Origin of the sequence: Streptomyces sp. NPDC002018, from assembly GCF_042890865.1 — a bacterium.
GTDB lineage: Bacteria > Actinomycetota > Actinomycetes > Streptomycetales > Streptomycetaceae > Streptomyces.
Map to the genome: position 1 here is coordinate 57,299 of NZ_JBIASO010000020.1, position 57,671 is coordinate 114,969.

A 57,671-nucleotide genomic window follows, 5' to 3' on the forward strand; every position below is an offset into this window, starting at 1 on the left:
CTCCTGTACGGAGTCCTCGGCGGCGGAGAAATGCCCGTACCGCCGTACCAGGGCGCCGAGGACCTGCGGCGCGTGCAGGCGCAGCAGGTCCTCGACCACGGTCGTACGGCTCACACATCGCCTCCGCCGATGTCGGGGATGGGACGGATGACCACCGGATAGACGGGGGCGCCCTCGGGGGCGGGGCACAGCGCGACCCGCGCGGCGATCTCGGTGACCCGGTCCAGGCTCTCGCAGTCCAGCACCCAGTACCCGGCGAGCAGTTCCTTGGTCTCGCCGTACGGGCCGTCCGTGATCACCGGGCGGCCGTCCTCACCCGGGCTCACATGGCGCGTCAGCGCGGGCTCGGCGAGCCCGTTCGCGTCCACCAGCTCACCGGACTCGGCCAGGTCGTTGTTGATCTCCCCCATGAAGTCGAACATCGACCGGAGGTCCTTCTCGCTCCACGCCGGGCTGTGCGCGGACGCCTTGCCGGCCATCGCGTCGTAGTCGATCTGCGCGCCCTGCATCATCACCAGATACTTCATGAGGTCGCTCCTTCACCGTGTCGCCGCCCCTCGTGGGCAACTCTCACAGGGGACGTCGGAGGCGGTGACCCGTTCTCGACACCGCACGGAAGATTTTTTCGGATTTTCCTCCGGGGAGCATCCGAGGGGTACCCGGGAGCCTCCGTGGGTGGTGGGTGGTGGGTGGTGGCGGGGGGCTCAGCCGGTGGGGTGTGCGCGGCGGTACGCGTCGGCGCTCCGCACGAAGGTCTGGTACAGGTCCTGGGTGGCCGTGGGCACGGAGTTGGCCGCGGGGCGTTGCAGCAGGAGCAGCACATCGGTCTCGTCACCGGCCAGCGGCCGGTGGGTGATCGCACCGCACCGCTCCAGCGGGTCGCCGATCACGCTGAAGTCGGGCAGGACCGTGGCGCCCAGGCCCTCGGCCACCATCAGCTTCCCCATCTCGGCGCCGTCGGTCGAGTACGAGAAGGCGGGGTTGCGGCCTTCGAGGATGCGGTGGACGAAACGGTGCATGACATAGCCGGAGCGCATGATGATCAGCGACTCGCCCAGCAGGTCGTCGACGCCGACGGCGGGCAGCGCCGCCAGCGGGCTGTCCGCGCGGACACAGACCACGGGACGGCCGCGCAGCAGCTCGGTGGAGTGGAAACCGGGCGGCCGGTCGTCGCCCTGGAGGTAGTTGACGAGTCCGAGGTCGAGTCCGCCCTCCATCAGCTCGCGGTGGATCCGCTCCTGCTGCGCGGCGACGACCTCGACCTGGGTCTCCGGGTGGGTGGCCCGGAACTCCCGGATCGTGGGCACGAGCAGCGGTACGGTCGCGGCGTTGACCGTACCGAGCCTGATCATGCGGCTGATGTGGTGCTGGTCGTCGGCGGCCCGGCGCAGTTTGTCGACGGCGTCGAGGACTCCGATGATGTGCGGCAGCAGTTCGCGGCCCTCGTCGCTGATCCTGGCGCCGGACCGTCTGCGGTCCAGTATGTCCACGCCCAGTTCGCGTTCCAGATTGCGGATCGTCTCGCTCAGGGCCGGCTGCGACAGATGCAGTGATTCCGCGGCTCTGCGCAGGGAACCGAGGCGTGTGACGGCCGCTATGTATTCGAGCTGCTCGATTCGCACGGAGATACCGCCGTCCCGTCGTCCCGCTCTCTTGTCCGTCCGTCCGCCGGACGCATTACGCCATGAATTGCTGGGTGCCCGGCGGATTCGGTGGACTTGATGAAAGGGAAACCCTATCACCGGCTCGAAGACACCTGATGGCGCCCGGAGGGGGGCGCCGGTATGGTTGCGGCGAAAGGGCCGCCGGTGCGGCGGCGCCTGTGCGGAAGGAGGTGACGTGTTGAAGCCGAGGCAGCGGGATCTCACCCGGCGCAGGCACGTCGATCTCGTCCGCGTTTCCAGCGCGCTCTGTCGACCGGGCCGCTGAGGGAATTCCCGGGTCGCGGCGGATTCGACGGTCACGGCCGCGGCCGGTCCGCGTACCGGGGACGCCGAGGGGTGCCGTGGGGTGCCGGGGGATGCCGGGGGTTCGCCTGCCGGAGGATTCACGCGGGGGATTTCCCTCCCCCCTGATCCGTACACGCGGTGTGATCCGTACACGCGGTGTGATCCGTACACGCGGTGTGATCCGTACACCGGTGTTCGTGATCGTTGTGCGCGCTCTTCCCGTTTTCCGGGCCTTCCGTTGCTTCTGTTCCTTCCGGTCCGCCGGTTCTTATGCATTCTTCCTCCGGGTCTTTGGATTTCCTGGAATCACCGGGTGTCGCACGGGAGTTCCGGTGCCGGGGCCGCCCGGAACGAATACGTGACGTAAACAGCCCCGAAGAACACGCGAAGAACCAGAAGAACCAGAAGAACAATGGGTTCGACCACGCGTGACCATCCGTACCATCCGTCCGGTGTGCCGGGGCCGTGGCCGGCCGTGACATCCGGGCCCGTTCCTCTCTGGAGGCACTCCTGTGACCGCCGCACCCGCCCGTAACGCCTCCCCCGGCACTTCCACGGACGCAGCTTCCCCGGATGCCGCTTCCCCGGGCCGCGCCCCCGTCCGTACGGTGGCCGACGACGCGGAGGCGCTCGCCCTGGCCCGCGAACTGGCCGACGACTTCCGGGCGGAGGCCGCGGAGCGGGACAGGGAGCGCAGGCTGCCCCGCGCCGAACTGGACCGGCTCTCGGCCAGCGGTCTTCTCGGGGTCACCGTGCCGCGCGCCCACGGCGGCGCGGACGTCTCGGCGCGCACGCTCGCCGAGATCTTCCGTCTGCTGGCCACCGCCGACGCGAGTCTGGCGCAGATACCGCAGAGCCACTTCGTGTACATCAATGTGCTGCGGCGCCAAGGCACCCCGGCCCAGCAGGAGTTCTTCTTCGGGGAGGTGCTGGCGGGGCGCCGGTTCGGGAACGCGCAGTCGGAGGCGGGCACCAAGCATGTCCAGGACATCCGTACCCGGCTGACCCCGCTGCCCGGTCCGGGCGGTGCGGGTGACGGTTCCGCGCCGGACGCGCCGGACGCGCCGGAGGAGGGCGGCCAGGAGGGCGGGTATCTGCTCAGCGGTGAGAAGCACTACTCCACCGGCGCGCTGTTCGCCGACTGGATCCCGGTCCTGGCACGGGCCGAGGACGACGCGCTCCATGTCGCGTACGTACCGCGCGACGCCCCGGGGGTGACCGTCGTCGACGACTGGGACGGCATGGGACAGCGCACCACGGCCAGCGGGACCGTCCGGCTGACGGAGGTGGTGGTCCCGGCCGACCGGGTCGTACCGCACCATCTGACCTTCCAGGGGCCCCAGTTGCACGGCGCCGTCGCACAGCTCCTGCACGCGGCGATCGACGCGGGTATCGCGTCGGCGGCGCTGGCGGAGGCCGTCACGTTCGTCCGTACCAAGAGCCGCCCGTGGTTCGAGAGCGGTTACGAGACGGCCGCCGAGGACCCGCTGCTGATCCAGCGGTTCGGTGAACTCGCCCTCCAGGTGCGGGCGGCGGAGGCGCTGCTGAACGCCGCCGCGGACGCGGTGGACACGGCGGCCGCGGATCTCACCGACGACAGCGCCGCTGAGGCGTCGATCGCGGTCGCCGCGGCGAAGGTCCAGGCGGCCGAGGCGGCGGTCGGGACGAGCAGCGCCCTGTTCGAGGTGGCGGGCACGCGCGCGGCCCTGGACAGCCTCAATCTGAACCGGCACTGGCGTGACGCCCGTACGCACACGCTGCACGATCCCGTCCGGTGGAAGGTGCAGCACATCGGCCGGTACGTGCTGAGCGGCACACGGCCGCCGCGCCACGGACTGCTCTGACCGCGCGGGCCGGCCCCCCCGGCCCGCGCCCCCGCTTCCCGGCCCCCTTCACGGGCCCCGCTCCACCCGCTCCCTGCCCCCTGCCCCCTTCCCTCTCCCCGCCCCTCTCCCTCGCCCCTCTTCCGTACCCCTCTGGTCGGCCCATCATCGGAGACGTTCGTGAACCTCACCTTCCACTGGTTCCTGCCCACCTACGGCGACAGCCGCCATGTCGTGGGCGGCGGTCACGGTCTCCCGGCCGGCGCGGCCGGCGGACAGCGGCCCGCCACCCTCGGCTATCTCACCCAGATCGCCAGGGCGGCGGAGCAGCTCGGCTTCGAGGGGGCGCTCACCCCCACCGGGGCCTGGTGCGAGGACGCCTGGCTCACCACCGCGATGCTGGCCCGTGAGACCGAGCGGCTGAAGTTCCTGGTCGCGTTCAGGCCGGGCATCCTGTCGCCGACCCTCGCGGCCCAGATGGCGGCCACCTACCAGCGGCACGCCCCCGGGCGGCTGCTGCTCAATGTGGTGACCGGGGGCGAGAGCCATGAGCAGCGCGCGTACGGGGACTTCCTCGACAAGGACGCCCGTTACGCGCGCACGGGGGAGTTCCTGGAGGTCGTCAGGGCCCTGTGGCGCGGCGAGTCGGTGACCCTGGACGGCCGGCACATCCAGATCGAGAACGCCCAGCTCGCCCGGGTCCCGGACCCGGTGCCGCCGGTCTACTTCGGCGGCTCGTCCCCGGCGGCCGGTGAGGTCGCGGCCCGGCACAGCGATGTCTATCTGACCTGGGGCGAGCCTCCCGCGCAGGTCGCCGCCAAGATCGCCTGGATCCGTGAACTGGCGGCCCGCGAGGGACGGTCCGTGCGCTTCGGCATCCGGCTGCATGTGATCACCCGTGACACCTCCGACCAGGCGTGGGCCGAGGCGCGGCGGCTGCTGGACGGTTTCTCCGAGGACGCGGTACGAGCCGTCCAGGAGGGCCTGGCCCGCAGCGAGTCGGAGGGCCAGCGCCGGATGCTCGACCTGCACGGCGGCAGCACCGCGAACCTGGAGGTCTCGCCGAACCTGTGGGCGGGCATCGGCCTGGTGCGCGGCGGCGCGGGCACCGCCCTGGTCGGCAGTCACGCCGAGGTGGCGGAGCGGATCACCGAGTATCACGAGCTCGGTATCGACGAGTTCATCATGTCGGGCCATCCCCATGTCGAGGAGGCGTACTGGTTCGGCGAGGGCGTCCTCCCCCTGCTGGCCGACCAGGGCCTGTGGCACCACCCGGGCAGTTCGGAAGCCCGCCCCGACAGCGCTCAGGTCCCCTTCGTCAGCCGGTAACCCCTCCGCCCCCCGCCCGCGGGCGGATGCCCGGTTTCTTGGCCTGCGTGGGCCTATGGGCCCGTGGGAGGCACGGGTACCCTGCGAAACATGGGGGATGAGCCATCGGACATGTCCAACGGGCCTGTCCAGGAGGAGAGTTGGCGGGTACGGATTCGGGGGCCGGGCGGAGAGGTCCTGGGCGCGGGGGTGCTGCTCGGCTCGGAGACGGTGCTGACCTGTGCCCATGTGGTTCCGGCCGACGCGTCCGTACTGGTGGATCTGGTGGGGGTGGACGGGGCCGAGCCCGTCACCGCCCGGGTGATCGACGAATGCTGGGTGCCCGAGCGGGGGGACCGTCTGTCGGGGCCGAGCGGTGATCTGGCCCTGCTGCGGCTGGACCGGCCGCAGCCCGAGAAGTGGTCGGCGGTCCTCCACCGGCTCTCCCCGACCTGGCACCGTCCGGTCCATACGTACGGGTTCCCGGACGGTCTGAACCAGGGGACCTGGCTGTGGGGGAAGCTCGCCGGGCTGAGCGGACGCGACGGCCGGGTGCAGATGTTCCCCGTGCAGCAGGGGGAGGTGGTCCGCCCCGGCTTCAGCGGCGCCGCGGTCACCGACGAGCTGACCGGCCAGGTGATCGGCATCGTGGTCGGCTATTACGTGGGGGCCAACTTCCGCCATTCCTATGTGATTCCGACCGAGACCGTCATCCGGCACCTCCCGATGGTCCGCGCCTGGGTGCACGGTGATTCGGCGGTCGACGAGAGCCTGGTCTCGGACAGCGTCCAGCTCACCGAGGACGCGGCCTTCGCCACCTGGCTCGCCGACTGGCTCCGGGGCGGCGACGCGCCTCCCGCCGAGTCCGCGCTGGTCGCACCGGGCGACCGGGCCCGGGTGATGACCTTGCAGCGCGCCGTCACCCTCGCCGACCGTGAGCTGTCCACGGCCGACCGTACGGAGAGGGTGACCGACGCCCCGCCGGGGAGCGTCCCGCTGGTGGGCACCCTCGACCTGGCCGTCGATGTCACCCGTCAGTCCGCGACCGCCGTCGCGGAGCGCGTGTGCGGGCGCATGGGCATCGTCGCCCCCACGGGCGGCACACCCGCCGAGCGGCTGCGCTCGACCACACTGCCCCTCACCATCGTGGCCGACGGCGTCGACCGGGCCCCGGATCCGGCCGCGTTGACGGAGCTGCTGGAACTGCTCGCCGAACAGGGCAGCAGGGTGCTCATGGTGTTCCACACGGCCGACGAGGCCGTACGGCGCCTCGCGGTGGAGGCCCTGGTCTTCCGGTTCCGGCTGGGGCTGCTCGACCGGCGGCTCGCCGGGACCGCCGACCTGGGGCGGCGGGATCTGCACGACCGGTGCCTGCTGCTGACCCCGGAGGCCGGGCGCGGCGGCCGGAGGGCCCTCACCGTCGTACATGCCCTTCGGCGGCATGTCGCCACGCTGCGCCGGGCGGGCTCCGCGCCCGGCCGGGACGCCGCGGAGCTGGTGCGGCTCCAGGACGAGGTGGACAGGTGCGCGCGGACCGCGGCCGAGGCCCATGCCCGTATCACGAGGACCATCGGCCGCCTCGACGAGCTGCTGAGCCGCAGGGATGTGCTGCGCGGCCGGCTGGACGCCGTCCGGTCGATGACCCGGGACCTGGACGCCGTCGAGGACCTGGAACTGGCCGATCTGTACCGCCGGGCCCATGACGGGCTCTGGAAGGCACCGTGCGATGTGCCGGCCGCGGAGGACGCGGTCGCGCGCTATCTGGAGGCGGTGCGCGGGCGTCTGGACCGTGGCGGCCGGGGAGCGGACCGCGGCGGCGGGGGAGGGGACAGGCCATGACCTCGTGTGTGCGGCCCGGCTGCGGCGGGACTCTGACGCCCACCGGCTTCTGCGACCGCTGTCTGCGGCGTCCGCCGCCCGGCGAACCGGCCCGGCCGGCACCCGGGCCCGCTCCCGGAACGGCGACCGAGTCGTCGACCGGGCCGTCGACCGAGTCGGTGACCGGGCCGACAACCGGACCTGCGGCCGGACCGGCGGCCGGACCTGCTTCCCGGCCGACGAACGGGGCGGCACCCGGGGCGGCACCCGGGACCGCTTCCCGGCCTGCTCCCGAGGCGCCCGCCGCGCCGGCCTCCCGGCCGGCACCCGGGTCGGCCTCCCGGCCGGCGTCCGGGCCGGCGTCCGGGGCGGTACCCCGGCCGACGACACCCCGCCCGGCGTCCGGGGCGGCGTCCGAGCCGTCGGCCCGGCCGATGCCCCGGCCCACACCCGAGCCGGTGTCCGGGGCCGCTCCCCCGCCGCCCCAGCGGCCGCCGTCGGGGAGTTCCACGCCCCCGGCGCGACCCCCCGTCCCGCCCTCCGTGCCCTCGGCGATCGGCGGCACGGCGATGTCCCTGCCCGCCGTCCCCGTACCCAGCGCGGCCGAACTGCTCGTCAAGGATCCCGGCCCGCCCCCGGGCGGCAGACCGTGCGGCAAGGACGGCTGCGACGAGGTCGTGGGGATCGGGTACGGAGGGCAGCCCGCCGCCTCCCGCGGCTTCTGCCCCCGCTGCGGCGCCCCCTTCTCCTTCGAGCCGGAACTCCACCCGGGCGATCTGCTGGGCGGTCAGTACGAGGTGGTCGGCCGGATCGCCGGCGGTGGCCTCGGCTGGATCTATCTGGCCCGTGACACGCATCTCGACAACCGGCATGTCGCGCTCAAGGGGCTGAAGGACGTCAACGACGCGGCGGCGCTGCGGGTCGCCGAGGCGGAGCGCCGCTTCCTGGTCGAACTGGACCACCCCGACATCGTCCGCATCATCAACTTCGTCACCTGGCAGGACACCGGGTACATCGTGATGGAGTTCGTGGGCGGGCGCTCCCTCGAAGAACTCCGCACACCGGAGGGGCAGCGGCGGGTGCTCGGCGGTCCGCTGCGCCTGGAACACGTCGCCGTCTACGGCTGCCGGATCCTCGACGCACTGGAGTATCTGCACGGCCGAGGGCTGCTCTACTGCGATATGAAACCGGCCAATGTCATGCATTACGACAACCGGGTCAAGGTCATCGATCTGGGAGCGGTGCGCCGGATCGACGACCACGAGTCGCCGACGGTCTACAGCGCGAAGTACCTCCCGCCCGGCGAGCTGTACGCGGCGGACGGCACCGGGATCTCACGGGCCGACGGGCGGGGCTCCCCCCGGTTCTCCCGGCTGACCGACCTGTTCACCGTGGCCCGTACGCTCAGCGATCTGGTGGACGCCGCCGTGCCCGGCCCCGAGGTCGCGCAGGACTCCTTCCGCCGGCTGATCGCGCGGGCCACCTCCCGGCACCGGCGGGCCCGCTTCGCCACCGCCGCCGAGATGTCCGAGCAACTGCGGGGGGTGTGGCGCGAGATCCACTCGCTGGCGCACGGCAGCCAGCACGTGGGGCAGTCCGCCGTCTTCTCACCCGGCGCGGTCCTGCTGGACGGGGGACTCGGCGAGAGCCCGCCGTCGCGCGACCAGGCGCGGCCACCCGGACCCGGCACCCCCCGACTCGACCTCGGCCTGCCGGCCCCGGAGCGGGTCGCGACGGGGCTGCCCGACCCCGTTCCGCACCCGGACAGTCCGAACGCGGCCCTGGAACTGCGTGGTTGCGGCGCCGCCATGGCGCGCGGCGACCGGGCCGCGGCGGAGACCGCGCTGGTCCGGGCCTGCGAGCTGCTGGGTCCTGCCGCGGCCCGGCACGACTGGCGCGTCGCCTGGACGTACGGACGGCTGCTGCTGGCCGGCGGCGACCGGCCCGCCACCGGGTCGGCCGTCCACCGGCTGCTCGATGTCCCGACCGGCCCGCGCTCCGGTGCCCGCGACTGGTTCGACGCCGTCTGCGACGCGCTGCCCGGTGAACCCGCGCCCAAGCTCGTCCTCGCCTACTGCGCGGAACGCGCCGGGGAGCCGGAGCGGGCCGAACCCCTCTACCAGGCCGTATGGCAACGGGACCACTCCGACGGCAGCGCCGCCTTCGGACTGGCCAGGATCCGGCTGGCGGCCGGTGACCGGGCCGCCGCCCTGGCGATCCTCGACCAGGTGCCCCCGCACGCACCGCATCGCGGGGCGGCCCGGCTCGCCGCCCTGCGGATCCAGGCCGGCTGGCCGGCCGGTCATGCGCCTGAGGCCGGGGACTTCGTTCGGGTGCAGGAGCGGATGCGGGCCCCCGGCCCGGACAGCCCACGGCCGGGCAGCGAGGAACGCGCGCGTCTGACGGCCGAGATCCGGGAGTCGGCGCTCCACTGGGCGCGGACCCGGGGGTGGTCCCGGGCGGGGCTGCCCGCCGGTGAGCTGTTCGGTGATCCACCGGGTGAGCGGAGCCTGCGGGAGCTGCTGGAGCGTTCGTTCCGGGAACTGGCGCACCGGGCGGGCAGCGCGGAGGAGCACGGCGCACTGATCGACCGTGCCAACCAGGTGCGGCCGATGACCCTGAGATGACCCTGGGACGACCCCCGTCGGCCACAGCCGGCGGGAGTAAGGGGGAACGGCATGACAGGGGGAACAGCATGACGGAGGGACGAGGGGGAACGGCCACCGGTCCGGCCGTCACTCTGACGGTCAGTCAGGAGACGGAACTGACCGTGGGCGCGGCGGCGGAGGGGGTGCACGCCTTCTTCGACATCCACACCCGCGGTCTCGGCTCCGCCGTCCGGGGCGCGGCGCCGGAGACCGCGGAAGTGATCGTGGTCGACTGCTCGGGTTCGATGGGATCGCCCAGGTCGAAGATCACGGCGGCCCGGGACGCGGCGGTCTCCGCGGTGGCCGGACTGCGGGAGGGCACCCGGTTCGCGGTCGTGGAAGGACGGCACGTGGCCCGGATGGTCTATCCGCCGGACGAGCGTCTGGAGCGGGCCGACCACGACACCCGGGCCGAGGCCGCCGCCGGGATACGCCGTCTCTATCCGAACGGCGGCACCTCCATCGGGGCCTGGCTCGGTCTGGCGCGACGGCTGTTCGCCAACGATCCGGGCGACATCCGGCACGCCGTCCTGCTCACCGACGGCTGGAACGCGCACCACCCGGAGCTGCTGGCACACGAACTCGACGCCTGCGAGGGCCTCTTCGTCTGTGACGCCCGGGGCATCGGCGACGGCTGGAACGCCCGGGAGCTGAAGCTGATCGCGGACCGGCTGCACGGCACCGCCGACGCGGTGCTCCGCGACACCGATCTGACGGCGGAGTTCGAGTCGATGATCCGCGCGTCCATGGCGCGGACCGTGGCGGGGCTGCCGATCAGGCTCTCCCTGATGCCCGGCAGCACGCTCCGCTTCCTCAAGCAGGTCTACCCGACGGAACGGGAACTGACCGGCAGCGGCCGGTGGACGGACGACAGGACCGTGGAGTTCCCGACCGACGCCTGGGGAGGCGACGAGACACGTCAGTACCACCTCTGTCTGGAGGCCGGTCCCGAGGGCCGCCCCCAGCACGAGGAGTTACAGCTCGGCTATGTCGACGTGGCCGTCCCGCTGGAGGGGGTGCCCGCCCCCGATCCCGTCCCCGTACTCGTCCGCTGGATCCCCGGTGACCGCGCGTCGACCGTCGTCAGCCGCATCAGAGAGCACTTCGATCTCCACCACGCGCTCGGCCGGACGCTCGCGGAGGCCTACGAGGCCTATCAGGACGGGGACACGGTCACCACGGAGGCCCGGCTCGTCGCCGCCCTCCCGATCGCCCACCGGCTGGACGACCAGGAGAAACTGCGCCTGCTCGCGGAGGTCCTGGACATCACCGACCCGGTGACCGGTCAGGCGCGGCTCAAGGAGGCGTTCGACCCACGGCACATGGGCCGCTTCATCATGCTGGGCGACGACAGCACCGTGTTCCGTGAGGACGGCGCGGGCCTCGGGGGGTCCGCGCCCCGGGCCCCGGGGAGCCGGCCGCCGCTCGGCGCGTCCGGCGCCACGCGTATCTGCCCGAACCCGGACTGCGAGGCGCGGTCACCGGCGGACGCCCGGTTCTGTGTCCGGTGCGCCCATGCCTTGGCGGACGCGGGGGCGGCGGCGGACGCGGCCGACGCGGGGGCGGCGGCGGAAGCCAAGGTCACCCCGGACGCCCCGGACGCCCTGGACGGCCCGGACGCCCTGGAGTCGGCGGACGCGTCGGAATCGGCGGGTGCGGCGGGTACGGCGGACGCGCCGGACGCGGCGGACGTCGCGTATCCGGCGGACGGTCCGGGGAGCCGGACGGCCGGTGGTCCGGAGCGCCGGCCATGAGCGCCACCCGGCGCTCGCTCCAGCGCCGTGGTCTGCTGCTTCTCGTCCTCATCGTCCTGGCCGTCCTCGCCCTGTTCCTGGCGTACGACGGGGTGCACGGCGACACGGCCGGGCTCCGCGCGCGTACGGCCCCCGCCATCCTGGACGTGGCCGCCGCGCAGACCGCGCTGCGCGAGGCCGACGAGTCCGCCCGCGACGCGCGCTACTCGGGACCGGCCGAGACGGTGGGTACGGGCAGCGGCTACCGCATCCATATCGCGGTGGCGAGCCAGAGCCTCGCCCGCGCCGCCGAGGGGAGTGTGGCGGGCGAGTCCGGACTGCGCGCGCTCCAGACGGTCAACGGACTCGTCGTCGCCTACAGCGGCCTGATCGAGCAGGCCGACCGCTCCCCCGCCGGTTCCGCGCTGCGGGCGGGCTATCTGCACTATGCCGAACGCATGCTGAAGCGGCCGGACATCGGCATCCTCGCCCGGCTCGACCACCTCCAGTCGGAACAGCGCGAGGTGCTCTCGGAACAGACGTCCTTCGACGGGTCGCCGCGCGTCGGGTGGGCCGTCGCGGTGGCGCTGTGCGCCGGGCTCGTGGTGGCGCTGGCCGAGACCCAGGTCTTCCTTCGGCGCCGCTTCCGCCGTCGCCACAATCCGTGGCTGCTGGGCGCCACCGCGCTGCTCGGGCTCACGCTCGCGGCCCTCGCGGTCCTCACCGCGCAGACCCAGACGGCCAAGGAACTCTCCCACGGGCGGCTCACGCGGACCGCGTCGCAGTACAGCGCGGGTTCCGTGGCGGGCCCCACGACGCAGGTCGCGGAGCTGGTGGGAACCGATATGCGGGACACCGGCTGGCGGGCCGGCCTCATCGGCTGGGTGCCGCTCCTCGGGCCGCTGCTCGTGACCCTGGTCGTACGGGGGATGCAGCCCCGTATCGCCGAGTACAGGTACCGGGCGCGATGAGGGGCCGACGGTTCGTCACCGCCCTGGTCCTCGTGCTGCTCGCGGCGCTCGGGACGGCGGTCGCCGAGGTCGTCGTCCGCGCCACCACGTCACCCAGGACCGTCACCGTGCTCGCCTCCTGGTCGGGGGACGAGGAGGAGGCCTTCCGCGCCGTGCTGAAGGAGTTCACCAGGCGCACCGGTGTCGAGGTCGACTACCAGGGCACCACGGCGCAGCGAGAGGTGCTGCGCTCCGAGGTCCTGGCGGGCGCGCCGCCGGATGTCGCGATCCTCTCCAGCCCCGGCGAGCTCGCCGCGTACGCCCGCGACGGCCAGGCGGTCCCGCTGGGTGGTGTCCTCGGTGACGGCCTGCGGAGCGCGTACGACGAGCCGTGGCTGCCCGAGCTGGTGGTTTCCGGGCGGAGCGACCTCTACTGGGTGCCGGTCAAGGCCGATCTGAAGAGCATCGTCTGGTACGACCCCGGGCGGTACGCCGCCGGATCCGGCGGGGAGGGCGGATCCGGCGGGGAGGGCGGGAACGCCGGGGATGGCGGGAACGCCGGGGACGGCGGGAACGGCGGGAACGGCGGGGAGGGCGGGAACGGCGGGGAGGGCGGATCCGCGGGTCCGGCCGGGCCCGCCGGGCCGCCGTCCGACGGGGACGCCTGGTGTCTCGGCATGGGCGCGGACGCCACCTCAGGCTGGCCCGGGACCGACTGGGTGGAGGATCTGCTGCTCCAGCAGTCGGGCCCCGAGGTCTACGAGAAGTGGGCCACCGGCGGGGAATGGGCCACGCCCGGGATGCGGAAGGCCTGGCTGACCTGGGGGGAGACCCTGGGCGGAAACGGTTCGGGACGGGCCGCCGAAGCCCTCACCACCGACCTCGAAGCGGCTTCCGGAGGGCTCTTCGCCGAGCCTCCCGCCTGTGCGCTCGACCACCAGGCGTCCTTCGTCCGGGGGGTGTACGGGAGCCCGGGGACGGCCGTGTCCGACCGGCCCGGGAACTTCCTGCCGTCCGCCGAGGTCCTGCCCGGCACGACGGGGCGGAACCGGGCCTGGGAGGTCGCGGGCGACTTCGCGGCGATGTTCCGCGACACGCCGGAGGCCCGGGAGCTGACACGGTTTCTGGCCTCGGACGGGGCACAGCGGCACTGGGCCGTCAACGCGCCCGTCACGATGCCCCGTCCGCTGTCGGCCAACGCCCGGGTTCCGGTGGCCGACGACGGGTCCGACGCGGTGAGCCGGCGGCTCGTCAGCACGCTGCGGAGCCCGCTTCCCCGGTGTCTGGACGCCTCCGACGCGATGCCGTCGGCCATGGGCGACGCGTTCCGCCATGCCACGCTGCGCTTCCTGGACTCGCCCGAGGAGTTCCTCGACGCGCCCGAGCGTCTGGACGCCCTGCTCGCCCGGCTGGACGGGGTCAGGGAACAGGTGGCGCGGGAAGGGGGCACCTGGCTTCCCGCGGTCTGCGGCTGACCGGGCCGACGCCCGGGGCGGCTTCCGCTCCGGGCCCCGCGCGGGCCCCGGGCGCGGACCTCCGGGGCCGACCCTCCGGGCTCCAGGGCCGACCCTCCGGGGCCGGCCTTCCAGGGCCGGCCTTCCAGGGCCGGCCTTCCGGGGCCGGCCCCTTCCGGCCGCGCGTTCCGTCATCGCGGTGCGCGTGGCGACCGGCCTCCCCGTGCCCGGTCGACCGGCACCCGCCGGGGCTGTCGCTGCGCGCTGATGAGGAAACCGCCGCCGGCCATCAGGAGGGCCGCGGCCGTGCCCCCGATCAGCGGGCCGATTCCGGTACCGGTGTCGGCCAGGGCTCCGTCCTCCGTGCCGGCGCCCTGGGTGCCGGTGCCCTGGACGGTGCCGCCCTGCGCGCCGCCGCTCTGGGTGCCGCCGCCGGCCGTTCCCGATCCACCGTCGGCGCCACCTGTACCCGTACCGCCCGTATCCGTACCGCCCGCACTCGCACCGCCCGCACTCGCACCGCCCGCACTCGCACCGCCCGTGCCGGCGCCGCCGCTGGACGGGTTGACGACGATCTCGGCCGTGTTGTTCGCCCGGTTCTGGTCGAACGGCAGCGTTCCCCACCGGTGGTCGCCCTTGACGAACGTCACCGTGCCGGTGGCGTTCTTGACGACCTTGTCGATCCGCAGCCGGAAGGGGTACGGGCGCTCGCTGTTCTCGTCCACGTACACATACGGCGTCGTGCAGCGGTAGGAGGAGACTCGCGCCGCCTTGTCCGCCTTGTTGACGGTGCTGTCGTCCGGGCCCAGCGGGAGACAGAAGTCCGGTGCCCCGACGACCGTGGTGCCCGTCGGGACGCGGACGTCGAAGACACCGATGGGCGAGCCGACGTCATTGGCCACCCAGGCCGGTCCCTTGTTGGCGAAGGTCACCTCGGCGGTGACGGTCTCGCCCGCCCTGCCCTGGAGACGCGCTCCGGTGAGCGCGAAGTCCGCGGTGTTCCGCGCGGTGATGCCGACATCGAGCCGCTCGTAGCCGTAGACCGCACCGGGATCGCCCGGCGGCTGCCGCGGGACGAGCCGCAGCACCGGATCCGCCCCGCCGCCGTGCTGGGTGCCTTCGGGGAAGGCGATCGAATCCTCCTGGAGGACCAGGCTCAGACGCTCGTACAGCGCGCGGTCCAGGACCGTGACCCCCAGGGGCTTCTCGGGCACGTACACGACGCCCGGCTCCAGGGTCTGCTCGATGTCGCAGGTCGCGTTCGTCTGCGCCGGTCCTTCGTCCTGGGCCGGGGAGTCCTCGTAGACGCAGTTCGAGTACTTCTCGGCGAACGACAGCCCCTGCGAACCGGTGAGGAAGAGCGCCACCCGGGTGGCGGGCCCGTCACCCCTGTTGATCACCGAGAACGAGACCTCGGTCGCGTCCCCGGGCCGCACCCCGTCGATCGGGGCGGTCCGCGCGAAGGCCAGCTCGGCCGCGGGAGCCGCGGGAGCCGCGGGAGCCGTGGGCGTCTCGGGACCCTCGGCCAACGCGGGAGCCGCCACCGGCCCCCATCCCAGCCCCACGACGGCGGCCACGCCGGCCACCACCCGTGACGCACGGGCCGTTGACGCAGATCTCATGGTGTCCTCCGGGGAAACGCACAGCCAACACAGCCGATCGGCCGCGTGAAGGAAGACAACCGTCCGCCCCGAACGGTTGTACGCGCAGGTCCCGGCACCCGGACGACGGGTGCGCGTCCGCGCGGGACGGCAAGAGGGCCTCCGAAGCCACTGAATCGCCATATTCGGCCAATTAGCCGGAAAACATGGGTGCTCGCCGTACGGCACTGCCATCGTGACAGCGCTCACACGCTCCACACCTCCGGTTGGGGTGACCGGCCCGGATCGCAGAGGAGACCGCACCATGAACACGTATGTCCCACCGGTGGAGCAGACGTCCGGAGAACGGTGGGAGTGGACGCGGGAGCGCTACGGGAACGGGATCTTCAGCCACCGGATCAGCAGTGAGCGGCGGCGGCTCGGCCTGCTGGAATCCGTCCTGGACGGGCCGACACGGGCGCGTGTCACGGCGCTCGGGCTGAAGCCGGGGGACGAGGTCCTCGAAGTCGGCGGCGGCGGAGGATCGGTGGCCCGGTGGCTGGCCGAGCAGGGCGCCCGGGTGACCGTGACGGACCTGGACACCACGTTCCTCGAAGAACTGACGGATCTCGGTGTGCGGGTGCTGCGGCACGATCTGTACACCGAGGACTTTCCGCCCGGATCCTTCGATCTCATCCACGCCCGGTATGTGGTGCTCCACCTGCCCGATCCCGACAAGGCGGTGGCCCGGCTCGCCGCATGGCTCAGGCCGGGCGGGGTGCTGCTGCTGGAGGAACCGGCGTCGTTCCCGGTGATGGACTCCCCGCACCCGGCCTATCGCACCATCATGCGCGCCTTCCGTATCCACCTGGAGCGTTCGGTGGGCTCGGACACCGCCTGGGCGCGTACCCTGCCGCTGCCCCTGGAGAAGGCGGGGCTGACCGGTGTCGGACTCGACGCCCGTATCCAGACCGTCCACGGCGGCGACGACGAGGCGCAGTGGTGGCGGCTGAATCTGGAGCAGTCGCGGGAGGCCATGGTGGCCGCCGGACTCGCGAGCGACACCGAGTTCGAGGCCGCGTACCGCGAGTTGGCGTCGCCCGATTTCCATGACCTCTCGCTCGCCGTTCTCACGGCCTGGGGCCGCAGGGCGGGCTGAGCGGGGCCGACCGGCCGAGCTGAGAAGAGCTGAAGCCTGCCCCGGGTCGCCCCGAGTCGCCTCGGGCTGCCCCGGCCTGAGCCGACCGGGGCCGGTCAGGGCGGGATCAGGGCCGGATCAGGGCCGGATCACGGCCGACGCGGGTGATCCGTGCCGCCCGCGGCCGACCGGGGCCGGCGGCGGGCGGCACGGGCTGGTCAGGCCGCCAGCTCCTCGACCAGACGGTCACCGGGGATGCCCGCCATGTCGGGGCCGTAATACTCCTTGATACCGGTGATCCAGATCGAGCGCGTGATTTGGTCCGAATCCGTGGGCCCGAAGGCGTCGAAAAGGGCGTGGATATTGGGGAGCCGGAATCCGATGGCGGTCATGAGCGCGACGAAGACGGGCCGGCGGACGTATCCGTCGCCGTCCAGGTCGCCCAGGCCCGCGAGTGCTTCGGCGAAGTCGTTGACCGCCTCGTCGAAACGCTCCGGGGAAAGGACACAGGCGGTGTACTCGTCGAAGTCGACCCTGCCGTCGTGGTCGGAGTCCAATTCGCTGACCAGGGTGTTCCAGTACTTCCGAAAGGCGTCCAGCATCGCGCCCTTCGCCGCGTCGTCGGCGGTGGGCACCGCATGGAGGACGCGTGTCGCCATCAGTTCGAAATCATCGGCTTCGAGAAAGCCGTTGCCATCGACATCGAACAGAGTGAAAACGAGCTTGGCCCGGTTGATCGCTTCCGTACGCATGGTGTCTCGCCTTTCGTCAGGCTGAGTCGGCGGGAGACGTCGCGTTTCACTATGCGAGGCGGCGGTCCGTACGTCCGTGACACGATGAGCGTTCATCAGAAAAGGTGAACAGACCCGAATGAAGTGTCGACGCGTCGCGACATGTGGCGATGCGACATGTGGCGGGGCGACATGTGGCTTCGCGACGCGTTCAGTGCGGGGCGCGCTCGGAGGTGGTCGTGTGCCGCAGGGCGTCCAGCAGTCGCCGCACGGCCGGCTGGGCGGGTGACGGCTCGCGTACCGCCGCGTAGATGGTCCTGACCGGCTCCGGGTTACGGATCGGGCGTACGACCACGGCGGGGTGGCGGTTGCCGAGGCCCATCTCCGGAATCAGGCTGACGCCGAGCCCGGCGGCGACGAAGCCCTGGGCCGTGTCGTAGTCACCGCTCTCCACCACGAAGGTCGGACTGAAACCGGCCGAGCCGCACGCGTCCAGCACGGGTTCCAGACAGGGGCCCGGCTGGTCGCTGCCGACCCACGGCTCGTCGGCGAGATCGGTCAGATCCAGCTCCCGCTTGGCGGCGAGCCGGTGTCCCTCGGGCAGCACCGCGAAGTATCTGTCGTCCAGCAGATGCACGAACCGGATGCCGTCGACGGAGGTCTCGTTCCGCGGCCGTACGACGAGGGCGATGTCGGCCAGGCGGTTCCGCACCTCCGGCAGGGGGTCCTTGGGGTCGCTCAGCTTCAACTCGACCTGTACGCCGGGCTGTTCGCGGCGGAGCGCGGCCACCGCGGGTGCCACCAGTGTCGCGCCCGCCGTGGCGAAGTAGCGGACCGCCACCCGGCCCGTCCGGCCGGCCCGCAGCTCGGCCAGCTCGGTCTCCGCCTCGGCGAAGTGCCTGTCTATGACGGCCGCGTAATCGGTGAGGACCCGTCCGGCCTCCGTCGGCCGCACGCCCCGGCCGGTCCGCTCCAGCAGCGCGATACCGGCCTCCTTCTCCAGCACCGCCATCTGCTGGCTGACCGCCGAGGGTGTGTACCCGAGATTCCGGGCCGCCGCGGTGACCGATCCGCTGGTGACCACCGCTCGCAGCAACTGCATACGCCGTCTGTCCAGCATGTAGAAGAGCTTAACTCTTCTTTCGAATCTTTTCGCTTGTCTTACGGCGATTACCAAGGGACCGTACGACCAGAAGACTGTACGACCGTCGTACCAAAGGCTTTTGACGGCTCGTCAGCAACGCGTATCTCGCATCACGTATCACGCATCACCCCACTCGCCAGGAGGCGGACAGTGCCCAGCGGCTCACGCGGAACCCTCATACGCATGGCCGTGCTCGCCCTGCTCTGGGGATCCGGCTTCCTCTGGATCAAGGTCGCCCTGGAGGGCGGCCTGGCCCCCCTCCACATCACCGTCATCCGGTGTGCGCTGGGAGCGCTCGTCCTGCTGGTCCTGGCACGCTCGGCGCGCCAGTCGCTCCCGCGCGACCGCAGGACCTGGGGCCATCTCGTCGTGGCCGCGTTCTTCTGCAACGCCCTGCCGTTCTTCCTGTTCAGCTTCGGCGAACAGACCGTCGACTCGGGCGTGGCCGGCGTCCTCAACGCCACGACTCCGCTGTGGTCCTTCGTGATCGCCGTCGGGCTCGGCACGGAGCGCGGCTTCCGTCCGCTCCGCGTCGCCGGGCTGCTGCTCGGCTTCGGCGGGATCCTGCTCATCTTCGCTCCCTGGCACCAGGCCGGTCTGACCGGCGCGGGCGCCCTGGCCCTGCTGGCCGCGGCCGTCAGCTACGCCGTGGCCTTCGCCTACATGGCCCGCCATCTCATCGGCAAGGGGACCGCCCCGCTCGCCCTCTCGGCGGCCCAGCTCGCCATGGCGACCGGTCTCACCCTGCCCGTCCTCCCGGCGGCCGGTACCGCCCCGGACGCTCCCACGACCACCGCGTGGATCGCCGTGGTCGTCCTGGGCATCTTCGGTACGGGCATCACGTTCCACCTCAACTCCCGCCTCATCGCGGACGAGGGCCCGACCGCCGCCGCGACCGTCGGCTATCTGCTGCCGGTGGTGTCGGTGGCGCTGGGCGCGGTCGTCCTCGGCGAACAACTGGGCCTCCGCGTCATCGCGGGCATGGCCGTGGTGCTCCTCGGCGTCGGTCTGACGCGCGGCAGGCAGCGCGCCGGGAAGCCCGACCAGCCGGCCCGGCCCGCCCCGGCCGCCCCCGCCGCGTCGGCCACGGGCTCGACCGCCGGCTGAGGCCGGCCGGGCCGCGCGGTCCGGCCGCCGTGGGCAGAGCCGGGCGGCCGGCCGTACCGGCCCCGGCGCTCGCGGCCCCGCGCGTTCCCGCCGCGGCGGATCCGCTCACCGCTCTGGCGGCACGGCCTCCGAGGGCACGGCCTGCGGGGGTGTGGCTTCCGGGGGTGTGGTCTCCGAGGGCATGGCCTCCGGCGACATGGCCTCCGGCGACACGGTCTCCGGCGACACGGTCTCCGGGAGCGCGGGCCTGCGCAGGCCGTTGATGGCCTGGCGGAGGCTGATCTCCAGATAGCTGAGGTCGTCCGTCGCCTGGAGCATCATGGCGCCGCCGGTGATGGCGGTGAGGATCTCCACGGCGGCGGCGTCGGCATCGATACGGGCGTCGATCGCGCCGTCGGCCTTGAGCGACCGTACGCCCGCGGCGATATACGCCTGCCACCGGTCGTACAGCTCGGCGATGATCGTACGGACGGCGGGATCGGCCATGCCCAGTTGGGCGGTCAGGGCCGTCAGCGGGCACTTCTGGCGCTGGAGGTCGTATCTCTCGACCACCCGCTGCCGCCAGGCCTCCCACCGGGACCAGGTGGTCAGATCGCCCAGCATCGGCTGCTGTTCCGCGAGCACCTGCTCGGCCTCGTGGCGCGCCACGGCCAGCATCAGATCGGCCTTGCCGTCCGGGAAGTAGTGGAAGAGCTGGCTCTTGCTGGTCGAGGTGACGGCCCGGATGTCGTCCAGTCCCACGTTCGCCGGTCCGCGGTCCCGCATCAGGAGCGCCGCGCCCTCCACGATGCGCTGCCGGGTGGCGGCGCCCTTCTGTGTCAGCACGCGTATCCGCTCCCTCCGCCGTCCCCACCTGGACGGGATCCAGGATAGCAATTGTTGGACTGGACAGTCCATTTTGTGGGTGCAACCATGGACCCAACGGTCCATTCCGTCTGGGGAACCCCTCCCACCAGGGAGAACGGCGGTCTCAGGCCCCCACAGAACCGCCGGTCCGCCGGTCCGCGCGGCCCCCCGGTCCGCGCGGCCCCCCGGTCCGCCAGTCGGCCGGGGCGACAGGCCTCACAAGGAGAACACCATGGATGTGCATCTGACAGGAAAGCGGGCGCTCGTCACGGGATCGAGCAGCGGGCTCGGTGCGGAGATCGTCCGGGTACTGGCGGCCGAGGGGGCGGCCGTCGTCGTCCACGGGCGGGACGAGGCGCGGGCGGAGGCGGTCGCCAAGTCCGTCCGGGAGAGCGGCGGCGAGGCGACCGTCGCGATCGGCGATCTGGCGACGGACGCCGGTGCCGAGGCGGTCGGGGCGGCGGCCCTCGACGGCGGGCCCGTCGACATCCTCGTCAACAACCTCGGGATCTACGACCCGACGGTGGGATGGTCCACCGCCTCGGCGACGGAGTGGAACGACATCTACAACACCAATGTCGTCTCCAGCGTGCGGATGATCCAGCGCTTCGTCCCCGGCATGCGGGAGCGCGGCTGGGGACGGGTGATCCAGATCAGCAGCGTCCTCGGGGACCTCCCCACCGCGAGCCAGCCGCATTACGCCGCGACCAACGCGGCCCGCAACAACCTCGCCACCTCCCTGGCCCGCGAGCTGAAGCACTCCGGTGTGACCTCGAACGCGGTCGCGGCGGGAGGCATCCTCACGCCGTCCACCCGGGACCTCCTGACCGGTCTGGGCAAGCGGAACGGCTGGGGCGAGAGCTGGGAGGAGATCGAGCGCGCGGCCGTCGAGGCGATGGGGCCCAACGATGTCGGCCGCATCGGCCGGCGGCGCGAGTACGCCGATCTCGTCGCGTTCCTGGCCGGCCCGGTCTCCGGCTACATCACCGGCGCGACCCTGCGGGTGGACGGCGGCTGGCGCGACGTGTGAGCCGCCCCCGGCGGGGACCGGGACCGGGACTGGGTCCGGGACCAGGACCGGGACTGGGTCCGGGGCCGGGTCCGGGTCCGGGTCGTCCGGGTCCGCGTCCTCCGACCGGCGCCGCCCGGTCCGCCCCGCGCCCCCCGCCCTGCCCTGCCGCGTCGGCCCCCCGCCCCACCCTGCCGCGTAGGCCCGCCGCCCCGCCGCGTCGGCCCGCCGCGCCCTGCCGCGTAGGCCCGGCCCGCCCCGCGTGGCCTGTGTCGTACGACGGTCGGCAGTATCCCCGTTTTCCGGGCATGAGCGCCCGTGCCGCGAAACGATGACCGTATGAAGCAGCTCGAAGCTCACGAGATGCCGCTGGACAAGGTGTTCTGCAGCGACTACGAATTCCGCATCCCGACGTATCAACGTCCGTACGCGTGGGAGGTCGAGCAGGCACAGCAGTTGCTCTCCGACCTGGTGGAGGCCCTGGACAGCGGTTCGGACGAGCCGTACTTCCTGGGATCCATCGTCCTGGTGAAGGAGCCGTCCCAGTCCGTCGCGGACGTCATCGACGGACAGCAGCGGCTGACCACCCTGACGATCCTGCTCGCGGTGCTGCGGGACCTGGCCGAGGACCCCGGGCTGCGGGACGAGCTGGACGCCGCGGTCTCCGAACCGGGGAAGATCTCCAAGGGGCTCTCGGCCAGGCCGAGACTGACCCTCCGCCCCAAGGACGCGGACTTCTTCCGCGCGTACGTACAGACGAAGGGCGCCGTCCTCGCCCTGCCCGACCTGCCGGCGGCCGGCCTGAAGACCGACGCGCAGAAGGCCGTACGGGCCAACGCGGAGGCGCTCCACAAGGAACTGTCCTCATGGACCGCCGAGCGCCGGCTCGCACTGGTGCAGATGCTGATCGTGCGTACCTACCTCGTGGTGGTGAGCACGCCCGATCTCAACAGCGCCCACCGGATCTTCAGTGTCATGAACTCCCGGGGGCTCGATCTGTCCCCGGCGGACATCTTCAAGTCCCGGATCATCGGCGACCTCGGCGAAGGCGACGCGGCGGACATCGCGGCGGCCAAGTGGGAGGACGCGGAGGAGGCTCTGGGCCGGGACGACTTCGCGGATCTCTTCCTGCATCTGCGGATGATCTACGCGAAGGAGCGGGCCAAGGCGGAACTGCTCAAGGAGTTCTCCAAGCAGGTCCTGGAACCGCACTTCCTCCCGGGCAAGGCACAGCACTTCGTCAACGACGTCCTGGTGCCGTACGCGGACGCCTACGCCCAGATCCGGGACCACGCCTACCGCGCCGAATCCGGCGCCGAGCGGGTCAACGCGTGGTTCCGGCGGCTGGTGCAGATCGACAACAACGACTGGCGGCCCTCGGCGCTCTGGGCGCTGCGCAACCACGGGACGGACCCGGAGTGGCTCGACAGGTTCCTCCAGGCTCTGGAGCGTCTCGCCGCCAGCATGTTCATCCGCCGCGTGTACACGACACCGCGTGTCCAGCGGTACGCGGAACTGCTGCGGGAGCTGGACGCAGGCCACGGGCTCGACTCCTCCTCCCTGCGCCTCACCGAACTCGAACGGGCCGCGACCCGCGAGCGGATCGAGGGGCCGCTGTATCTGGACATCAGGACCCGGAAGTACGTCCTGCTGCGGCTCGACGAGATCCTGGCGAACGGCTCGGGCGTCTCCTACGAGCACCCGCTGATCACGGTCGAGCACGTACTCCCCCAGAATCCGAGACAGGGCTCTCAGTGGCTCGCCGATTTCGGTGACGACCAGCGGCAGTACTGGACGAACCGGCTGGGCAATCTGGTGCTGCTCAACCGCTACAAGAACTCCGAGGCACGGAACTACGACTTCGCCACGAAGAAGGCCAGGTACTTCACCGGCAGGCTCGGAGTCGTCAACTTCGCCCTGACCGCCCAGGTCGTCAACGCGGACCGCTGGACCCCCGCCACCCTGGAGGCGCGCCAGAAAATGCTGATCGCCGCGCTCAGCGGCGCCTGGGAGCTGTAGAGCCGGGAGCTGGAGGGCCTTCGGCGGTACGGAAGGGCGGTACGGGTGCGGCGCGCGGGGATGCGTGGTGTGCCGGTCGGCGGGAGGGTGGAGGTGTCGGAGGAGGTCGCCATGGACATCACCGCTCTGGAGGCCCTACGCGGCGCACTGCGCGGTCCGGTCATCACACCGCAGGACCCGGAGTACCCCGAGGCCCGCACGGTCTACAACGCCATGGTCGACCGGCGGCCGGCCGCCGTGGTGCGGTGTACGGACGCCGGGGACGTCATGGACGCGGTCGCCTCCGTACGCGATCACGGTCTGGAGCTGGCGGTCCGGGGCGGCGGACACAGCGGACCCGGTCTGAGCCTGGTGGAGGGCGGTGTCACCGTCGATCTGTCGCCGATGCGCTGGGTACGGGTCGATCCCGTGGCGCGGACCGCCGAGGTCGGCGGCGGCACTCTGCTCGGCGACCTCGACCACGCCGCTCACGCCTTCGGCCTGGGCGTCCCCGCCGGGATCGTCTCCACGACGGGCGTCGGGGGCCTCACCCTGGGCGGCGGACACGGGCATCTCACCCGTAAGTACGGGCTGACCGTGGACAGCCTGATGTCCGCCGATGTCGTCCTCGCCGACGGGCGCTTCGTCACCGCGGACGAGCGGAACCACCCGGATCTGTTCTGGGCGCTGCGCGGGGGTGGCGGGAACTTCGGCGTCGTCACCTCGTTCACCTTCCGGCTGCACCCCGTGGGGACCGTGGCTCTCGCGATCACCCTCTGGACGCTCGACCACCTCCGCGAGGTGCTGGAGTGGTACCGCGAGTTCCTGCCGCGGGCACCCGACGACCTGACGGGCTTCTACGCGCAGCTGGTCGTTCCGCCCGCCGCGCCGTTCCCGGAGGAGATCCACGGGCGGACGATGTGCGGCGTCATCTGGTGCTGGACGGGGGACCTGGACCGTACCGACGAGGTCTTCGCCCCCGTGACCCGGCCCGCGGCGCCCGCCTTCCACTTCACCACGCCGATGCCGTACCCCGCGCTCCAGTCCATGTTCGACGGGCTGATGCCCCCCGGCCTCCAGTGGTACTGGCGCGGAGACTTCTTCGACCGCGTCACGGACGAGGCCATCGCCGTCCACGCCACCTACGCGGAGGCCATCCCCACCGCCCTGTCGACCATGCATCTGTACCCGGTCGACGGAGCCGCCCACCGCGTGGACCCGGGGGCCACGGCCTGGGGCTACCGGGACGCCGTCTGGTCGGGGGTCGTCGCCGGCATCGACCCCGACCCCGCCAACGCCGGGAAGGTCAGGCAGTGGTGCGTCGACTACTGGGAGGAGCTGCACCCGCAGTCCATGGGCGGTGGATATATGAACTTCATGGGCGCCGACGAGGGCCAGGACCGGGTCAGGTCCACCTTCGGTGCCCAGTACGACCGGCTCGCGCAAGTGAAACGGAGCTACGACCCGTACAACCTCTTCCACGCGAACCAGAACATCGAGCCCGCGCCCGCCTAGCACCCCGCGCGCCCGGGGGCGGGAGCGGGGCGGGGCGGGCGACCTGGGTCCCCGGGAGCGCGGGGTCAGGTCGTGTGCGGGCGGGTCAGGTCGAGATGTCGGGGTAGGGCATCGGGACATGCGACACGCGCCGGGCGTACTCGAGCTGGAATCCGAGCGGTTCGGGGTAGTCGCGTTCGAACATGCCGATGAAGAGTGTCAGCGTGAGGAACGGATGGGCGCCGAGCTCGAACAGCTTGGGGTAGTCGTGACCGGCGAGCGCGGCCCGCTCGGTGTCGTCGAACGCCAGCCAGGTGGTGGCCTCGCCGCCGACGCAGTTCAGAAGGCGGTTGGCGTACTCCGCCTCCCACCGCTCGACGGTGGCCACGGGGTCGGTGCGGTAGCGCTCCACCAGCTCGGGATCACGGTCGACCGTGTAGAGGAACTTGTTCAGCAGGTACTTGCTCACGCCGGCTCTCCGTTCGGGTACCAGGTGAAGTAGGCCTCCATGGTGTGGAACAGGTCGAGCGTGTCGACGTAGTCGGCCTTCCTGCCCTCGCCGGCGACGCCCATCATCAGCATGAAGTCCATGAATCCATGGGTGGCGTTGCCCGGCAGGTGCAGGCTGTCGAGGCTGACCTCGGCGAGGCACTCCTCGATGTCACCGCCCGCGATCCAGCCGACGGCCTTCCGGTCGAACTGCGGGTCGGGGCCGGTCGGCCCGAACTGCCGTGGACCGCCCAGCTCCAGCGAGAGATGCCCGGTGCCGATCACCGCGACCCGCTGGTCCGAGGGCCAGGACTCGATCACCTCCCGGATGGTGCGGCCGAGCTGTACGAACCGCTTCGGCTGGGGCAGCGGCGGGGCGAAGATATTGGTGTAGATCGGCACGATCGGCAGGTCGGCCTCGGGGCGCAGCGTGATGATCGGGCACGTGATCGAGTGGTCGATCCGCAGCTCGTTGGAGAACGCCAGGTCGAACCCGGCGTCCAGGCCCTGGCGCAGCACATGGGCGGAGAGGTCCTCCTGCCCCTTGAGCAGCATCTTCGGCAGCCCGAACTCGCGTTGCTCGTTGGAGAAGTTCCCGTCGTAGAAGGGGGCCTTGCCGACCAGGAACTGCGGCATGTTGTCCAGCCACAGTTGGTGGAAGTGGTCGGAGCCCACCATCACCAGCACATCGGGACGGGCCCGGGTGAGGGTCTCGCGGAACGCCTCGATCTTGCGGACCCACTCGTCGGCGAACGGCGGCCGGTCCGCTCCGGTGGAGGTGCTGGTGCGGTAGTAGAAGGGATGGTGGGTGGACGCGATCACCGCGACCAGCTCGGCCATCTCGGCCCTCCTTGTCTCGGCCGGGTGCCCGGGGCGGGGGCAGCCCGGGATCAGTGCTGCTCGGGCGAGTGGGGGACGGGGGTGTGGGGGACGGGGGTGTGGGGATCGGGGGCGTGCTGTTCGCCGGTGTGCCGCTCGGGCGGGTACGGCCCGTACTGCCCGGCGGGGTCGGGATCGGGGGCGACGGATTGGTTGTTGAGGTCCACCGACAGGAAGATGTCGTTGCCGACCGGGTGGCGCAGTTCCTCGGCGAGCTGGCCGATCAGCCCGGCGGTACGGGCGAGCAGCGCGAAGCCGCGCAGCAGCTCCAGCGGCAGACCGAGATCGGCCAGGGCCGCGCCGCAGACACCGGCACCGTTGAGCGGCAGGGTCCTGCCGAGGACCTGGGGATGCACGCGGCCGATGGCGGCGAACAGGGAGAGATGCGGGCCGTGGAGGTTCTCCTCGGCGGCGATCCGCAGCAGGCGCGGGGTGCGCGGGTCGCCCTGCTTGTGGACATGGTGTCCGAGGCCGGGGACAAAGGCGCGCGCTTCCCGCCGGGCCGTCACGGTCCTCAGGGCCAGGGCGTCCCACCCGGCGTCGTCGTCCGGCAGGGGCCCCTCGACCGAGTCCAGTACGTCGTGCAGGAACCGCCCGCAGTCCTCGGTGACACCGAGGAAACGCGATCCGCCGCCGAGCAGACCGGCGGCGAGCGCGCCCTGGACCGAGTCGGGCGCGGAGAGATACGTCAGCCGCGTGACGATGGCGGTCGGGGTGAAGCCGTGGTCGGCGAGCGCCGCCAGGACGGCCTCGAACACCCGGGTCTCGCCCTTGGTCGGACGGCGCTGGGTGGCCAGCCAGAACGCCAGCTCGCCGAACCCGACCGTGCCCATGATGTCCTCGGCCAGGTCATGGCCGAGGAGCGTGATCGTCTCCAGCGAGGACGCGCCGAGGGCGGTCTCGTAGACGGGCCGGGAAGGGGACGGGGACCGAGATTCGGGCTGGGGCCGGGATCGCGGTTCGGTCTGAGGCTGGGACTGCGGTTCGGGCTGGTTCTGGTGTCGGATCCGGGGCTGGTCGGTCACCGGCTGCCTCCTGGGGCTCCTGGGGCGTTCACCGTGTGTCTCCGGAGGCTCCGGAGGGGGATCCACCGGCTGTCTCCGGCCGGCCGGCCGCCTCCTCCGGTCCGCCGGCCGCCTCCTCCGGTCCACTGTCGCCCTGCGGGCGGGAGGTCAGCCAGTCGCGCAGCTCGGCGCCGTGCTCGTCGAGTTCCGGAGGGGGCCGCAGATAGCCGACCGGGGTGGCGGAGAACCGGATGGGATTGCGGGTGGTCGGCACCGCGCGCTCGCCCTCGCCGACCTCGACGACGGGATCGAGCCCGAAGCGCTCCGCCATGGCGAAGCCGCCGTCGATGGTGTTGATGGGCCCGCACGGTACCCCGACCGCGGTGAGCGCCTCGAACCACTCCACCGCGCCTCGGGTGGCCAGCCGCTCCTCCAGCAGGGGGCGCAGCTCCTCCCGGTTCCTGGTGCGGTCGGCGTTGTGCGCGAACCGCGGATCCTCGGGAAGGCCGGAGAGGCCGAGGACGTCGCACAGCCTGCGGAACTGCCCGTCGTTCGCCGCGGCGACGATCAGTTGGCTGTCCGCGGTGGGCAGTGGTTCGTACGGGAAGACACTGGGGTGGGCGTTGCCCATCCGGAACGGCACCACGCCACCGGCCGCGTACGCCGAGCTGTGGTTGACCAGCCCCGTGAGGGCCGAGGACAGCAGATTGACCTCGACGTGCTGGCCCTGGCCGGTCGCGTCGCGGTGGCGCAGCGCGGCGAGGATGCCGATCACGGCGTGGTTGCCGGCCATCACGTCGAACACCGAGATCCCGGCCCGGTACGGCGGCCCGTCCGGGTCGCCCGTAAGGCTCATCAGACCGGAGATGGCCTGCACCATCAGGTCGTAGCCGGGGACATGGCGTCCCGCGCCGGTGCCGAACCCGCTGATCGACGCGTAGACGGCGCCGGGGTTGGCGGCGCTCACACTGTCGTAGTCGAGGCCGTACTTGGCCAGACCGCCGGGTTTGAAGTTCTCGATGACCACGTCCGCGCGGCGGGCGAGCTCCCGCGCGACCTCGGCGTCGGCGTCGGCGTGCAGATCGAGGGCGATCGAGCGCTTTCCGCGGTTGACCCCGAGGTAGTAGGTGGAGACCTCGTCCCGTACGGGGGGCATCCAGGTGCGCGTCTCGTCGCCCTGGGGGCCTTCGACCTTGACGACCTCGGCGCCCATGTCGGCGAGCAGCATCGTGGCGTAGGGGCCGGCGAGGACCCGGGAGAAGTCCGCGACCAGCACCCCCGACAGCGGCCCGGACGCGGGGGCCGCCTCCGATACGGGGCCTGCCTCCGACGCGGGGCCCGGAGCGGACACGAGGCCCGGACCGGCCGCGGCACCTGCTCCCGCCGTGCTGGCCGTGGAGTCGTCGACCATCTGTCTCGCCTCATCCGTTCGTACAGCGGACTAGTGTCCGCCACCCGAGTCTGCCGCCGGAGACGGCCACCGGTCAAGGGCGCGAGGACGCGCGGCGCGGGGGTGCGGCGCGGAGGCGCGGGGCTCTGCGGGGGGCCGGGGAGATCGGTTCAGGAAGCGGCCGAGGCGGTCACGTGCGGCACGTCCTGGACGCGGGCGAAGTCCGCGCTGATGTCACCCGCGGCCTGCAACAGCAGCGGCAGATGGTGTTCGAGCAGATACTCCACCGTCGTCTCGGCGGCGTGGCAGTTGACGTTGATCCCGGCGATCACGCGGCCCGACCCGTCCCGCAGAGGTGCCGCGACCGACCGGATGCCCCGGGTGAGCTGTTCGTCGGTCAGCGCCCATCCGCGCGCCCGTACGTCCCGCAGCTCGGCGTCGCGCTCGGCCCGGTCGGGCTGCCAGCGGGCCACCAGCCCGGAGCGCGTCGGCTGGGCCAGCACCGCGTCCAGTTCGTCCGGCGGCAGGGCCGCGAGCTGGACCTTCCCCAGCGAGGTCGCCAGGGCGGGGAACCGGGTGCCGATCTGCACGGCCAGCGACACGATCTTCGGCACCGACACCCGCGCCACGTACACGATGTCCGAGCCGTCGAGTTGCGCGATCGAGCAGGACTCGTTCGTACGCGTCACCAGGTGCTCCAGATGTGGCCGGGCGACGTCCCACAGCCCCATCGACCGCACATACGCCACACCCAGCTCCAGCACCCGGGGGGTCAGGGAGTAGCCGCGCTCCACCGTGCGCACATAGCCCAGCTCCTCCAGGGTCAGCAGGATCCGCCGGGCGGTGGGGCGGGCCAGCGAGGTGGCCGCCGCCACCTCGGCGAGCGTCATCACCGGACGGTGCGGCCGGAACGCCGTGATGACCTTCAGCCCGCGCGCCAGCGCCTCGATGAAGTCGGGACCGGTTCCCTCACGCGGCATGACACGACCTCCTCGTGGCCTGATCTCAAGGCCTGATCTCAGGTGAAGGGTAGCCGCCGCTGTCCGCGAAGCGGACGACAGAGCCCGAAGAAGGCCGCGGAAGGGATACGTCGGCACATTGACACCGGAGAAGGGCTGAGCGAGGGTGGCCGCAACCAGCTTCTGTCCGTACAGCGGACGGGTGTACGCGTAAGCGCGAAGGAGCGTGAGGCGATGAGCCACCCCACCCATGACACGGCGGGCCGCGCGGTCGTCGACACTGCGGGCCGTGCGGTCGTCCTGCGAGGTGGCACCGTCCTGACGGTCGACGCCACCCGGCGGGTGCTCGCCGGACACGATGTCCTGGTCGTCGGTGACCGGATCGCCGCGATCGGCCCCGGCCTGTCCGTCCCGGACGGCACGGTCGAGATCGACGCGAGCGGCGGCATCGTCATGCCGGGCATGATCGACACCCACCGGCATCTGTGGCAGACGGCCATGCGCGGGTACGGGGCCGACTGGACGCTGACGCAGTACTTCGTCTGGTACTACCTGGAGTGGGGCAAGGTCTTCCGCCCCGAGGACGTGTACGCGGGCAATCTGCTGGGCGCCCTGGAGGCGCTCGACGCCGGTGTCACCACCACCGTCGACTGGTCGCACGGGCTGCGGACGACCCAGCACGCCGACGCCGCCGTCGACGCGCTGGAGGCCGTGCCCGGCAGATTCGTCCTGGCGTACGGCAATATCCAGGACGCGCCCGCCGCCTGGACCGGCACACCGGAGTTCCGCGACTTCGTCTCCCGCCGGATCACCGGTGACGACATGCTCGGTTTCCAGCTCGCCTTCGACGTCACCGGTGACCCCGCCTTCCCGGAGAAGCCGGCGTTCGAGGTCGCCCGCGACCTCGGCGTGGCGGTGACGACACACGCGGGGGTCTGGGGCGCGACCGGCGACGACGGCATCCGGCTGATGCACGAGCACGGATTCATGACCCCCGAGACCGTCTATGTGCACGGCGCGTCGCTGTCGGCCGACTCCTACCACCGGATCGCCGCGACCGGCGGGTCCGTGTCGGTGTCCACCGAGAGCGAGCAGAGCGCCGGCCAGGGCTACCCGCCCACCTGGGCGCTGCGCACCCATGGCATCCCGGTGTCGCTGTCCATGGACACCTCGGTGTGGTGGAGCGGCGATCTGTTCTCCGCGATGCGCACCACGCTGGGCGCCGACCGCTCCCGTGAGCACATGGAGGCGCACGCGCGGGGGGAGACCGTCACCCATGCCGCGCTGCGGGCCGAACAGGTGGTGGAGTGGGCCACCAGGGGCGGAGCGCGGGCGCTGGGCCGCGAGGCGGATCTCGGGAGCGTCGAGGTCGGCAAGAAGGCCGACCTCGTACTGATCAAGAACGACGCCTCCCCCGTGTCGTTCCCGCTGCTCAACCCGTATGGCCAGGTCGCCTTCCAGGCGCAGCGCGGTGATGTCCACACCGTGCTGGTGGACGGCCGCATCGTGAAGAGGGACGGCCGCCTCGTCGACACCGACCTGGCCCAGGTCCGCGCGACCGTCGACCGCACCGTCGCATTCCTCCAGGACCAGCTCGGACCGGAGGCCTGGCAGCGGGGGATGAACCCGGACGTGCCCGAGACGAAGGTGCTGGACAACCCGTACACCTACACCGACTACCAGAGCGGCAGCACCCACACCCGCTGACCGCGTCGAGCGCGATCACCGATGCCGTCCTCACTACCGCCGCGACCTCCGCGCCGTAGACGCGCGACGGTGTGGGGCCTCACCACATGTGGTGAGGCCCCACACCGTAGGGCTGGTGCGAGCGGGTTCCGCAGGTCCCGGATGGGTCCGGCGGGTCCGGCGAGCCCGGCGGGCCCGGCGGATCCGTCAGCGCGCGTCGGCCGGTGTGCGTCGGCCGGTGTGCGTCGTCGGTGCCGCGTCCTTCGGCGTGAGGCGGACCGGTGCGCGTCCTTCGGCGTGAGGCCGTCAGCCCGCGTCCGCCGTGAGGGGGAGCGTCGTGGAGCGCTCGATCAGGGCGTTGACCGGCTGGTCACCCTGCGGGGTCATGGGCATGGTGTAGTGGCCGACGGCCCAGAAGCCACCCGAGGCGCCGACCGGTGCCAGATCGTAGAAGGTGTAGGACGGCCACCGGGTGTCACCGTCGGGTGCCAGAGCTCCGGGTTGCTTGGTCCAGTCAGTGCCGTCGTAGTGCCAGAACACCGGCTCGGCCTCGGCCGGTTCGGTCTGGTCGTTACCGGTGACCCACAGACCGCCCCGCCCGTCGGTGGTGATCGCGTGGAGGTAGAGGTCGGCGAGCGAACCGGTGATGTCCCGCCAGGCGGTGCCGTCCCAGTGCGCGACGCTCGGGATGGGCGGGGCGGCGTCGGGCGCGTCGGCCCACCCGGCCACATAGACGCTGTCCGGGGCTTCCGCGGTGATCTTGGCGGTGTCGGTACCGGTCCGTACGGGGGGCTCCTCCATCAGGGTCCAGGTCGTCCCGTCCCAGTGGTAGGTCACCGGATGGCCGCCGCGCACCGGGTACCGCATGCCGGTCGCGTAGGCGTCGTCCGCCGACAGGGCGTCGATGTCCCGGATGTCGACGCGGCTCGGCAACGCGAAGGTCTGCCAGGTGCCGTCGGCGTACGTGTAGAGGGCGTCGCCGCCCTTGAACAGCCGCCCGGGGACGGCCTCGATCGGGACCTCGGGCCAGGAGTCGTCGAAGGGGCCGGTCGTGGGAACGGTGGTCCAGCGGGTGCCGTCGTAGTGGACCAGCGTCTGGCTCCTGTTGGCCGAGCCGTAGGCCCATACGTCCTGGGCGGAGACCGCGCTGACCGACGACCACTGCCACACATCGGGGAGGCCCGGGGCGGTGTCCTTGCTCCATCTCACGCCGTCCCAGCGCATGATGACACCGTGCTGGGCCTTTCTGCCGACCGCCCAGGCCAGGTTCTCGTCGATGACGGAGACCGACATCAGGGACTCCGCCGGGCCGGCGCCGGAGAGGGAGACCTCCCAGCCGGAGACGTCCGAGCCGGAGACCTCCGAGCCGGCTGCCGTTCCCGCGGCTTCGGCGCCGCCGGCCGTGAGCAGGGTGGCGGCGAGTGTCAGTGAGGCGGCCGCGGTACGCAGCAAGTGCCGTACGTGCACAGGTGAATCCTTCCTTTTCGATCAGGAGTTCGGTCTCGGGGACCACGAACCAGACTCGCCGCGGCGGCGGATGGTTGTAGGGGGTTGTAGCGGGCGGCGGGCGGCGGGAGGTTGCCGGGGACAGGGAGACGCCGGCGGCCGGCTCGGTGGACGTGGCCGGTCCCGGGTCGGGGGCCCCCACGAGATCGCCTAATCGGACGGACGTACGGCGAGTGAAGATGCGGGGATTGCCAGGCGCCCGGGGTGAGGTACCGGCACTCTGCTGAAGGTCGATGGACCGATCCGAACGGGGCTCGGCGGCGGAGGACCGTGTGGTGACAGCCAGGGGGAGCACATGTGACGGTTGAACGAGCCATCGGCGCTTCTGCCTCGGTCCCGGCCCCGGCCCGTACGCATGCACGTCGCCCGGCCGGCGAGGGCCCGCGGAGGAGCGTCCCGCGCCATGTCGCCTGCGTGATGGACGGGAACGGCCGGTGGGCGGCCCAGCGGTCGTTACCGCGTACGTCGGGTCACCGGGCGGCGGAGGCAACGGTGATCGACGTCATCGAGGCGGCGCGGGCGGCGGGGGTGGAGTGGCTGAGCCTGTACGCGTTCTCCACCGAGAACTGGCAACGCCCGGGGAACGAGGTCGACTTCCTCATGCGACTCGTGCGCCGCGTCGTACGCAAACACGCCGCGCTGCTGCACGCGCGCGGCATCCGCTGCCGCTTCCTCGGTGTGACCGACCCGAGGATCCCCGCGGCGCTGGCCCGGGACTTCGCCGACCTGATGACGCTGACCGGCAGGAACCGGGGCATGACGCTGACCGTGGCGTTCGATCACGGCGGACGCAGGGACATCGTCGAGGCGGCACGGTCCCTCATCCGCAGCGGGGTGTCGGCCGACGCCGTCGACGAGCGGCACTTCGCCGCCCATCTGCCCTTTGCCGACACACCCGATGTGGATCTCGTCATCCGGACCTCCGGCGAACAGCGCATCTCCAACTTCATGCTCTGGCAAGTGGCCTACGCGGAGTGGATCTTCCCACCGGTGCTCTGGCCCGACTTCCGCGCGCCGCACTTCTTGGAGTGCCTGCACACCTATCAGCAACGCAATCGCCGCTTCGGCGGCGTGACGCCGAAGGCGAACGGAGAACCTCTCCCGTGACCGACACAGACAGCAGCCACTCCAGGCGCACCGGTCCCCACGAAGTACAGTTCGGAGCTCTGTTCGGTCCGGGCTCGCAGTTCCACCGGTTCTTCAACGACCCGCGCTGGGCGCTGGCCATGGTCCGGGCCACGGTACTGGAGGCCGCCCACCCCCAGATCGGCGCGGCCCTGATCGACAACTCGACGTTCGTGGCCCACCCCTGGCGACGGCTGCGCAACACCTTCCTGAGCCTCCAGCGCATGTTCGGTGCCGACGACGACGCACGGCAGAGGGAGGCGGCGCGGCTCAATCGCCTGCACGCCCGGCTGAGCGGCGCCGACGCGCGGAACCGGCCGTACGACGCGATGGACCCCCAGGTCCGCGCCTGGGTGGTCGCCACGCTGTTCGAGAGCACCGTCACCATGTGCCGGCTGAGCGGGCAGCCGCTCGAACAGACCGACATGGAACAGCTCTACGCCGAATTCCAGGCCTTCCTCGCCGTCCTGGGGGATCAGGCCGGCCATCTGCCGCCCACGTTGCGGGAGTTCTGGCCGTACTACGACCACATGGTCGAGACGGAGCTGGAGAACACAGAGGCGCTGCGCATCATCCTCTACAAGCTCTTCGACCATCTCCCGGCGCCGCCCCTGCTGGACGGCCTGCCCACCGTATGGGCGGCCGGGCGCGCGCTCGCCGGCCCGGTCATCGGCGCGATCACCGTGGCGTCCCTCCCGGAGCCCTTCCGCCGACGCGCGGGGCTGCCCGAGATCCCCGGCGCCCAGACGCTGATGCAGAGCGTCTACATGGCCGCCGGCCTGGCGCGCTTCCTGCCCGAGGGCTGGATCGAGGTGGAGAGCCTCGCCGGCCTCATCTATCTGTCCCCCGACAGCGATGACCCCCGAGCCGCGACGATCACCGCGCTGCGCGACCGGATGAAGCGGGCCGGTGCCCTGTTCAGGCTGGTCACGCCCTTCCCCACGCAGTCCGGTCCCGAGGAGGGGACGGGGGCGCGGAGGAGCGCCGAGGAGTTCTTCCGTACGGTCCTGGACCAGACCGGGGACGGCTACCTCGACTGGCCCGATCTTGCCGCCATGGCACGGGAGTTGTCCTCGCGCCTGGATCTGGACGAGCCGGAGGAGACCAGGCTCTACAACGCGTACGCGGAGTGGTGGAGGGAACTCCAGGCGGCCCTCGACATCGACGGCGACGGCCGGATCAGCAAAGAGGAGTACGCCGCCGCTGTGCCTTCCCTCGCGGGGCCCGCTCTGATCAGGGTCGCCGAGGTTCTCTTCGAGGTCACCGACGCGGACGGCAACCAGTACATCGACGCGGACGAGTACCGGGCCCTGTTCCGGACCGCGTTCCGGCGCACCGTGCCCGGCACCGAGGAGAGGTATTCACGCAGCGCGTTCGTGAAGGACTTCCTTTCCTTCATGTCGGGCCGTCAGCGCTCCACCGCGTACGACCCACTGCTCGCCGACGCGTAGGCGCCCAGGAACCGGGACACCGGCCGGGTGCGCCGGGAGACGACAACCCCCGCCCGGACAACGCCACCGCCTTGACCACAACCCCGCCCGGACAACGCCGCCGGGCGGCGGCACCGGCGGTCACGCGTACGCGGAAGGCCCCGACCGGCGAACGGTCGGGGCCTTCCAGGTCATGCACGCCATGCACGCCATGCACGCCATGCACGCCATGCTCGGCGTGCACGGCATGATCAGAACGAATCAGACGAGGTCGAACCGGTCCAGGTTCGCCACCTTGTTCCACGCCGCGACGAAGTCGGTCACGAACTTCTCCTTCGCGTCATCGCTCGCGTAGACCTCCGCGAGCGCGCGCAGCTCGGAGTTCGACCCGAAGACGAGGTCGGCGCGGCTGGCGGTCCACTTGACCTCGCCCGTGGTGGCGTCGCGGCCCTCGAACGTGTTCGCGTCCTCGGACGTCGCCTTCCACGTCGTGCCCAGTTCGAGCAGGTTGACGAAGAAGTCGTTGGTCAGCGACCCGGGGGTCGTGGTGAGAACGCCGAGCGACGACTGCTGGTAGGTCGCGCCCAGGACCCGGAGGCCACCGACGAGGACCGTCATCTCGGGGGCGCTCAGGGTCAGCAGGTTCGCCCGGTCGATCAGCAGGTACTCGGCGGGCAGCCGGTTGCCCTTCCCGAGGTAGTTGCGGAACCCGTCGGCGGTCGGCTCCAGCGCGGCGAACGACTCCACGTCGGTCTGCTCCTGCGACGCGTCCGCGCGGCCCGGCGTGAAGGGGACCTCGATGTCGACACCGGCGGCCTTGGCGGCCTGCTCGACGGCCGCGCCTCCGGCGAGCACGATCAGGTCGGCGAGCGAGATCCGCTTGCCGCCGGTCTGGGCGGCGTTGAAGGTCTCCTGGATCCCCTCAAGGGTGCGCAGCACCGTCGCGAGCTGGTCGGGCTCGTTGACCTCCCACCCGCTCTGCGGTTCGAGACGGATGCGCGCGCCGTTGGCGCCGCCGCGCTTGTCGCTGCCGCGGAAGGACGAGGCCGACGCCCACGCGGTGGACACGAGCTGGGACACCGACAGGCCCGAGGCGAGGACCTGGCTCTTGAGGGAGGCGACGTCCTCGGCGTCGACGAGCTCGTGCGTCACCGCGGGGAGCGGGTCCTGCCACACCAGCGTCTCGGCCGGCACCTCCGGGCCGAGGTAGCGCGCGATCGGGCCCATGTCACGGTGGGTCAGCTTGAACCACGCGCGGGCGAAGGCGTCCGCGAACTCCTCGGGGTTCTCGAGGAAGCGCCGCGAGATCTGCTCGTACGCCGGGTCGACACGGAGTGCGAGGTCGGTCGTGAGCATCGTCGGGGCGTGGGTCTTCGACGGGTCGTGGGCGTCGGGGACGGTACCCGCTCCCGCGCCGTCCTTCGGCCGCCACTGATGCGCGCCCGCGGGGCTCTTGAAGAGCTCCCACTCGTAGCCGTAAAGGATCTCCAGGAAGCTGTTGTCCCACGTCACCGGGGTGTTCGTCCAGATGCCCTCAAGGCCGCTGGTGATCGCGTCGCCGCCCTTGCCCGTGCCGAAGCTGTTCTTCCAGCCGAGGCCCTGGTCCTCGATCGAGGCGGCTTCGGGGTCGGGGCCGACGTTGTCCGCCGGGCCCGCGCCGTGCGTCTTGCCGAAGGTGTGGCCGCCCGCGACGAGGGCGACCGTCTCCTCGTCGTTCATCGCCATCCGGCGGAACGTCTCACGGATGTCGCGGGCCGCGGCGAGCGGGTCCGGGGTGCCGTTCGGGCCCTCCGGGTTGACGTAGATGAGGCCCATCTGGACCGCGCCGAGAGGGTTCTCCAGCTCCCGGTCACCGGTGTAGCGCTTGTCGTCGAGCCAGGTGGTCTCGGGACCCCAGTAGACGTCCTCCTCCGGCTCCCAGACGTCCTCACGGCCGCCGGCGTAGCCGAAGGTCTCGAAGCCCATCGATTCCAGGGCGACATTGCCGGCCAGGATCATGAGGTCGGCCCACGAGAGGCTCTGGCCGTACTTCTTCTTGACCGGCCAGAGCAGACGGCGGGCCTTGTCGAGGTTGCCGTTGTCCGGCCAGCTGTTGAGGGGGGCGAAGCGCTGCTGGCCGGCCCCGGCGCCACCGCGGCCGTCGCTGATCCGGTAGGTGCCCGCGCTGTGCCACGCCATCCGGATGATGAACGGGCCGTAGTGGCCGAAGTCGGCCGGCCACCAGTCCTGCGAGGTGGTCAGCACCTCCGCGATGTCCTGCTTCACGGCCGGGAGGTCGAGGGAGTTGAACGCCTCGGCGTAGTCGAACTCCTCGCCGAGGGGATTGGCCACGGCGGGGTTCTTGGCGAGGATCTTCAGGTTGAGCCGCTCCGGCCACCACGCGCGGTTTCCGCCGCCCTGAGTCGGGTGCGGGGCACGCCCGTGCGCGACCGGGCAGCCACCTCCGCTCTCCGTCTTCGCGTCTACGACGATTGCGTCATGGTTCTCTGACATGGGAATCCTTCCGAACCAGGCGGATCACGGTGCTCAGGAACTGCGGGCGGTGGGACAGCCGGGACAGGACCCCGGCGGATGACCTCGGCTTCGGGTCGAGAAGCCGTGGTCGACGGATGCGGTCGGGCGGCCCGCCCCGCAGGCCGTGCGGCCGACGTGGGCGACGACACCGTACGGACGGCGGACGAGGTGGTGGTCGGCCCCGGGACGGCGTACGGGTTCCGCCGCGGTGAGCGCGTCGAAAGCCCCCCACGCGACGTGGAACCACGCGCGACATGAAGGCGGACACGGCCCCCACGATCGCGCCCCGGAGACGATCGCCCCGACCCCGGGACGGTCACCGTCCAGGACGGTCTTGAGCGGCGCGCCCCGGGCGGCTCTCACCCGCGGGCCGGCACCGCACAGTTGCTCGGGGGTGGTCCCGTCACGTCTCCGTCTCCTGCCGTACTGAAGTCTTCCCGTCCCTTGGCTATCGCCGGAACCGATCCTACGATGGACGGAGTCCAAGTCAAGAAGTAGACCAAAGGCATATCTCATCAGGATCCGGACGTCCGCTGATAAACTTCGGGTATCCCGCAAACCTGAATAGGTGAACCGATATGAGTGACCTGCTGGAGCGACTGCGAGGGCGTGGCTGGCGGATGACCTCCCAGCGGCGCGTCGTCGCGCAGGTCCTCGACGGCGACCACGTCCATCTCACGGCCGACGAGGTGCACGCCCTCGCGGCGGAGCGGCTGCCCGAGATCTCCCGGGCGACCGTCTACAACACCCTGGGTGAACTGGTCTCCCTCGGCGAGGTCATGGAGGTCTCCACCGAGGGCCGCGCCAAGCGTTACGACCCCAATGCCCACCACCCGCACCAGCACCTGGTGTGCTCCCGCTGCGGCACCATCCGCGACGTCCACCCCACCGGAAACCCCCTGTCCGACCTCCCGCCGGAGGAACGCTTCGGTTTCACGGTCACCGAGGCCGAAGTCACCTACCGAGGCCTCTGCCCCTCCTGCGGCTGACGCCGAGTGGGATCTGGGATGCGATAACCGGTCCCGCCTCCCGCCCATTTACTCGTACAGGTCCTCGCCGTGCTGATGGCGAAGCTGGGTCAGGATAAGGCTGCCTACCCCAAGGACGCCGAACGCATAGCGCTTCGCGTCCTTGCGCTTCTGGATGTTGTGACGGTCCACGTTGCTCAGCGCCTGAGTGAAACCCATGCCCAACCCTCGCCAGCCCTCCCATTCTCCGGGTTCCTTACCGAGGCGGTACTGGGCGTCAGCCGCGAATACTCTGGCGAAGAGTCCTTTGCCGACCAGGGCCTGGCCGTTGCCGTTGCGTGGATCTCCGCACCATCTCCGGACGCGGTCCTCGACAAAGATGGCGGTCTGGCTCGCCACCGTCTGCCAGTCCTCGTTCTGAACATGGGTCTGCACGTGAGACCACAGGTCAGGGTCGAAGGCCGTCTCGTCCACGGCGTCGTCGCTGGTGCCTGCTTCCTTCAGCTCGAATATCGCCGCCTCGATGACACCGCAGGCTTTTTGCAAACCTCCTAGGAAGGCCCTGGCGAACTCTGCATCGGGGGTATTCCCAATGACCATCGTCAGCGAGTAACGGACGCCTTCGAAGTCGGCCAGCAAGTGGTGGTCCTTGCCAAGCGCACGAATGAGGGTGGACCGCACGCGTCCTTTCCACGACGAGAACGCGCCGGGCGGTCGAAGCTCCATCCCGCGCCGGTCGGCTTCGTCCTTCAGTTCCGTCAAGACCTCGATGGCCCTCGCAGCGTGCATCGACACAAGGTAGCGACAGCACGCACGTCCGGCACAACGGTTGCCCCAGAGAAGCACCCGCCCCACCGAGCCGCCCGGCAACACCTGCCCTGCTGACGTCATGGGCGCGACCGTAGGTGTCATCGATGTGCTTGAAGCAGTCGACATCCGAAAACGCGCGGGTTGGCGGATTCCGGGAGTGGCAAGACGACGAACCCGGCCGCCGGCCCACCACTGGACGTGGCGTTGTGAGCTGATCGACGAGGCCGCGGACGACGGCCAAACGCTTCGTGCTCTACGGCAGCGACCTGGCCGCATACCGCCCGAGATCGACGCAATGAGCAGCCGGAAGGACTGGTTCCCGTACGAGATCACCCGCTCCGGACTGGTCCGGAGCACAGTGAGCACCCGGGCACTGTCCGGGAACTACAAGCTCCGTCCTTCCTTCTCCCGGCTCCAGTTCTCGCCGGTTGAACAGTTCGTTCTTCTCTTATGGTTCACTGAATGACTTTCTCGGACGACGGGGTTGGATGGAGGCCGGAAGACGCTTACCAGGCACACGTCCGGTCCCCTACTTGGTGATCATTAGCGGTTTGGGCAGGGGAAACATGCTGCGGAGCAAAGCGGGGACGACCGGCGACACATGGCAGGAGAGATTCCTCCTTACGCATCTGGTGGGAGGGGTTTTCGCCCTCGGCTGGTACGCCTTCACAGACACCTTGTTCAAGGACACGTGGAGGTCGGGCCAACGCGTAGCGATGGGCTTGTTCCTTGGCTGGTCGCTGCTCGTCTGGCTCAAACGCCGACGTCAGGGCACCGTGGCCTGACCAGGCGCTCACCTCAGGACGAGTAGGTGCAGGGAACGCCCGCGCCGAGCGAGATGGGGATGCAGCAACCGGCATCCGTAAGGCAGTTGGGGCAGACGCGGCGGTCGGAGTTCGCCTTGGCGAGAGCCGCTCACTTCGCCGGCGTCATCCGCTGTACGGGGCCTGGCGAGGTCAATGCGGTAGAGGTAGGCCGCCCCGGATCGGGAGACGGACCGGAACGGCGGTAGCGGTGGGAGCACCACAGGAGCTGTGCCGCGATGTCGGCCTCGGACCAACCGGCCGTGACCGACCACGCCTCGGGGAGGAGTTCGCCGGGGGTACGAATCGGCCGGACGTGCGGGCCGACTGCGGTACAAGCCGGTCGCCCGGCGGGCGCGGACCGCTCACCGACGCGGCGACCGTCTAGACAAGATCGACGGACTCCTCTGGACCCGGCGGCCAGACCAGCCGCCTCCCGCTGCCCCCCCCGGGTCACTCGTCCCGGAGACGGATCGCCATCACGGTCCCGTCGGCGCGGATGGACACTGCGTTCCACTGCTCCGATGTGCTGCGGTCCGGCCACTGCCCGCGTAGGGCGTGTACCTCGCGTCGGTATTCGTTGACGCGCCCGTGGTGGAGGTGCATGTACAGATTCCCCTGGAGCCCGGAGAACGCCTCTACTCGGGTGCCATTGAGGCGGTAGATGTGGTCGGTGCCGACGAAGTCGATGCCGTGGATGCGGTGCTCTGCATCGCGCAGTCTGGCCGTGTTGGAGTGGGCGTCGTGCTGGAAGTGGCGTCGCCCTTGTTCCTCGGTCAGGTACTGGGCGGTGGGCTTGCCGCCTCCGGTGAAGGCCATGAGCGTGGCTGCCTCCGTCCGTGCCCGCACAACGTTGAACCAGGCGAAGGAGTCGGGCAGCACCTGGAACCCGGGGACGGTCGTCTTCCCGCGGTCCGTGGGCCGCGCGACGTCGGCCATACGGTTCTCCTGCCCTAGGACGAGGTCCAGGTCGGCTTCCGATGTCTCTCCGGGTGGGCGGAGAAAGGTCGTGCCTGGCGCCTCCAGGATGTGCACGGCAAGGCTTTCCGTGGTGGGGATCTCGGTGCCGATGAGGAGGTACGGGACTGTGCCGTAGGGCCCGATGTGCATGGACTCCACGTGGGCGCTGGCCGTACTGAGCTGCTTCTGTACCTGATGAACGCTGCTGTGGGTGCCCTTCGAGGAGAGGAGCAGGACCTTGGACGGCTGCCCTGGTTGCCAGGCTTCGACGAAAAAGTGGGGCCGTCGCTGTAGCGGCTCCGGGCGAGCGCCGGTACCGGAGCCGCGTAGGGTCCAGCCGGCCTTCAGGGCGACGTCCGCCGGGATCACGGAGACCGAGTGGTCGGGGTACCGGGACCTGACGATGTACTCGGCCAGCAGCGAGGCGAAGCCGGTGCCGTTTTCTCCGGACTGTGTGGCCTTGTAGAAGCGCAGGAGATCGCGCCCCTCGGACGACACCGGAACAACGGCATCGTCGTGTCCGCGGTGGTGCACGCCATCCTCGACCGCGAATGGGCAGCGCTCTCCCCGGAGTAGCCGCTCGCGCCGCGCGGCTCGCTCCGGGCTTGCCCAAGGACGAGTAGGCCAAGGGGCATCCGAGAGCCTCGGCCGTACTCGGACGCCGAGTCGAGGTGCTGACGACCACTCGCCGGCCACGGAGACTCCCCGAAAACTCGTTAGGCGGACGAGGGCGACCACTGCTATTTTTCCGGAGGCCGTGCGAGAGACCGAGGAGGTGGTACCCGTGAACGCAGTATCGACATGGGTGCTCCCCTCCGGGGTCATGGTCGGGCGATAGGTCGTCCGGGAGCGCCATTCTGAGCCCTCCCGAAAGGCACGACCATGCATTTCACTTCCGAGCAGCGTCTCGACGACGGTGTCCTCGAACGCGAATTCACCCTTGATGAGATCCCCGGCCTCCTGTGGACACCCGGATCCGCATCCGCATCCGCACCGGTGCCGCTGATCTTGCTCGGCCACCCTCCCCTGGGGCTGCGCAGGATGTATCCCCGGCTGGTGGCGCGGGCCATGCACTCCGCGGCGGAGGGCTTCGCCACGGCCACCATCGAGCTCCCCGGAAGCGGCGACCGGCCCCGTTGGCCCGCCGCCGAGCAGGCCCGCTCCGACCTGCGCCGGGCGCTGGAGGCCGGCGAGCCGGTCAGTGACGGGATCGTCGATGCCCTCATCCTCCCGTTGGTCGAAAAGGCCGTCCCGGAATGGCGGGCCGCCCTGGACGCTCTCCTTTCGCTGCCCGAGATCGGCGGCCCGGTCGGGTACTCGGGGGGAGTGATCTCGATTGGCATCCGGCTGGCGGTGGTCGAGCCTCGCATCTCGGCCGCCGGTCTGTTCGCCGGGAGTTTCGTGCCTCGCGCCATGTTCGAGGAGGCCCGGCAGGTCACCGTTCCGCTGCATGTCCTGCTCCAGTGGGACGACGAGGGGAACGACCGGCAGGCGGCCCTGGACCTTTTCGACGCCTTCGGCTCCAAGGAGAAGTCCCTGCACGCCCATATGGGCGGGCACACAGGCGTCCCGCAGTCCGCGGGGGACGCCGCGGCCCAGTTCTTCACCCGACATCTGAAGTGAGGCCGGGCCGTCGGACCGGCAGCAGACGGTAGCTGATGTCGGCCGGCCTGCCGCTCATCGAGGACAGGTCCCGGCCCTCCGCAGCTCGCTGCACCGTGGGCCCCTGCTGAACTCTCAGCAGGGGCCCGTGCTGCCCAAGCAGCTACGGCTTGCCGCTTTGTCACCTCAGCGATGACGGTGTCCAGCTCGGTGATCGCCGCCTCGACCTGGTCCATCCCCCCAGGCAGGAGATGCGACGGTCAGTGTGCGGTGCGGCGGGTGTAGGCGTTCGCCAGGGCCGCTGACCTGGCGGACCAGGCCTGCGCCGCAGCGGCCGAAGGGCCGCCACAGGTTCTTCCCAGCCCGACGCACTGGTATGGGTAAGCAACTGCACGAAGGTTGTTGGTGCGGTTTCGGCAACGCCCGGCCACCGGCAGCCGATGACCACCGGCGCATGGCTCAACCGGCTCGCGCCGAAGGGCCATCGTGATCGTCGCGGTCCGCACCTGCGCGATCCGTCCCATCTTCTCCTGGGGCGGTTTCGGCTCCCGGGCCAGACCCGCGACAAAAAGTCCACCGAGTCCCGGAGTGAGCGAGGCCGGGGCGGAACTGCAACTACGAACGTCGAAGGGCCCCACCGCGACCGGTGGGGCCCTTCGACGTATTGCCCGGTGAGAGCAATGGCGGAGGATACGAGATTCGAACTCGTGAGGGGTTGCCCCCAACACGCTTTCCAAATGTTCGTACGGGGGTCCGGGGTGAGTCATCGGCGTCCTGACCTGCGCCGGAATGAGAGGCGGGGCGCCCGGTGGACGGTGCTGGACGGGGGTGAACGAGACCAGAACTGAGACCATCGGGGCAGGGCCGCCGAGGCCGCCGCTTTGGCACTGCCGCCTCTTGACCAGCCGCTGCAGCTATGTGTGCCCCCGAGTAGGCGCTGCCAGGTCCGATCGGCAGTTGCCGCTGGCTGCTGGGTCACCCGTCCTGGAGACGGATCGCCATCACGGTTCCGTCGGCGCGGATGGACACCGCGTTCCACTGCTCTGATGTGCTGCGGTCCGGCCACTGCCCTCGTAGGGCGTGAACCTCGCTTCGGTATTCGTTGACGCGCCCGTAGTGGAGGTGCGTGTAGAGGCTCCTCTTGAGCCCGGAGAACGCCTCTATGCGGGTGCCATTGAGGCGGTAGATGTGGTCGGTACCGACGAAGTCGATGTCGTGGATGCGGTGCTCCGCATCTCGTAGCCCGGCCGTGTTGGCGTGGACGTCGTGCTGGAAGTGGCGTCGTCCTTGTTCCTTGGTCAGGTATTGGGCGGTGGGTTTCCCACCTCCGGTGAAGGCCGTGAGTGTGGCTGCTTCGGTCCGTGCCAGCACGACGCTGAACCAGGCAAAGGATTCGGGCAGCACCTGGAACCCGGGGACGGTCGCCTCTCCTCGGTCCGAGGGCCGCACGACGTCGGCCATACGGTTCCCCTGCTCCAGGGCGAGGTCCAGGTCGGCTTCTGATGTCTCTCCGTGCGGGCGGAGGACGGTCATGCCCGGCGCCTCCAGGATGTGCACGGCAAGGCTCTCAGTGGTGGGGATCTCGGTGCCGATGAGCAGGTATGGGACTGTGCCGTAGGGCCCGATGTGTACGGACTCCACGTGGGCGCTGGCCGTACTGAGCTGCTTCTGTACCTGATGAACGCTGCTGTGGGTGCCCTTGGAGGAGAGGAGGAGGACCTTGGACGGCTGCCCTGGTTGCCAGGCTTCGACGAAGAAGTGGGGCCGTCGCTGTAGCGGCTCCGGGCGAGTGCCGGTACCGGAGCCGCGTAGGGTCCAGCCGGCCTTCAGAGCGACGTCCGCCGGGATCACGGAGACCGAATGGTCGGGGTAACGGGACCTGACCACGTTCTCGGCCAACAGCGAGGCGAAGCCGGTGCCGATTTCTCCGGACTGGGTGGCCTTGTAGAAGCGCAAGAGATCGCGACCCTCGGACGACAGCTGCAGGTAACGGCCTCGGTTGGTTTCCAGGGCCTGGCTGTAGCGCAGGCTGCCCCAGTGCTCGGCGAGTCCTCGCCCCGCGCCTTGGCGGGCCGAAGCGGCTCCGAGGCCGATGGCGTGGATGACCTGCCAGGGTGTGAGTATCAGTGATCGCGGCGCTGCCCGGACGGCTCTGTAGTCGGTGCGTCGGCGAAGCGGGCCCCGCCCGTCCTCTATCCGCTTCTCGTCCTCGTCCGCCGCAGCTTTGGTGACCTGGGCGGCGAGTTCGGTGGACGAGCGAACCTGAACGTGGGAGGTGGTGCTCAGCTCTTGGAGGATCTCGGCGATGGCTTTGGATTCGTCCGCATTCACCAGCAGCCCTTCCGTCGATGTCGTGTGGCGTGAGCCGGAGGACGGTAGGACGGGGCGGGGGAGCGCAAACAAGTACGCACGAGAGGGCGCAGGCCGGGATTCGGCCAGACCCGACGGCCCTGCTGGCGACGATTGGGGGAGGACCGCTACCTGCCGCGCAACCACGTCTCAAGAGCGCCGAAGTCCGCGACGGTGAGGCCGTGACGGTGGTCAATGCGGTGCAGGAAGGTTCGAGCGGGGTAGTGAACCTCGGCCCAGGTGCGGTCGGCGTTGGTGATCTCGTCGTCGAGCCAGGCGAAGGGGCGCCCGGCTGCCCAGCCGAGAAGAGTGCGAGTCTTCCAGTGCAGGCCGGACGGGTCGGGCTCCTCGGAGGGCTCCGGCCACGTGACCACGGGGAGCTGCGGCAGACCCAGGAGCGGCGCGAGGCACTCGTTGGCCTCGGACTCCCACGTGGTGGCCCACACCAGATCGCACGGAAGAGCCAGCAACTTGGACCCGAGGGCGGGATCGACCCTGGCCAGCAGCGGATTCGCGTCGGCTTCCTGCGGCACGTACGTCGGATAACCGTCCGGGTACTGCTCTCGTGTCGCTCCGAAGGGGATCAGCGGTCCGTCCACGTCAAGGAAGAGGATGGGCCGCGGCGGGGAAACGATCACACCTGCACCGTACGGGCAGAAAGGCCGCCCCGGAAGCGGACCGACGGCCGCCCGCCCGGACATGGCCGCGCCGCTGGTGCAACGACGAACGTCGAAGGGCCCCACCGCGACCGGTGGGGCCCTTCGACGTATTGCCCGGTGAGAGCAATGGCGGAGGATACGAGATTCGAACTCGTGAGGGGTTGCCCCCAACACGCTTTCCAAGCGTGCGCCCTAGGCCACTAGGCGAATCCTCCGCGGCAAACAATACAAGACGCTGAGCCGTGCTCGCGAACTCGTTCCGGGGGGTGGGGATCGGGTACTGTGGGCGCAGCCCCTCACGTGGCGCTATCTGACTGAACTCCCCCAGGGCCGGAAGGCAGCAAGGGTAGGTCGGCTCTGGCGGGTGCGTGGGGGGCGCTCGCGTTGGGGCGGTGGTACGGGCGCGATGTCGGAGGGGGCCGATATCGTCGTAGGTGTGTCGTCCCTTGCGCTCTACCGCCGCTATCGTCCCGAGTCCTTCGCCGAGGTCATCGGTCAGGAGCATGTCACCGACCCGTTGCAGCAGGCGCTGCGGAACAACCGGGTCAACCATGCGTACCTGTTCAGCGGGCCGCGGGGCTGTGGGAAGACGACCAGCGCGCGCATCCTCGCGCGGTGTCTGAACTGTGAGCAGGGGCCCACGCCGACCCCGTGCGGGGAGTGCCAGTCCTGCCAGGACCTCGCCAGGAACGGGCCGGGGTCGATCGACGTCATCGAGATCGACGCCGCCTCGCACGGTGGTGTGGACGACGCCCGTGATCTTCGCGAGAAGGCGTTCTTCGGCCCGGCCGGAAGTCGTTACAAGATCTACATCATCGACGAGGCGCACATGGTCACCTCAGCGGGTTTCAACGCCCTGCTGAAGGTGGTCGAGGAGCCGCCGGAGCATCTCAAGTTCATCTTCGCGACCACCGAGCCCGAGAAGGTCATCGGGACGATCCGGTCGCGCACGCACCACTATCCGTTCCGGCTGGTCCCGCCGGGGACGCTGCGCGAGTATCTCGGCGAGGTCTGCGGCAAGGAGGGCATCCCCGTCGCGGACGGGGTGCTGCCGCTGGTGGTACGGGCCGGCGGCGGATCCGTTCGGGACTCGATGTCCGTGATGGACCAGTTGCTCGCGGGCGCCGCCGAGGACGGTGTGACGTATCCCATGGCGACGGCCCTCCTCGGTTATACGGACGGCTCGCTGCTCGATTCGGTCGTGGACGCGTTCGCGGCGGGCGACGGCGCCGCGGCGTTCGAGGTCGTCGACCGGGTCATCGAGGGCGGCAACGACCCGCGGCGATTTGTCGCCGATCTACTGGAGCGCCTGCGTGACCTGCTCATTCTGGCCGCCGTGCCGGACGCGGGGGAGAAGGGGCTGATCGACGCGCCCGCCGATGTCGTGGAGCGGATGACCGCCCAGGCGTCGGTGTTCGGCGCCGCCGAGCTGAGCAGGGCGGCCGATCTGGTCAACACCGGGCTGACGGAGATGCGCGGAGCGACCTCGCCCCGGCTCCAGCTCGAACTGATCTGCGCGCGGGTGCTGCTGCCCGCGGCCTTCGACGACGAGCGTTCGGTGCAGGCACGGCTCGACCGCCTCGAACGGGGAGCGGCAGCCGCCGTCACGGCCCAGGGGGCGGCCTTCTCGGCCGGCGGTCCCGGGGCCGGTCCCGGGGCCGGTCCCGGCGCCGGTCCGGGTCCCGCGATCGGTTACGTTCCCGGCCCCGAGGCGCACGCTCCCGTACCGCCCCCGATGCCCGCCGCCCCCCCGGCCGTACCCGCGGCGGCACCGCCGCCGCCCGTCGCCGCGCCCCCGCCCGTACCCGAGAGCGCGGCCGAGCCGCAGCGCCCCGGGGCGTGGCCGGGGGCCGCCGCGCCGGATGCCGGACGCCGTCCAGGCGGCTGGCCCACCGCCTCGACACCGGGACAGGGCGCCGCGCCCGGCCGGCAGGCCCCCGCGCCGTCTCCGGCCACCCCGGCCGCGCCGTCGCAGCCCGCTGCCGCCGCCCCCGGCGGCGCGGCGGGGACGGGCCCCGGTCCGGGGCTGACCCAGGGCGCGGGCCAGGTGCGGAGCATGTGGCCGGACATCCTGGAGGCCGTCAAGAACCGCCGGCGCTTCACCTGGATCCTGCTCAGTCAGAACGCGCAGGTGGCAGGGTTCGACGGGACGACGCTCCAAGTCGGCTTCATCAACGCCGGCGCGCGTGACAACTTCACCAGCAGCGGCAGCGAGGACGTGCTCAAGCAGGCGCTCGCCGAGCAGTTCAACGTGCAGTGGAAGGTCGAGGCGATCATCGACCCCTCGGGCGGCTCCCAGCCGCCGTCCGGAGGCGTCGGCGGCGGTGGCGGTGGCGGCGGCTACGGCGGTGGCCCCGCGGGCGGGAGCGGCTACGGCGGTGGAAGTGGTTACGGCGGCGGAGGTGCCCCCGCCGCCGGCTTCGGCGGCGGTCCCGGCGGTGGCGGTCCCGGGGGCAGCGCGGGCAACAGCGGTGGTTACGGCGGCGGAGGCTCCGGCGGTGGCCCCGGGAACGGCGGAAGCCCCGGGACGGGCGGTGGATACGGCAACGGCGGCGGTGGTTACGGAGGCCGTCCCCCGGCGGGCGGCTCCGCCGCCACCGCGTCCCCGGCCCAGCGCGGCGGCCCGTCCGACGGCTCCTCCCCGTCGGCCGGACCCGCGTCCCACGCGTCCCCGGGATCGGCCTCCGCCCACGTCCCCGGCCGCGGCGAGCCGGCGCGCTCCGACAACCGGCCCGCCGCGCCCGCTCCACCGCCCCCCGTCGCCCCGGAGGACGACATTCCGGAGGAGGACGATCCGGACCTTGTCGACTCCGCGCTCTCCGGCCACGACCTGATCGTGCGCGAGCTGGGAGCGACGGTGGTGGAGGAATATACGAACGAGTAGCGGTCCGCTGTTCGGCGCCCCCTCCAAGGCCCGCACACGGAAGGCCGCCCCCTCCGGGCTAGGCTGCCTCCCGTGAAGGTCCTTGTCATCGGCGGCGGCGCCCGCGAACACGCCCTGTGCCGCTCTCTCTCCCTCGACCCCGAGGTCACCGCTCTGCACTGCGCTCCCGGCAACGCCGGTATCGCCGAGGTGGCCGAGCTGCACCCGGTGGACGCGCTGGACGGCGCGGCCGTGGCCCGTCTCGCCACCGAGCTGGAGGCCGGGCTCGTCGTCGTCGGTCCCGAGGCCCCGCTGGTGGCGGGGGTCGCCGACGCCGTACGCGACGCGGGCATCCCCTGCTTCGGCCCGTCCAGGGAGGCGGCCGAGCTGGAGGGGTCCAAGGCCTTCGCCAAGGATGTGATGGCCGCGGCGAACGTCCCGACGGCCCGCAGCTATGTCTGCACCACCGCCGAGCAGATCGAGGACGCGCTCGACGCCTTCGGTACGCCGTACGTCGTCAAGGACGACGGGCTCGCCGCAGGCAAGGGCGTCGTCGTGACCGCCGACCTCGCCCAGGCGCGCGAGCACGCGCTCGCCTGCGAACGGGTCGTCATCGAGGAGTTCCTCGACGGGCCCGAGGTCTCCCTCTTCGCCATCACCGACGGCGAGACCGTCCTTCCGCTCCAGCCCGCGCAGGACTTCAAGCGCGCGCTCGACCACGACAAGGGCCCCAACACGGGCGGCATGGGCGCGTACTCCCCGCTCCCGTGGGCCGAGCCCAAACTGGTGGACGAGGTCCTGGAGACCGTTCTCCAGCCCACGGTCGACGAACTCCGACGACGCGGTACGCCCTTCTCCGGGCTGCTGTACGCGGGCCTCGCGATCACGGGCCGGGGGGTACGGGTCATCGAGTTCAACGCCCGCTTCGGCGACCCGGAGACACAGGTCGTGCTGGCCAGGCTCAAGACCCCGCTCGCGGGGGTGCTGCTGGCCGCGGCCGAGGGGACGCTCGCCGACCTGCCGCCGCTGGCCTGGCGCGACGACGCCGCGGTCACCGTGGTCGTCGCCTCGCACAACTACCCGGACACACCGCGCACCGGCGACCCGATCGGGGGCCTCGACGCGATCGCGGCCCAGGACGCGCCCCACGCGTATGTACTGCACGCCGGAACCCGGCGGAGCGACGACGGTACGGTCGTGAGCGCGGGCGGCCGTGTGCTCTCGGTGACGGCGACGGGCAAGGACCTGACGCAGGCACGTGAGCGGGCGTACACCGCGGTGGACCGCATCACCCTGCCGGGCTCGCAGCACCGTACGGACATCGCACGCGAGGCCGCGAAGGCCTGACGCCGAGGAGAGGAAGCAGGGCGTCGGGCACCGCCCGACGCCCCACGGGCCCCCGTGGGCCACCTTCTCAGCCCCCGCCGCGTCGCCCTACGCCCCGCCGCGTCGCCCCACGCCCCACCGCGCCCCACCTCACGCCCCCACACCTCACGCCCCCACACCTCACGCCCCCACACCTCACGCCCCCACCCCCTCCGGCCCCCTGAGCCCGCCCGCATCCCGGGTATCCGCCGATCGGCGCAGCGCGGGGCCGGACCGTACCCGGTACGAGGGCCGTGCGGGCCCCGAATCAAGGGCCCGCGGCCTCGTTCGTCAGCAGCTTTGACCAGAGCCATTCCATCGGGTGACGAATGGGCCATCCGGATGACGGGTCGCCGGGGTCCAACTAGGGTGCGGCGCATGTGTTCCGGCACTTGGCCCATCGGCATTGCGATGTCAGTGACGGGTGCCACAGTGGGGGAGTGGGCAACGCCGCGCAGGGGGCAGAGGGGGTGAAGTCCGACCATGTTCGGTTCCAGGTCCAGTTCCAGCTCCAGTTCCCATTCCGGTTCCGGTTCCGGCACGAGCTCCGGTGCCGGCTCCGGTATCGGTGACGAGCTGGGTGCGCAGGGCGCCCGTGTGCGGGCTCTCGCCGTGCTGCGCGTCCGCAGCAGGGCGCTGGCCGTGGCCCTGCTGCCCGCGGCCGTCGCCGTCGTTCTGCTCGTCGGCGGGGCCACAGGCCGTCTCCACGGGGAAAAGTGGGATGTCGCCCTCTGGGCCGTGTCGGCCTTCGCGGCGCTCGTGCTGCTGCTCGCCGCCGCCGTCGCCGCCGTGGTCGCCTTCGCCAGGCCCGCGCTCAGCCCCACCGTGGCCGTCAGCGAGTCGGCCGCCCCCGATCTCTACCGGCTCGTGCGCGATCTCGCGGAACGGCTCGACGTGCCCGCCCCCTCCGCCATAGCGCTGACCCCGGACTGCGACAGCTGGCTGGAGGACCGTACGCATCCCGCGCACGCGCCCGCCCTCCCCGGCGCCGGCCGCCGACGGCGTATGCCCGCCGCCCCCGTCCTCGTGATCGGTTCGCCCTTCCTGTGGTGGATGCGGGTGGCCGAGCTGCGCGCCGTGCTCGCGCCGGTCGTCGCGGGTACGGGGCCCTCCGCGCACCCGGACATAGCCGCCGCCCGTCGCTTCGTACGAGGGCTCGACGCGGCGGTCGCCGTGGCGGCCCGTCCGGGCCGGGGGGTGACAGGGAGAGTGGCGTTCGGCCTGGTCGGCCGGATCGCCCGGCTGCTGCTGCGTGGCTGCGGCGAGCATGCCGCGCAGATGGAGCGGGGTGTCGCGGCGGCCGCGTCCGAGCGTGCACAGGGTGTGGACTACGGCCTGCGGATCGTCGCCCAGGAGCAGGTCGGTCTCGCGTACGCCGGCTGGGACCGGCTGCTGACCCGGGTCGCCCTGCCCGCCTGGCGCATGGGCCGCTGGCCCTCCCGTCTGGACGCGGGTGTGGTGTCCGCCCTCACGGAGCTGTCCCGCCGCGACCGTCTGGCCGAGGGCTTCACCTCCCGGCTCGGTGAGCGGCCCGCCTGCGATCTGCTCGAAGAGCCGGGGGCGGTGGACGAGGCGGCGTCCCTCCTGGCCGCGCGCCTCTTCCACGGCGGCCCGGCCGAAGCCGGGCCCGACTGGTCCCCTGTGGACTGGCAGCAGTATCCGGAGGAGGTCGTCGACCGTAAATGGCGTACGGAAGCGGCCAGACTGCACCGCGTCCTGGACAGTTTGGGAGTACGTCGCTCGGCGGACGCCGGCGCTTCGACGATGGCACCAGGCCCCACACTGGCCCGGGTCATGGACCACCTGTCGGCCCGGGGCGCCCAGAGCGGCACCAGCGGCCCCGGTGACACCCGCGGCCCCGGTGACGCCGTCCCCGGCGGCCCTGGTGACACCGGCGTCCCCAGCGGCCCTGATGACACCAGCGTCCCCAGCGCCCCCGGCGGTCACAGCAGCCCCGGCGATCACGTCGAGACCGGCGGTCATGTCGAGACCGGCGGTCATGTCGAGACCGGTGACGCACTCGCCGCCGGGATCAGCGCCGAGCTGGCCCGCGAGGAGGCTGCCGCCCCTCCCGTACCGCCCGGGGCCCTGGGCGACTCCGTGACCCTCTGGGGCACCGACCCGCTGCCCTTCTCCCCGCTCCAGCCGCCGCGCACCGGCAGGGAACTGCTCGCCGACCATGTGACGGCGATGGTCTGCTGCTCGGCCGTCGACACGGCGGGTGCCACTCCGGGCCTGGACTGGCTCGACGGGCCGACCCTGCTGATCGACGGCGAACGCCTCACCGATCTGGGCGGGCGCGTCCTCAGCCTGGTCGAGGGAGGCGACGCGGAGCCCCTCCGCTCGTGGCTGGTTTCGCTCGGTGTACGGCCCGAGAAGCCCGTCCGTCTTGTGTGAGGACCCGCACGCCCCTGGGGCCGCCGTGGGAGCCGCGGCCGTCCCGCCCGAGCCCCGCGAAGCCCTGAGTCACTGATCCACCCGCTCCCGCCCCCGGCCCCGCCGAGCCCTGACCAGCGGGGTTCCTCCGACCGAGCCCGGCTGGACGAAGCGCCGGACCGCCGAGCCGAATCCCCTTTATCACACCCCGCATTCGGATCAGGGCGTTCCGTTAACATCAATCACGACGAATGGTGACGAGCCGCATGCGTTGTGTGATGTGCTGGAGGCTGGCGGTTGTATCAAAAACAGCCGTACCACCCGATGTGGCACGGCGGATGCGGAGGAGGGGCGCGCGATGGGGGCGGACCAGATCCGACGATGGGAATCGGGCGCTCTCGCCCACGCGGTCAGCGATCCGTTCGGCCAGGGCCCGCTGCCCTGGCTGCGCGGCAGCGAGAACTACTTCGACGACACCGGCCAGCTCGTGCCCTGGTACGCGGATCCGACCCTGGGGCGCGACCGCGGCGGCGGCCTCCGCCCCGCCGATGACGTACGCCGTCAGATCAAGGGCTTCGCGTCCACCGGCGGAGTCGCCCCCGGCGAGGCGATCGACTTCCATGTCACCGTCGACCCGCCCCAGCAGTTCTCGGTGGACATCTACCGGATCGGACACTACGGCGGCGACGGCGCCCGCAAGATCATCACCAGCCCCCGGCTCTCCGGCATCGTCCAGCCGCCGCCGCTCGCCGCCGACCGCACGGTCTCCTGCCATCACTGGTGGCTCTCCTGGCGCCTCCAGATCCCCTCGTACTGGGCGCTCGGCGCGTACGTGGCCGTCCTCACGACCGTGGACGGCTACCGCTCCCACATCCCCTTCACGGTCCGCGACAGCCACCCCGCCGATCTGCTGCTCCTGCTCCCCGACATCACCTGGCAGGCGTACAACCTCTATCCGGAGGACGGTCGCACCGGCGCCAGCCTCTACCACGCCTGGGACGAGCGGGGCCGGCTCCTCGGCGAGCAGGACGCCGCGACCACCGTCTCCTTCGACCGCCCCTACGCGGGCATGGGTCTGCCCCTCCACGTCGGCCACGCCTACGACTTCATCCGCTGGGCCGAGCGGTACGGCTACGACCTCGCCTACGCCGACACCCGCGATCTGCACGCCGGCCGTGTCGACCCCACCCGTTACCGCGGTCTGGTCTTCCCCGGCCACGACGAGTACTGGTCCGTCCCCATGCGCCGCACCGTCGAGCTGGCCCGCGACCAGGGCACCTCCCTCGTCTTCCTCTCCGCCAACACCCTGTACTGGCAGGTGGAGCTGGGTCCCTCGGCCTCCGGGGTCCCCGACCGGCTGCTGACCTGCCGCAAGCGCCGTGGCCCCGGGCGCCCCGCCCTCTGGCGCGAGGTGGACCGGCCCGAGCAGCAGCTTCTCGGCATCCAGTACGCGGGCCGGGTCCCCGAGCCGCACCCCATGGTCGTACGGAACGCCGATCACTGGCTCTGGGAGTCCACGGGCGCGGCGGAGGGCGACGAGATCGACGGACTCGTCGCGGGCGAGGCCGACCGCTACTTCCCGCGCACCGCGCTCCCCGAGCACCAGGACCGCATCCTGCTCGCGCACTCCCCGTACCGCGACGGCGAGAACGCCCGGCGCCATCAGGAGACCTCGCTCTACCGTGCTCCGTCGGGCGCGCTGGTCTTCGCCTCCGGGACCTTCGCGTGGTCCCCGGCGCTGGACCGGCCCGGACATGTCGATCCCCGTATCCAGCGCGCGACCGCCAATCTCCTGGACCGGATCTGCAAACGGGACTGACGCGACGGGACTGACGCGACGGGACTGACGCGACGGCGCCCGGATGCCCGGTGCCCGAATGCCGGGTGCCCGAATGCCCTGCGTCCGGATGCCCGGTGCCTGGTCCCGGATGCCCGGTGTGCGGTACCCCCCTGCGAGCAGGGACTTCCCGCGTACGGGACAATCGAGGCGATCTTCATGATCGGACAGAACCACGGGGAGGAACCGTGTCCGGATTCGTCGAAAAGCCCGAGCCGCTTCAGGTGCCGGGTCTGGTGCACATCCACACCGGCAAGGTGCGGGATCTGTACCGGAACGAGGCGGGCGACCTCGTGATGGTCGCCAGCGACCGTATCTCCGCCTACGACTGGGTGCTGCCCACCGAGATCCCCGACAAGGGCCGGCTGCTCACGCGGCTCTCGCTCTGGTGGTTCGAACGGCTCACCGAACTCGTACCGAACCATGTGCTCTCCACCGAACTTCCCGCCGGCGCCCCCGCCGACTGGGCCGGGCGCACCCTCGTCTGCGAGCCGCTGCGCATGGTCCCGGTCGAGTGCGTCGCCCGCGGCTATCTCACCGGCTCCGGACTCACGGAGTACGAGCAGTCCCGCACCGTCTGCGGGATCGCGCTCCCCGAGGGCCTGGCCGACGGCTCCGAGCTGCCCGGCCCGATCTTCACGCCCGCCACGAAGGCGGCCGTCGGCGAGCACGACGAGAACGTGTCGTACGAGGAGGTGGCCCGCCAGGTCGGCGCGGAGACCGCCGCCGTGCTGCGCCGGACGACCCTCGACGTGTACAGCCTGGCCCGTGATCTCGCCCGGGTCCGGGGGATCATCCTGGCCGACACCAAGTTCGAGTTCGGCTTCGACAGCGAGGACCGGCTGGTGCTCGCGGACGAGGTGCTGACCCCCGACTCCTCGCGCTTCTGGCCGGCGGACTCCTGGGAGCCGGGACACCCGCAGTCCTCGTACGACAAGCAGTACGTACGCGACTGGCTGACCTCGCCGGCCTCCGGCTGGGACCGCGCGAGCGAGCAGCCGCCGCCCCCGCTGCCCGAGGAGGTCGTGGAGGCGACCCGGGCGCGGTATGTGGAGGTGTACGAACTCCTCACCGGCAACACCTGGCAGTAGCGGCGACACGAAGAAGCCCCCGGTCGACCGACCGGGGGCTTCTTCCTCTGGAGCGGACGACCAGGTTCGAACTGGCGACCTCAACCTTGGCAAGGTTGCGCTCTACCAACTGAGCTACGTCCGCATGCGCCGTGGCGCGACTGCCACTATACCCAACCTCGCTCCTGTGCGAGACGCACGGCCGTATGCCGGTTCTCCGCCCCGAGTTTGGACGCGGCGGACGAGAGATAGTTCCGCACAGTCCCCTGCGACAGCGAGGCACGCTCCGCGATCTCCGCGATCGGCGCGCCGTCCGCCGCCAGCTCCAGGACCTCCGCCTCCCGCGCGGTCAGCGGCGAATCCCCCGCCGAGATGGCGTCGGCCGCCAATTCCGGGTCCACGAAGCGGTTTCCGGCGTGCACGGTACGGATGATCTCGGCGAGCTGCCGCGCGCTGACGGTTTTGGGCACAAAGCCCCGTACGCCCGCGGCCAGCGCCCGTTTCAGATGGCCGGGCCTGCCATGACTCGTCACGATCATCGTCCGGCAGCCGGGCAGTTCGGTACGGAGTGATGTGGCGACTTTCACACCGTCCGCCCCCGGCATCTGGAGATCCAGAACGGCCACATCGGGCCGGTGTGCCCGTGCCATCGCCAGTGCCTCGGGTCCGGACGCCGCCTCGGCGACGACCAGCAGATCGTCTTCGAGCGCGAGCAGCGCGGCGAGCGCGCCCCGGATCAGATGCTCGTCGTCGGCGAGCAGAACCCGCACGCGACGCCGCGGATCGCCAGGACCGGGTACGGATGTCATGCCGCCACCACCTCCGGGGACGCGGGGTGGGGCTCGGGCGCGGGCAGGGGCACCCGCGCCGTCAGCCGGAAGCGGCCGCGTCCCGTACGCCCCGCCTCCAAGGTGCCGTCCAGCGCCGCCAGTCGTTCCCGCAGCCCGGCGAGACCGGAGCCGTTCCCGCCGGTCGGCGCGGGATGCGCGGGGCCGTCGGCGGTGGTGAGCGTGTCCGGCACGCCGTCGTTCTCGACGACGAGGACCGCCTCCCGGCCGCCGGCGTTGTCGCCCTTCGAACGTTTCACGCCCGGCCCGCTCCTCGTGCCCGGCGTGCTCTCCGCGCCGCTGTTCCGGTCTCCGCCCCTGTTCCGGTCCCCGTCCCCGTCCCCGTCCCTGTTCCGGTCCGCGTCCACATTCCGACTCCCGTCCCCGTCCCCGTTCCGGTCCCCGTCCCGCGTGGTCAGCGACAGCCGTACGGTGCACCTCCGCGCGTCCCCGTGGCGCAGCACATTCGTGGTCGCCTCGCGTACGACCCATCCCAGCGCCGACTGGACCTCGGCCGGAAGACCGCGGACCCCGCCCCCGTCCCGGCCACCGCCCCCGTCCCGGCCACCGCCCGCCGCGCTTCCGTCCCGGCCACCGCCCGCCGCGCTTCCCTCCCGGCCTCCGCTTCCGTCCCGGCCCCCGGCTCCGTTCCGGCCGAGCAGGGCGGCGTCCCCCTCGATCAGGCAGTCGATGCCCGCCGCCGTCAACACCCCTCGCGCTCCTTCGAGTTCGGTGTGCAGATCCGCCTCCCGGTACCCCCGTACGACATCCCGTACCTCCCGCTGCGACTCCCGCGCTATCCGCTGTACTTCGGTCATCTGGGCCACGGCCTCCGGCCGGCCGCGTTCGGCGAGCTGGACCGCCAGCTCGCTCTTCAGCGCGATCACCGCGAGATTGCGGCCCATGACATCGTGCAGATCGCGCCCGAAGCGCAGCCGTTCCTCCGCGACCGCGAGCCGTGACTGGAGTTCCCGGGCCGCGTCCAGGTCCCAGACGGCCTTGAGCAGCCAGGCCGAGAAGACATAGGCGAAGACGAGTGACATGCTCCCGATGGCGGCCCCGACGGCATTGCCGAGAGCGGCCCGGCCGGGCATACCCAGCAGCAGGGTCGTGACCGCGATGCCACCGGCCGTCCCGAGCACGGCGTACGCCATCTGGCGATGGGTGCGCAGGGCCAGGGCGACCGATGCCAGACCGAAGGTGGCGAAGCCCGACAGCAGCAGTGCGTTCTCGATGTTTTCCGTGATCACCCCGGAACTGTGCAGGACGAGGACGGTGAGGGTGCTCACGGCGGAGAGCACGGCCACGGCCAGGGCCAGCCGCACGGGGCGTTCGCGCCGGCCGAGACGCCAGTCCAGGGCCCGGAACTGAAGCGGGCAGCAGAGCGCGGCCTGGCAGCAGACCAGCAGGAACAGCCATCCGGCGACCGGCCCGTCCTTGGCGGGCAGCAGCGGGACGCCGAGCAGTACG

The 57,671-nt window shown here is 71.4% G+C and carries 43 protein-coding genes, 2 tRNA genes and 1 other RNA gene (2 of these 46 running past the window's edge); 24 read left to right on the forward strand and 22 right to left on the reverse strand.

All coding sequences use genetic code 11. The features are described 5' to 3' along the window. From ACFYYH_RS27530 to ACFYYH_RS27540, 3 genes are all read right to left on the reverse strand, one after another. Positions 1-114, reverse strand: partial view of an RNA polymerase sigma factor gene (locus tag ACFYYH_RS27530; RefSeq protein ID WP_388556291.1) — the 5' portion only. 1,119 nt of this gene lie to the left of the window's left edge; only the first 114 of its 1,233 coding nucleotides appear in the window; the start codon lies at positions 112-114; the stop codon falls past the left edge of the window. Then, positions 111-527, reverse strand: a complete 417-nt coding sequence (locus ACFYYH_RS27535; RefSeq protein ID WP_388556294.1) for a YciI family protein — start codon at positions 525-527, stop codon at positions 111-113. The genes ACFYYH_RS27530 and ACFYYH_RS27535 overlap by 4 nt, the downstream gene beginning before the upstream one ends. 177 nt (positions 528-704) lie before the next feature. Beyond that, entirely contained in the window at positions 705-1,622 is a 918-nt protein-coding gene (locus ACFYYH_RS27540; protein WP_388556297.1) for a LysR family transcriptional regulator, read from the reverse strand. A gap of 217 nt (positions 1,623-1,839) precedes the next feature. On the opposite strand from ACFYYH_RS27540, the gene ACFYYH_RS27545 reads away from it, so the two are divergent. The 8 genes from ACFYYH_RS27545 to ACFYYH_RS27580 all read left to right on the forward strand — a co-directional run bounded on the left by ACFYYH_RS27545 (position 1,840) and on the right by ACFYYH_RS27580 (position 13,704). Further along, entirely contained in the window at positions 1,840-1,929 is a 90-nt protein-coding gene (locus tag ACFYYH_RS27545) for a putative leader peptide (protein ID WP_388556300.1), read from the forward strand. 628 nt (positions 1,930-2,557) lie between these two features. Beyond that, the gene (locus tag ACFYYH_RS27550; protein ID WP_388556509.1) at positions 2,558-3,793 is read left to right on the forward strand and encodes an acyl-CoA dehydrogenase family protein; all 1,236 of its coding nucleotides are present in this window, start codon (positions 2,558-2,560) and stop codon (positions 3,791-3,793) included. 159 nt (positions 3,794-3,952) lie between these two features. Then, positions 3,953-5,101 (forward strand): LLM class flavin-dependent oxidoreductase, encoded by a 1,149-nt coding sequence (locus ACFYYH_RS27555; RefSeq protein ID WP_388556303.1) that lies wholly within the window; start codon positions 3,953-3,955, stop codon positions 5,099-5,101. A 90-nt stretch (positions 5,102-5,191) separates the two neighbouring features. Continuing rightward, positions 5,192-6,919 carry a trypsin-like peptidase domain-containing protein gene (locus ACFYYH_RS27560; RefSeq protein WP_388556306.1) on the forward strand — a complete coding sequence of 576 codons (1,728 nt, stop codon included), beginning with the start codon at positions 5,192-5,194 and terminating at the stop codon, positions 6,917-6,919. 521 nt (positions 6,920-7,440) lie between these two features. After that, a complete protein-coding gene (locus ACFYYH_RS27565; RefSeq protein ID WP_388556309.1) occupies positions 7,441-9,525 on the forward strand; it encodes a tetratricopeptide repeat protein in 2,085 nt (694 codons plus the stop codon). 68 nt (positions 9,526-9,593) lie between these two features. After that, positions 9,594-11,300 (forward strand): VWA domain-containing protein, encoded by a 1,707-nt coding sequence (locus ACFYYH_RS27570; RefSeq protein ID WP_388556312.1) that lies wholly within the window; start codon positions 9,594-9,596, stop codon positions 11,298-11,300. Further along, on the forward strand, positions 11,297-12,250 hold the full coding sequence (locus tag ACFYYH_RS27575; protein ID WP_388556315.1) for a hypothetical protein: 954 nt from the start codon (positions 11,297-11,299) through the stop codon (positions 12,248-12,250). The genes ACFYYH_RS27570 and ACFYYH_RS27575 overlap by 4 nt, the downstream gene beginning before the upstream one ends. Further along, a complete protein-coding gene (locus ACFYYH_RS27580) occupies positions 12,247-13,704 on the forward strand; it encodes an extracellular solute-binding protein (RefSeq protein WP_388556318.1) in 1,458 nt (485 codons plus the stop codon). Before ACFYYH_RS27575 ends, ACFYYH_RS27580 begins: the two co-directional genes overlap by 4 nt. Positions 13,705-13,874: 170 nt before the next feature. Here the strand turns inward: ACFYYH_RS27580 and ACFYYH_RS27585 are convergent, their stop codons facing one another. Then, complete coding sequence (locus ACFYYH_RS27585; protein ID WP_388556321.1) at positions 13,875-15,305, reverse strand: hypothetical protein; 1,431 nt, start codon at positions 15,303-15,305, stop codon at positions 13,875-13,877. Positions 15,306-15,588: 283 nt separating this feature from the next. Here ACFYYH_RS27585 and ACFYYH_RS27590 point away from each other — a divergent pair, with 283 nt between their 5' ends. Next, positions 15,589-16,422, forward strand: a complete 834-nt coding sequence (locus tag ACFYYH_RS27590) for a class I SAM-dependent methyltransferase (protein ID WP_388556324.1) — start codon at positions 15,589-15,591, stop codon at positions 16,420-16,422. 197 nt (positions 16,423-16,619) lie between these two features. Here the strand turns inward: ACFYYH_RS27590 and ACFYYH_RS27595 are convergent, their stop codons facing one another. Next, the gene (locus ACFYYH_RS27595; protein WP_388556327.1) at positions 16,620-17,153 is read right to left on the reverse strand and encodes an EF-hand domain-containing protein; all 534 of its coding nucleotides are present in this window, start codon (positions 17,151-17,153) and stop codon (positions 16,620-16,622) included. A gap of 190 nt (positions 17,154-17,343) precedes the next feature. After that, positions 17,344-18,252 (reverse strand): LysR family transcriptional regulator, encoded by a 909-nt coding sequence (locus ACFYYH_RS27600; RefSeq protein ID WP_388556330.1) that lies wholly within the window; start codon positions 18,250-18,252, stop codon positions 17,344-17,346. A gap of 207 nt (positions 18,253-18,459) precedes the next feature. Here ACFYYH_RS27600 and ACFYYH_RS27605 point away from each other — a divergent pair, with 207 nt between their 5' ends. Continuing rightward, positions 18,460-19,383 (forward strand): DMT family transporter, encoded by a 924-nt coding sequence (locus ACFYYH_RS27605; protein ID WP_388556333.1) that lies wholly within the window; start codon positions 18,460-18,462, stop codon positions 19,381-19,383. A gap of 105 nt (positions 19,384-19,488) precedes the next feature. On the opposite strand, the gene ACFYYH_RS27610 is transcribed toward ACFYYH_RS27605, so the two are convergent. Next, on the reverse strand, positions 19,489-20,208 hold the full coding sequence (locus ACFYYH_RS27610) for a TetR/AcrR family transcriptional regulator (RefSeq protein WP_388556336.1): 720 nt from the start codon (positions 20,206-20,208) through the stop codon (positions 19,489-19,491). A gap of 253 nt (positions 20,209-20,461) precedes the next feature. Between ACFYYH_RS27610 and ACFYYH_RS27615 the strand changes: the two genes are divergently transcribed. The 3 genes from ACFYYH_RS27615 (at position 20,462) to ACFYYH_RS27625 (ending at position 24,751) form a co-directional block, all read left to right on the forward strand. Then, positions 20,462-21,259 carry an SDR family NAD(P)-dependent oxidoreductase gene (locus ACFYYH_RS27615; protein WP_388556339.1) on the forward strand — a complete coding sequence of 266 codons (798 nt, stop codon included), beginning with the start codon at positions 20,462-20,464 and terminating at the stop codon, positions 21,257-21,259. Between the two features lie 318 nt (positions 21,260-21,577). Beyond that, a complete protein-coding gene (locus tag ACFYYH_RS27620) occupies positions 21,578-23,257 on the forward strand; it encodes a DUF262 domain-containing protein (protein WP_388556342.1) in 1,680 nt (559 codons plus the stop codon). 111 nt (positions 23,258-23,368) lie between these two features. Then, complete coding sequence (locus ACFYYH_RS27625) at positions 23,369-24,751, forward strand: FAD-binding oxidoreductase (protein ID WP_388556344.1); 1,383 nt, start codon at positions 23,369-23,371, stop codon at positions 24,749-24,751. Positions 24,752-24,836: 85 nt separating this feature from the next. Here the strand turns inward: ACFYYH_RS27625 and ACFYYH_RS27630 are convergent, their stop codons facing one another. From ACFYYH_RS27630 to ACFYYH_RS27650, 5 genes are all read right to left on the reverse strand, one after another. Then, positions 24,837-25,199, reverse strand: coding sequence for a hypothetical protein (locus ACFYYH_RS27630; protein WP_388556347.1), 363 nt, complete (start codon positions 25,197-25,199; stop codon positions 24,837-24,839). Next, on the reverse strand, positions 25,196-26,059 hold the full coding sequence (locus tag ACFYYH_RS27635; RefSeq protein WP_388556350.1) for an extradiol ring-cleavage dioxygenase: 864 nt from the start codon (positions 26,057-26,059) through the stop codon (positions 25,196-25,198). The genes ACFYYH_RS27630 and ACFYYH_RS27635 overlap by 4 nt, the downstream gene beginning before the upstream one ends. Before the next feature lie 50 nt (positions 26,060-26,109). After that, entirely contained in the window at positions 26,110-27,123 is a 1,014-nt protein-coding gene (locus tag ACFYYH_RS27640; protein WP_388556353.1) for a citryl-CoA lyase, read from the reverse strand. Positions 27,124-27,151: 28 nt separating this feature from the next. Continuing rightward, complete coding sequence (locus ACFYYH_RS27645) at positions 27,152-28,513, reverse strand: CaiB/BaiF CoA transferase family protein (RefSeq protein ID WP_388556356.1); 1,362 nt, start codon at positions 28,511-28,513, stop codon at positions 27,152-27,154. Positions 28,514-28,662: 149 nt separating this feature from the next. Beyond that, positions 28,663-29,472 (reverse strand): IclR family transcriptional regulator C-terminal domain-containing protein, encoded by an 810-nt coding sequence (locus ACFYYH_RS27650; protein ID WP_388556358.1) that lies wholly within the window; start codon positions 29,470-29,472, stop codon positions 28,663-28,665. Between the two features lie 213 nt (positions 29,473-29,685). On the opposite strand from ACFYYH_RS27650, the gene ACFYYH_RS27655 reads away from it, so the two are divergent. Further along, on the forward strand, positions 29,686-31,158 hold the full coding sequence (locus ACFYYH_RS27655) for an amidohydrolase family protein (protein WP_388556361.1): 1,473 nt from the start codon (positions 29,686-29,688) through the stop codon (positions 31,156-31,158). A 285-nt stretch (positions 31,159-31,443) separates the two neighbouring features. Here the strand turns inward: ACFYYH_RS27655 and ACFYYH_RS27660 are convergent, their stop codons facing one another. Then, positions 31,444-32,604: a hypothetical protein gene (locus tag ACFYYH_RS27660; protein WP_388556363.1), complete on the reverse strand. Its 1,161-nt coding sequence runs from the start codon at positions 32,602-32,604 to the stop codon at positions 31,444-31,446. Between the two features lie 456 nt (positions 32,605-33,060). Between ACFYYH_RS27660 and uppS the strand changes: the two genes are divergently transcribed. Both uppS and ACFYYH_RS27670 read left to right on the forward strand, forming a co-directional pair. Continuing rightward, positions 33,061-33,750: a polyprenyl diphosphate synthase gene (gene uppS, locus ACFYYH_RS27665; RefSeq protein WP_388556511.1), complete on the forward strand. Its 690-nt coding sequence runs from the start codon at positions 33,061-33,063 to the stop codon at positions 33,748-33,750. Continuing rightward, the gene (locus ACFYYH_RS27670) at positions 33,747-35,219 is read left to right on the forward strand and encodes an oxygenase MpaB family protein (protein WP_388556366.1); all 1,473 of its coding nucleotides are present in this window, start codon (positions 33,747-33,749) and stop codon (positions 35,217-35,219) included. Before uppS ends, ACFYYH_RS27670 begins: the two co-directional genes overlap by 4 nt. A gap of 240 nt (positions 35,220-35,459) precedes the next feature. Here the strand turns inward: ACFYYH_RS27670 and katG are convergent, their stop codons facing one another. Further along, complete coding sequence (gene katG / locus ACFYYH_RS27675; RefSeq protein WP_388556368.1) at positions 35,460-37,691, reverse strand: catalase/peroxidase HPI; 2,232 nt, start codon at positions 37,689-37,691, stop codon at positions 35,460-35,462. Between the two features lie 599 nt (positions 37,692-38,290). Here katG and ACFYYH_RS27680 point away from each other — a divergent pair. Continuing rightward, a complete protein-coding gene (locus tag ACFYYH_RS27680; protein ID WP_388556371.1) occupies positions 38,291-38,701 on the forward strand; it encodes a Fur family transcriptional regulator in 411 nt (136 codons plus the stop codon). Between the two features lie 48 nt (positions 38,702-38,749). On the opposite strand, the gene ACFYYH_RS27685 is transcribed toward ACFYYH_RS27680, so the two are convergent. After that, positions 38,750-39,571, reverse strand: a complete 822-nt coding sequence (locus tag ACFYYH_RS27685) for a TIGR02391 family protein (protein WP_388556374.1) — start codon at positions 39,569-39,571, stop codon at positions 38,750-38,752. A gap of 1,175 nt (positions 39,572-40,746) precedes the next feature. Further along, entirely contained in the window at positions 40,747-41,751 is a 1,005-nt protein-coding gene (locus ACFYYH_RS27690; protein WP_388556376.1) for a hypothetical protein, read from the reverse strand. A gap of 384 nt (positions 41,752-42,135) precedes the next feature. Here ACFYYH_RS27690 and ACFYYH_RS27695 point away from each other — a divergent pair, with 384 nt between their 5' ends. Beyond that, complete coding sequence (locus tag ACFYYH_RS27695) at positions 42,136-42,876, forward strand: alpha/beta hydrolase (RefSeq protein ID WP_388556379.1); 741 nt, start codon at positions 42,136-42,138, stop codon at positions 42,874-42,876. 954 nt (positions 42,877-43,830) lie between these two features. On the opposite strand, the gene ACFYYH_RS27700 is transcribed toward ACFYYH_RS27695, so the two are convergent. The 3 genes from ACFYYH_RS27700 to ACFYYH_RS27710 all read right to left on the reverse strand — a co-directional run bounded on the left by ACFYYH_RS27700 (position 43,831) and on the right by ACFYYH_RS27710 (position 46,078). Continuing rightward, positions 43,831-45,186, reverse strand: coding sequence for a hypothetical protein (locus ACFYYH_RS27700; protein ID WP_388556381.1), 1,356 nt, complete (start codon positions 45,184-45,186; stop codon positions 43,831-43,833). Positions 45,187-45,332: 146 nt separating this feature from the next. After that, positions 45,333-45,842, reverse strand: coding sequence for an HAD domain-containing protein (locus ACFYYH_RS27705; RefSeq protein ID WP_388556383.1), 510 nt, complete (start codon positions 45,840-45,842; stop codon positions 45,333-45,335). 148 nt (positions 45,843-45,990) lie between these two features. Continuing rightward, positions 45,991-46,078 (reverse strand) — tRNA-Ser (locus ACFYYH_RS27710). Between the two features lie 72 nt (positions 46,079-46,150). On the opposite strand from ACFYYH_RS27710, the gene ffs reads away from it, so the two are divergent. The 6 genes from ffs (at position 46,151) to ACFYYH_RS27740 (ending at position 55,395) form a co-directional block, all read left to right on the forward strand. Beyond that, positions 46,151-46,249: signal recognition particle sRNA small type (ffs, locus tag ACFYYH_RS27715), an RNA gene on the forward strand. A 50-nt stretch (positions 46,250-46,299) separates the two neighbouring features. Next, on the forward strand, positions 46,300-48,747 hold the full coding sequence (locus ACFYYH_RS27720; protein WP_388556385.1) for a DNA polymerase III subunit gamma and tau: 2,448 nt from the start codon (positions 46,300-46,302) through the stop codon (positions 48,745-48,747). A gap of 72 nt (positions 48,748-48,819) precedes the next feature. Then, positions 48,820-50,073: a phosphoribosylamine--glycine ligase gene (gene purD, locus ACFYYH_RS27725; protein ID WP_388556388.1), complete on the forward strand. Its 1,254-nt coding sequence runs from the start codon at positions 48,820-48,822 to the stop codon at positions 50,071-50,073. 501 nt (positions 50,074-50,574) lie between these two features. Beyond that, a complete protein-coding gene (locus ACFYYH_RS27730) occupies positions 50,575-52,488 on the forward strand; it encodes a hypothetical protein (protein WP_388556391.1) in 1,914 nt (637 codons plus the stop codon). A 337-nt stretch (positions 52,489-52,825) separates the two neighbouring features. Then, positions 52,826-54,286, forward strand: coding sequence for a N,N-dimethylformamidase beta subunit family domain-containing protein (locus tag ACFYYH_RS27735; protein WP_388556394.1), 1,461 nt, complete (start codon positions 52,826-52,828; stop codon positions 54,284-54,286). Positions 54,287-54,492: 206 nt separating this feature from the next. Beyond that, a complete protein-coding gene (locus ACFYYH_RS27740) occupies positions 54,493-55,395 on the forward strand; it encodes a phosphoribosylaminoimidazolesuccinocarboxamide synthase (protein WP_388556396.1) in 903 nt (300 codons plus the stop codon). 48 nt (positions 55,396-55,443) lie between these two features. Here ACFYYH_RS27740 and ACFYYH_RS27745 read toward each other — a convergent pair. From ACFYYH_RS27745 to ACFYYH_RS27755, 3 genes are all read right to left on the reverse strand, one after another. Next, positions 55,444-55,519 (reverse strand) — tRNA-Gly (locus tag ACFYYH_RS27745). Between the two features lie 22 nt (positions 55,520-55,541). Further along, entirely contained in the window at positions 55,542-56,183 is a 642-nt protein-coding gene (locus tag ACFYYH_RS27750; protein WP_388556398.1) for a response regulator, read from the reverse strand. Then, positions 56,180-57,671 carry the 3' portion of a sensor histidine kinase gene (locus ACFYYH_RS27755; RefSeq protein WP_388556400.1) on the reverse strand. The gene runs 98 nt beyond the window's last position, so the window shows 1,492 of its 1,590 coding nt (coding positions 99-1,590); its start codon lies off the right edge, out of view — the gene reads right to left on this strand; it ends in the stop codon at positions 56,180-56,182. Before ACFYYH_RS27755 ends, ACFYYH_RS27750 begins: the two co-directional genes overlap by 4 nt.

Excerpts from the sequence above, each read along its gene's own strand:
- ACFYYH_RS27535 (WP_388556294.1), bottom strand. The coding sequence starts at position 527 with ATGAAGTATCTGGTGATGATGCAGGGCGCGCAGATCGACTACGACGCG.
- ACFYYH_RS27560 (WP_388556306.1), top strand. The coding sequence starts at position 5,192 with ATGGGGGATGAGCCATCGGACATGTCCAACGGGCCTGTCCAGGAGGAG.
- ACFYYH_RS27570 (WP_388556312.1), top strand. The coding sequence starts at position 9,594 with ATGACGGAGGGACGAGGGGGAACGGCCACCGGTCCGGCCGTCACTCTG.
- ACFYYH_RS27575 (WP_388556315.1), top strand. The coding sequence starts at position 11,297 with ATGAGCGCCACCCGGCGCTCGCTCCAGCGCCGTGGTCTGCTGCTTCTC.
- ACFYYH_RS27580 (WP_388556318.1), top strand. The coding sequence starts at position 12,247 with ATGAGGGGCCGACGGTTCGTCACCGCCCTGGTCCTCGTGCTGCTCGCG.
- ACFYYH_RS27585 (WP_388556321.1), bottom strand. The coding sequence starts at position 15,305 with ATGAGATCTGCGTCAACGGCCCGTGCGTCACGGGTGGTGGCCGGCGTG.
- ACFYYH_RS27590 (WP_388556324.1), top strand. The coding sequence starts at position 15,589 with ATGAACACGTATGTCCCACCGGTGGAGCAGACGTCCGGAGAACGGTGG.
- ACFYYH_RS27595 (WP_388556327.1), bottom strand. The coding sequence starts at position 17,153 with ATGCGTACGGAAGCGATCAACCGGGCCAAGCTCGTTTTCACTCTGTTC.
- ACFYYH_RS27600 (WP_388556330.1), bottom strand. The coding sequence starts at position 18,252 with ATGCTGGACAGACGGCGTATGCAGTTGCTGCGAGCGGTGGTCACCAGC.
- ACFYYH_RS27605 (WP_388556333.1), top strand. The coding sequence starts at position 18,460 with ATGGCCGTGCTCGCCCTGCTCTGGGGATCCGGCTTCCTCTGGATCAAG.
- ACFYYH_RS27615 (WP_388556339.1), top strand. The coding sequence starts at position 20,462 with ATGGATGTGCATCTGACAGGAAAGCGGGCGCTCGTCACGGGATCGAGC.
- ACFYYH_RS27620 (WP_388556342.1), top strand. The coding sequence starts at position 21,578 with ATGAAGCAGCTCGAAGCTCACGAGATGCCGCTGGACAAGGTGTTCTGC.
- ACFYYH_RS27625 (WP_388556344.1), top strand. The coding sequence starts at position 23,369 with ATGGACATCACCGCTCTGGAGGCCCTACGCGGCGCACTGCGCGGTCCG.
- ACFYYH_RS27635 (WP_388556350.1), bottom strand. The coding sequence starts at position 26,059 with ATGGCCGAGCTGGTCGCGGTGATCGCGTCCACCCACCATCCCTTCTAC.
- ACFYYH_RS27645 (WP_388556356.1), bottom strand. The coding sequence starts at position 28,513 with ATGGTCGACGACTCCACGGCCAGCACGGCGGGAGCAGGTGCCGCGGCC.
- ACFYYH_RS27650 (WP_388556358.1), bottom strand. The coding sequence starts at position 29,472 with ATGCCGCGTGAGGGAACCGGTCCCGACTTCATCGAGGCGCTGGCGCGC.
- ACFYYH_RS27655 (WP_388556361.1), top strand. The coding sequence starts at position 29,686 with ATGAGCCACCCCACCCATGACACGGCGGGCCGCGCGGTCGTCGACACT.
- uppS (WP_388556511.1), top strand. The coding sequence starts at position 33,061 with ATGGACGGGAACGGCCGGTGGGCGGCCCAGCGGTCGTTACCGCGTACG.
- katG (WP_388556368.1), bottom strand. The coding sequence starts at position 37,691 with ATGTCAGAGAACCATGACGCAATCGTCGTAGACGCGAAGACGGAGAGC.
- ACFYYH_RS27680 (WP_388556371.1), top strand. The coding sequence starts at position 38,291 with ATGAGTGACCTGCTGGAGCGACTGCGAGGGCGTGGCTGGCGGATGACC.
- ACFYYH_RS27685 (WP_388556374.1), bottom strand. The coding sequence starts at position 39,571 with ATGACGTCAGCAGGGCAGGTGTTGCCGGGCGGCTCGGTGGGGCGGGTG.
- ACFYYH_RS27695 (WP_388556379.1), top strand. The coding sequence starts at position 42,136 with ATGCATTTCACTTCCGAGCAGCGTCTCGACGACGGTGTCCTCGAACGC.
- ACFYYH_RS27730 (WP_388556391.1), top strand. The coding sequence starts at position 50,575 with ATGTTCGGTTCCAGGTCCAGTTCCAGCTCCAGTTCCCATTCCGGTTCC.
- ACFYYH_RS27735 (WP_388556394.1), top strand. The coding sequence starts at position 52,826 with ATGGGGGCGGACCAGATCCGACGATGGGAATCGGGCGCTCTCGCCCAC.
- ACFYYH_RS27750 (WP_388556398.1), bottom strand. The coding sequence starts at position 56,183 with ATGACATCCGTACCCGGTCCTGGCGATCCGCGGCGTCGCGTGCGGGTT.